Here is a 57671-nt window from a genome sequence, read left to right as displayed (position 1 = left end):
GACCGACCTCGCCGGCATGCTCCGGACACGGGCAAGTGTCGCCGACATGGTGGGCCGTTACACGGCGGCCAAGCGGGCGCGGGGAGCGCTGGACTTCGGAGACCTCGTGGCGCTCGCCGCCCGGGTGTCCAGGGAGGTCCCGCTGGCTGCGGAACTGGAACGCCAGCGATATAAAGTGGTGCTCCTGGACGAGTTCCAGGACACCTCCTACGCCCAGCTGGTGCTGTTTTCCCGGCTTTTCGGGGAAGGGCACGCCGTTACCGCGGTGGGGGATCCGAACCAGTCCATCTACGGCTTCCGTGGAGCTTCTGCCGGCCAGCTTTTCCATTTTGTCCGCGAATTTCCCGTCCGCATGGAACGTGACCAGGACTGCGATGCGGACGGGAAAACCGACGCTGGCCACGCCGTCTACCAGCCGGCCCCAACCTCGTACCTCACCACCGCCTGGCGCAATGGCCGTACGATACTCTCCGCCGCGAATATCATGTCCGAGGCCTTGGGCAGGGCTGGGCTACACACGGCTCCGACCGGCGCCACCCCCGTGGCGGCGGCAGTGCCTCCGCTGCAGCCCAGCCCGTTTGCGGTTGAAGGGCAGGTGGTGCTCGGACGCTTCGGCACTGACGTCGGGGAGGCGTCGGCGCTGGCCGGTGACGTCCAGAGATACCGGGTCACGGATTTCGAGCATGAAGCTGACGGCACACCGGTGCCGCCTGCCCTGGCTGTACTCTGCCGCCGCCGGGCCCAAATGGAGACCATCCGCAGGGAGTTCGAGTCGCGGGGAATCCCGTACGAAATTGTCGGTCTCGGCGGACTACTGGACACTCCCGAAATCGTCGATCTCGTGGCCACCCTGCGGGTGTTGGCGGATCCGGGGCGGTCGGACTCCCTGATGCGGCTCCTCGCCGGCGCGCGGTGGCGGATCGGCCCGGCGGACCTGATGGCCTTCCGTGACTGGTCCAGTCAACTCGCACGCCGCCGCGCACACCGCGCCGGGGCAGCTTCTCTGGATGCCGGCGGGGCGGCTGTCAACGCCGAGGAAGCTCTGGCCGACGCCGTGATTGAAAGCGACCTGACAGACGGCGCCAGCCTGGTCGAGGCGCTGGACTGGCTGCCGCGGGAGGACTGGGTTTCCGCCCAGGGCCGGGCGCTGACCTCCGAAGCGCGCGAACGGCTCGGCCGGCTCTCGACTGAGCTCAGGCAGCTGCGGGGCTACCTCGGCGATGACCTGACCACCCTGCTCGGCGAGGTGGAACGCGCCATGCTGCTCGATATCGAAGTAGCGGCCCGGCCGGGCATCAGCATCCATCAGGCGCGGCGGAACCTGGACGCGTTCCAGGACGCGGCTGCGGGGTTCCTGCGCACTTCCCACCGGGTGGACATCCTTGCCTTCCTCGCATGGCTGGAGGCTGCCTCGGCCGAAGAAAACGGCCTCGACGCGCCGCCGCCGGAGATCAACCGCGAGGCCGTGCAGCTTTTGACCGTCCACGCTTCAAAAGGCCTGGAATGGGATGTTGTTTTCGTCCCCGGCCTGAACGCCGGCGCCTTCCCGAGCAACAAGGATTCCCGATGGAGCACCGGCGCGGCCGCCTTGCCATGGCCGTTGCGGGGTGACCGGTCGGATCTGCCGCAATGGGACACCGATCAGCCTGACCAAAAAGGCTGGCTGGATGCCGAGAGAGATTTCAAATCGGACGTCCAGTTCCACGTCGAAGGCGAGGAGCGGCGGCTGGCGTACGTCGCCTACACCAGGGCCAAGCACGTGCTCTGGGTGTCCAGCGCTGCCTGGGTCGGCTCCCGGGCGGGCCGCGCCGAGATGTCGCCCTTCCTCGCTGAGCTCGAGCAACTCGCGGGCGTCGGGGAGAAACCACCAACTGCCGGTGCCGTGGTGCATCCGTTGTCGGTGGCGGAAGAGTCCTTGCCGGAGAAAAGCCCGCTCACTGCCGAAACTGAGCTGGCTACGTGGCCGTATGACCCGCTCGAAGGGCCTGTGGATCCCCGTACGGGTGAACGCCGCCGAGTGGTTCCCGGCCGGCGGGTGGCCATGGACCGTGCGGCCGCACGCGTCCGGGCGGCGCTGGATGCACCGAATGACCTGGATGCCTCCACCGCCGGCGCGGCGGCTATTGCCGTGGAACCGGCCGCGAGGCTCCGGGGCAGTGCTGCAGACTGGGCCAGGGAAGCCGCGCTGCTCCTGGAACGCCGGTCCAGGCGGGCGGGCGGACAGGACGTGCACCTGCCCGGCCACATCTCCGCCTCCACCCTGGTGGACCTGGGCGAGGACCCGCAGGGAGTAGTCGGCCGGCTCCGGCGCCCTGTTCCGCGCGAGCCGGGCATGTCGGCGCGAAAAGGCACCGCCTTCCACACATGGGTGGAGGAGTACTTCGGCACGGCCGGGATGTTGGACCTCGGCGAGGCCCCGGGTTCGGATGACCACATAGATGCGGCCTACGACCTGGACGCCATGGTCGCCACGTTCAAGGCCTCGGAATGGAGCGACAGGTCGCCCGCGTTTGTTGAAGTCCCGGTGGAAACCCGGGTAGGTGAGGTGGTGGTCCGCGGACGCATTGACGCCGTCTTCCTGGATGCCGACGGCCGCTGGGACCTGGTGGACTGGAAGACCGGCCGCCGGCCTTCCGCGTCACAGCTCCGTGCCAAGTCTGTTCAGCTCGCCGCCTACCGGCTCGCCTGGGCACGACTGAAAGGGGTTCCCGTGGATGAAGTCCGCGCCGCCTTCTTCTACGTGGCCGATAACCAGGTGGTTCGGCCGCACGATCTGGGTTCGGCCGAGGAGCTCGAGCAGATTGTGACAGCGGCGCTGGGAGCTAGTGCTTCCTGACGTCCACCACGCTGATTGCCGCGGTGGAGGTGTCTTCGGCGGTCTGGGGAGCCGGTGCATTGGTGGAGCGCGTCCCGCTGCCCTCTGCCTCGGCTTCCGCCGCATCGCTGACGGCTGTGTCACCGGCAACTGTGTCACCGGCAACCGTGTCACCGGCAGCCGCGTCACCGGCGGGTTCGCTGCCTGCCGGTGACACGGGCACGGGAACGTGGACCGCGGATGCTTCGCCAACAGAGGCTGCCAAGGCCTCGCCCCGGGGAACCGGGATGACCGTCACTGCCGGAACGGGAGTGACGGTGGCTGCCGGGACCGGAACACTGCTGACAGGTGGGACCGGGGCGACGGTAACGGCGGGGGACGCCGAACCGGTCGCCGCAGGTGACCGGACGCCGTCGGCCGTCGCACCGGAAGGGACGCCACCGGCGGGAACACCCGCACCGGGGACGCCTGCACCGGCGGGTACACCCGCTTCGGCGGGGGACCGGCCGGGCAGCGGCTCGACGCTGATCGACTGGCCCCCGTACTCCTCCACATCGGCGGCCAGAGTCTCCAGCATCCCCTCAGCTTCGGCAACCATGCCTGAATCGCCGGCCGCTATGCCCTTGACGAGGTACTGCGCCAGGGCGAACTCCGCCGACAGGGCGGCGCGCCGCAGCAGGTGCTGGTCCGGGGCGTCCCGTCGGCTTGCCGTGTAACTGGACAGCACAGCGTCCACGAAGTCCTGCTCGTTCGAGGCAACCAGCCACGCGAAATCATCGGCGGGATCGCCGATCCGCAGATCGGTCCAGCCCGTTACCGCTGTAACGCGGCTGCCCTCCACCAGCAGGTTGTCCTCATGGAGGTCACCGTGAACAACGCTGGGGTTGAACCGCCACAGAGAGACATCTTCCAGGGCATGTTCCCAGCGGCGCAGGAGCGAGGCCGGAATCTTGCCGGTGGTCGCCGCCTGGTCAAGTTCGTTGAGCCGGCGCTGGCGGAACTCGTTGGGGGTGTAACTGGGAAGATCCGCGTTGCTGACGAGGGAATGTGGAAGGTCGTGGATTGCGGCCAAGGCCGTTCCGATTTCCCGGGCCAACGCTTCGGGGCCGGCCGTCAGTTCCTCCACGCTGCGGGTGCTGCCACCCAGGTGTGAGTACACAAACGTGCTCAGGCTGCCGAGGCGGACACTGCCGGCAACAGTAGGCATCAGGAAGGGCAGCTCTGCCCGGATGGCCGGTGTGAACGCCCGCAGCACAAGAAATTCCGTTTCGAGCCTTGCGCTGGCCTCTGCATGCTGCGGTGACCTGACCCGCCAGCGTTTGCCTTCGGAGTCAAGGAGCAGGGCGGAGTCGAAATCGGCGGGATCGTCCGCGGCGGAGCGGACGGCGGTGGGGGTCAGTCCAGGGACTGCCGCGGTTGCAACGGCTGCCAGTTCGATCGGTTTTCTTCTCACCGTTCCACGGTAGATTGGCTGGCCTCCAACTCAATGATGTGTGGCGGCGAGTCTCCAGATACCGTGCAAATGTCGGCTCTTTTGCCACATCCTGAGGTCCTTGCCACATGTCCCGCCGATTCCTCCCGCCAAATGTAAATTGTCGGTCTGAGTCAGTACGGTGGACACATGAGTTATGCGGAGTCCGCTTTACCGGCCTACCCGGCGCAGGCAGTCCAGCTGCCGGCCAACCATCTATCCGACACGGTACTGCCGGTTCGCCCGGCCATGGTGGACCGCGGCTCCGTGGCACGTGCGCGGCCAGGCATGGTGGAAGACCTGCTGGCCAGAGACGAAACGCTGGCAGTGGTTTTGGCTGGCCGGCAGGCCCTCATCCGCACCAACGAGCTCCTGATGCCCGCGGCGCACGGACTCCTGGCCCAGCTGCGGACGCTGGATACCGTTCCCGAACAGGTCATCTACCTGGGTGCAGCCCTGCCGGGCTCGGATCTTCCTGCGGGCACCGACATCGTTCTGCTCATACTGCCGGACGCTATCGCTCCAGGTGAAGGCGGCATCCCGTCTGACGCCGAGTGGGCAGGATTCCGCGACATCGCCGCCGTCCTGAACCCGACCGACACCGCGCTGTTTGTGGAGGCCAGCGCCATCGCAAACTGGCACGCCACCCACACCCACTGCCCCCGCTGCGGTGTCCCCACCGTGGTGGAGGCCGGGGGCTGGGTCCGGCGCTGTCCCCAGGACAATTCAGAGCACTACCCCCGGACGGACCCCGCCATCATCGTGACGGTGGTGGGACCGGACGGCCGGCTCCTGCTGGGCGGAGGCGGACCGCTGGACGCCAAAAACTACTCCACGCTGGCCGGATTCGTGGAGCCCGGTGAATCCCTGGAGCAGGCCGTGATCCGGGAAATCCACGAGGAAGTGGGCGTCAGGATCACCAGGTGCCAGTACCTGGGCTCGCAGTCCTGGCCGTTCCCGGCCTCCCTGATGCTGGGGTTTTCCGCGGTCACGGAGGACTTCGTGGCAACGCCCGACGGCGTGGAGGTCACCCGGGCGCGCTGGTTCAGCCGGGAGGAACTGCAGGCCGCCGTACTCGCCGGCGAGATCACCATCTCCAGCCGGTTGTCCATTGCGCGCTCCCTGATTGAGCATTGGTATGGCGGCCGGATCATGGACCGCACTGACACGTGACCACGGAACTCCGGCACCTGCCCAGGCAGGCGTCGCAGCTTGCCCGGCAACACCGGCAGCAGTCCCACTAACGGCAGTACCAACCAAGAACAGCAGAAGTGACCACAGAGAATTTTGACAGCGTACAGTCCCTCGAGGAGCGCATCCTGGGCGGGCTCGATGCTGAGCAGCGGGAAGTCGCCAGCACCCTCAACGGGCCGCTGTGCGTCCTGGCCGGCGCCGGCACCGGGAAGACCCGGGCCATCACGCACCGGATTGCTTATGGGGTCCACTCCGGCGTCTACAGTCCGCAGCGGCTCCTCGCCGTCACCTTTACGGCCCGGGCTGCGGCCGAAATGCGCAGCCGGCTGCGGGACCTCGGCGTGGGCAACGTGCAGGCCCGCACGTTCCACGCAGCTGCACTACGGCAGCTGCAATTTTTCTGGCCGCAGGCAGTGGGAGGCACCTTGCCCAACCTGCTGGACCACAAAGCACAGATGATCGCTGAGGCGTCCCGCCGCCTCAGGCTCAGTACGGACCGCGCTTCCATCCGTGACCTCGCATCGGAAATCGAGTGGGCCAAGGTTTCCATGCTGACCCCGGCCAACTACCTGGAGAACGCGCAGGACCGGGGAACGCCCGGCGGGTTTGACCTGACCGCCGTGGCCCGGGTTTTCCAGTCCTACGAGGACGTCAAGACGGACCGCAATGTCATCGATTTTGAGGACGTGCTGCTGATTACGGTCGGCATCCTGCAGGAGGACCAGAAGGTTGCCGCCACAGTCCGGGAGCAGTACCGGCATTTTGTGGTGGATGAGTATCAGGACGTTTCGCCGCTGCAGCAGCGACTCCTGGAACTGTGGCTTGGCGGCCGGGATGAGCTTTGCGTCGTGGGCGATGCAAGCCAGACCATCTACTCGTTCACCGGCGCTTCCCCCAAGCACCTGCTGGGTTTCAAGGCCCAGTACCCTGATGCCAGCGTGGTCAAGCTCATCCGCGATTACCGTTCCACGCCCCAGGTGGTCAAACTGGCCAACGACCTCCTGGCAGCGCGGCGCAGCGGCGGCCCTGTTGCCGACTCGGCCTGGGCAACCCCGCTCCAACTGGTGGCGCAGCGCCCCTCGGGTCCGGTGCCGCAGTTCACCGAATGCTCGGATGATGAAGCCGAAGCCGCCACGGCAGCGGCCAAGATCCGGGAACTGCTCGACGCCGGCACGCCAGCCAGCCAGATAGCCATACTTTTCCGCACGAACGGGCAGTCCGAAGCCTACGAACAGGCCCTGGCGGCGGCCGGAATCGGTTATCAGCTCCGCGGCGGCGAGCGGTTCTTCGCCCGCAAGGAAGTGCGGGATGCCATCCTCCAGCTGCGGGCAGCCACCCGGGCGGTGGCCGAGACGGCAACACCGGAGCCGCTGGGCCAGCTGGTCCGGGACATCGTCGCCTCCCTTGGCTATACCGAAGCTCCACCCCACAACGGCGGGGCACTTCGTGAACGCTGGGAATCCCTGGCAGCGCTGGTGGCACTCGCCGACGAACTGGTCCAGGTCCGGGGCGGGAACTTTGGGCTGGCGGACTTCGTCAATGAACTCCAGGAGCGGTCCCTGGCACAGCATGCCCCCACGGTCCAGGGCGTCACGCTTGCCTCGCTGCACGCCGCGAAAGGCCTGGAATGGGATGCTGTTTTCCTTGTGGGCCTCAGCGAGGGCCTCATGCCCATCTCCTTTGCCGACACTCCCGAGGCCGTCGACGAGGAGCGGCGCCTGCTTTATGTGGGAATCACCCGGGCACGCGAACACCTCGCGCTGTCCTGGTCCACCGCACGGACGCCCGGTGGCCGGGCCAACCGGAAGCCTTCACGCTTCCTTGACGGGCTCCGGCCCAATTCGGTGGCCAGCTCCAGCACCCGCGGCAAAGGGCCCGCCCCGCGCCGCAAAGCTGCCACCCCTGCCACCTGCAGGGTCTGCGGGAGCATGCTGGCCAGCGGCGCTGAACGCAAAGTGGGCCGATGCAATGACTGCCCGCCCAGTTACGAAGAACAGACCTTTGACGCCCTGCGGCAGTGGCGGAAGGAGATTGCCCTGGCCGCCGAGGTCCCGGCTTTTGTGGTCTTTACCGATGCCACGCTGACGGCGATCGCCGAGGCGAAGCCGTCCACGCTTGAGGAACTTGCCGCGCTGGCCGGCGTGGGCCCGGCGAAACTGGAACGCTATGGCGAGGACGTGCTGCGGGTGCTCGTTGAAAGCAGCATCCTGTGACACCCGGTAAGCGCAGCAGCCCATCAGGTCTGAGGACAACCGGCGGGGCTCCCGTGGAGGTGCGGAGATCGGCCCGGCGCACCCGGACCGTGGCTGCCTTCTGGGAAAACGGGACGGCGGTGGTGGCCATTCCGGCCAGGTTCACGGCTGCCCAGGAGTCCGAATGGGTCCACCGGATGCTGGAGAAACTGCACCGGCAAGGGGAGCGGCGAGCAGACAAAGGACGGAAACAGCCAGCCACGGACGCTGCGTTGGCAGCCCACGCCGCGCACCTGTCATCAAAGTACTTCGGCGGCAGGGCAGTCCCGACCTCGGTCCGCTGGGTCAGTAACCAGAACTCCCGTTGGGGCTCGGCGACGCCGTCGGAAGGAACCATCCGGCTCTCCGACAAACTCCGGCCCATGCCGCAGTGGGTCATCGACTACGTGCTGCTGCACGAGCTCGCACACTTGCTCGTGGCCGGGCATAATGCCGCCTTCTGGAAACTGCTGGAAGCCTATCCGGACACCATGCGCGCCAAGGCATTCCTGGAAGGCGTCTCCTACGCCACCTCCCGTGGCCTCCCCGCCGACGGCGCGTACCACGTCGACGACGAAGAACCTGCCGGCGACGAAGAACCCGTCGGCGTCACCGGGCACAGCCAAGGCGACGCCGACTAAGCACTGCGCCTAGCCTTTCGGCTGCTCCGAATCGCCGTCGTCGGCATCCGTGCCGTCTTCCCTGCTGGCGTCGCCCGTGCCGGAGTCGTCATGCCCGGATTCAGCTGCGGAATCATCGGAGTCCTCCGGGGCGGCGTCGTCGAAGCCGCCGCTGAGGAGCTTCTGCAGGGCGTCGTCCACTTCGCTGTCGCTGGCCTCGGCCAGCTTGCGGCGCCCGCTGAAGCCCTGGGGGTCATCGAGGTCCTCGGCCGTGGGCAGCAGATCGGGGTGCTGCCAGATGGCGTCCCGCCCGGCAATGCCGCGCTCCTCCTTGAGGACCGCCCACAAGGTGGCAGCGTCCCGCAGGCGGCGCGGACGGAGCTCCAGACCCACAAGGGAGGCAAAGGCATGCTCGGCGGGGCCGCCGGTGGCGCGGCGCCGCCGGACCGTCTCACGGAGGGCGGCCGCGGAGGGCAGCATCTTCTCCGTGGCCGAAGCCGTGAGCTCGTCCACCCAGCCTTCAACGAGCGCGAGCGCCGTTTCCAGTTTTTCGAGTGCCTGCTCCTGGGCAGGTGTCCGCTGCGGCATGAAGACGCCCTGGGACAGCGCTTCCTGGATGCCTTCGGGGTTGCTGGGGTCCAGGTCCCGGGCCAGTTCTTCGATGCGGGAGGTGTCGATGTGGATGCCGCGGGCGTACGCCTCGATGGCACCCAGCAGATGGCCACGAAGCCAGGGGACCTGCACGAACAGGCGTGCGTGGGCGGCCTCGCGGACGGCGAGGAACAGGCGGATGTCGGTCTCCGGCAGGCCCAGCCCTTCCCCGAAGGACGCCACGTTGGACGGCAACAGCGCCATTTCCAGGTCGGCCAGGGGCACCCCGATGTCAGTTGAACTGACCACATCGGCGGAGAGCGCGCCGATGGCCTGCCCGAGCTGCATGCCAAAGATGGCGCCGCCCATGTTCTGCAGCATGGAGGATGCCCCGCCCATCATGGACTTCATCTCTTCGGGCATCTGCTCGGTCATGGCGCCGGACAGGGCATTGGCGATGCTGTTGGCCACGGGCTCGGTCAGCCGCTTCCACGTTCCAAGGGTGGCTTCCACCCACTCGGCACGGGACCAGGCCCGGCCGATCAGGCCGGTGGCCGGGAGGTCGGTCACCGGATCGAGCCAGAGTTCGGCCAACCGCAGCGCTTCGTCCACTTCCCGGCTCTGCTGGGACGTGACGGACGGGTCGGCACTGCTGGCCGCGACGCGGCGCGCATTCTCGTGGGCGAGCTGCCAGTTGACGGGACCCTCGGAGGGGGCACTCATCATGGCCTGGACCTGGGAGAACATCTGCGCCAGCAGGTTGGGGTCATCCGGCAGGCCTGCGGCTTTCGCCAGTTCGGCGGGGTCGAAGTTCTCCATACCCTTGCCGCCCATCAGGTTCTGCAGCATCTCGGTCAATGGATCCTTCGGCGTATCATCGCCGTCGGACGGATTGAGTGGGTTGGAGGTCATGGTCCCGCCGATCGTGAGTTTGAGCGTTCACTTCACGGTACCCCGGGCCGGGACGGCTGTCTGCCCGGGAGGACGGCCGTTCGCTCTAGGCAAAGAGCCTGCTGAAGGCCCCACCGCGTAGTGTTGGTTCAGTGACTGCAACCCGTGGCGAACACCCGCACAAGGACCACTCTTCCGAGGTCGACGACGCTGCAACCGTGCATGCCGGGCCGCCTGAGGGCCCTGCCGCCGGCGTCGCCGCTGCCGGGAACTACGGCCCACCGAATCAACGGACGGGGGACGGTCGGGTCTCCGTCATGCTGCTCTCGGGAGTCCTGGCTGTGGGTCTGGGAATAGCGGCGGCCACCATTCCGGTGCCGTATGTAGTGGAACGGGCCGGCCCCACGTTCAATACGCTCGACAGGTCCGGCGATACCCCTGTCATAAGTGTCACGGGCCACGAGACCTACCCCGCGAAAGGCAACCTGGACCTGACCACGGTTTACGTCGAGGGCGGCCCCACCGGCCCGGTCAGCATTGTGGGAGTCTTCGGCGCATGGCTGGACAGGTCAAAGTCCGTGTACCCGCAGGAGCTGATCTATCCCACGGGCACCACCAAGGAGCAGGCGGAAGAGCAGAGTTCCGTGGCCATGACCACCTCCCAGGAGAACGCTGTTGCCTCGGCTCTGCGGGAGCTCAACATTCCTTTTGGCCAACAGCTCCAGGCCGCGGGCCTCTCCAACGGGTCGCCGTCGGCCGGCAAGGTCCAGGACGGTGACATTTTCGAGACCATCAACGGGAAGCCCATCACCTCGCTCACTGTGGTGCAGGAGGAACTGGCCGCCGGCAAGGGAGCGCCCGTGACCCTCGTGGTGCAGCGGGCGGGGGAGTCCTTGGCCCAGACCATTACACCCAAGGACAACGGGTCCGGCCGTTACATCCTCGGCATCATGCTGAAGTACGTGTTTACGTTCCCGTTCGACGTCAAGATCTCCCTGGACAAGGTGGGCGGCCCGAGTGCCGGGTTGATGTTCGCGCTGGGCATCGTGGACACCGTCACGCCCGGCGACCTGACCGGGGGCAAGCACATCGCCGGTACGGGCACCATCAGTCCCGACGGCACTGTGGGCCCCATCGGCGGGATACGACAGAAGATGCTCGGCGCGCGCGCCGGCGGGGCCACACTGTTCCTCGCCCCGGCCGATAACTGCGACGAAGTGGCGGGCAATGTGCCGGAGGGCCTGCAGGTGGTCAAGGTGGAGAACCTTGACCAGGCGCGATCCGCCGTCGAACGCGCGGCATCATCCCAGGACACGGCCGGTTTGCCCTCCTGCGCCAGCAACTAGACTGAGGCCAGGAACTAAGCTTTACCGCCACTCGTGGCAGATATGACGGACGTTGCCACACGCTTGACCGGTGCCGGACGTCAACCGCACGCACGCTCTTAATGTAAATCTGACGATCAGCTATGAGGTACCGAGTTTGTCCCGTCCCACCAGCCCCATCCCGCCCGGAAGACCCCCATCACGACGCGGGGCTCTGACACCCACCCTGATAGTCGTTGCCCTGGTAGTTGTGGGCTTCATCTTCTTCGCCAACGTGTGGACTGACGTCCTGTGGTACCAGCAGCTCGGTTACTTCGAAGTGTTCCTGACCGAGAACCTCGCCAGGATCCTGATCTTCCTTGCCGGCTTCGCGCTGATGTTCGCGGCGGTTTTTTTCGCCATCCGCATCGCCTACCGCGCGAGGCCCGTCTACGCACCGGACTCCGAAATGCGGGACAACCTCAACCGCTACCAGGCACAGCTTGAACCTGTCCGCCGCGTTGTCATGGTGGGCCTGCCCATTCTGTTCGGCCTCTTTGCAGGCAGCGCCGCCGCCAGCCAGTGGCAGAAAGTCCTGCTCTTCTTCAACCAGCAACCCTTCGGCCAGGAAGACCCCCTCTTCAGGCTGGACATCAGCTTCTACGTGATGACCTTGCCGTTCCTCGGATTCGTCACAGGATTCCTGATCAGCGTGGTGGTGGTGGCTGGCATCGCCGGCATTCTTACCCACTACCTCTACGGCAGCATCCGCCTGATGGAACGCGGCGTGTTCACCAGCAGGGCCGCGCAAATCCACCTCGCCGTCACGGGCGCCAGCTTCCTGGTCCTGCTTGGCGTCAATTTCTGGCTGGACCGCTATTCCGCACTTCAAAGCAACGGCGGCCGCTGGGCCGGCGCCCTGTACACCGACGTCAACGCCGTGATTCCCACCAAGGCAATCCTCGCCGTCGCCGCAGTACTGGTGGCCATCCTCTTCATCATCGCCGCCGTCATCGGCCGCTGGCGTCTGCCGGTCATCGGTACCGCCATGCTGGTCATTACCTCGATCCTTGCCGGTGGCGTGTACCCCTGGGTCATCCAGCAATTCCAGGTGCGGCCTTCCGAGCAGACGCTCGAGAAGGATTACATTGAACGGAACATCAAGATGACCCGGGCCGCCTACGGCCTGGACCAGATTCAGGTGGACCGCTACAACGCGACAAACACGGCCAATACCGGAGCGCTCGCCCCGGACGCGCAGACCACAGCCAACATCAGGCTCCTGGATCCCAACCTCATCTCCGACGCGTTCGCCCAGCTGGAACAGTACCGGCCGTACTACCAGTTCCCCGCGTCCTTGAACGTTGACCGGTACGAAATCGACGGCAAGATCCAGGACACCGTCATTGCGGTTCGTGAGCTGAACCCCGTCAACGTCGCCACCAACCAGCAGGGCTGGCTGAACCAGCACGTTGTCTATACCCATGGCTACGGTGTGGTCGCGGCCAAGGGCAACAAGTTCACCGTTGACGGAAAGCCGGAGTTCCTGCAGTCCGGCATTCCCTCCACCGGCGTCCTTGGTAACGACTCGACATACCAGCCGCGGATCTACTTCGGCGAGAATTCTCCGGAGTACTCCATTGTTGGTGCCCCCGCGGGCGCGACCCCCCGTGAACAGGACAGGCCCTCCGGTAAAGAGGGTGAAGCGGACAACCAGTACACCTTCGAAGGCAACGGCGGCCCGAACGTGGGCAGCTTCTTCAACAAAATCCTCTACTCCATCAAGTTCCAGTCCTCGGACCTGCTGCTGTCCGACGGAGTCAACGCCGAGTCGCAGATCCTGTACGACCGCAACCCCCGGGAGCGCGTCGAAAAGGTAGCGCCCTACCTGACCGTTGACGGCAACGCCTACCCTGCCGTGGTGGACGGCCGCGTCAAATGGATTGTGGACGGCTATACCACCAGCCAGTACTACCCGTACTCACAGCAGGAACAGCTCTCGGCGGCCACTGCAGACTCGCAGACCTCTGCCGGGCGATCAGTAGCACTGCCCAACAGCTCCGTGAACTACATCAGGAACTCCGTCAAAGCCACCGTCGATGCATACGACGGTTCGGTGACTTTGTACGCCTGGGATGACCAGGACCCCATCCTGAAGGCCTGGCAGAAGGTTTACCCGAACTCCCTGAAGCCCTTCTCGGAGATGTCCGGTGACGTCATGAGCCATGTCCGTTACCCTGAGGACCTGTTCAAGGTTCAGCGTGAACTCCTGGGCCGCTACCACGTCACGGAGCCGGGAAGCTTCTACCAGGCGAAGGATGTCTGGAGCGTTCCCAACGATCCCACGGTGTCCACCGACGTCAAGCAGCCGCCGTTCTACATGTCGCTGCAGATGCCGGACCAGAAGGAGCCGGCCTTCCAGCTGACGTCCTCCTACATTCCGCAGATCGTGAACGGCACCGCCCGAAACGTCCTCTACGGATTCCTGGCCGCTGACTCGGACGCCGGTAACCAGAAGGGCGTGAAGGCCGACACCTACGGCAAGCTCAGGCTCCTCCAGATTCCACCGGAGATCCAGGTTCCCGGACCGGGCCAGGCGCAGAACAAGTTCAACTCGGACCCCACCGTGTCCCAGGCCCTGAACCTTCTGCGGCAGGGTGCTTCGGAGGTGCTCAACGGCAACCTGCTGACGCTGCCCGTAGGCGGCGGCATCCTGTACGTCCAGCCTGTTTACCTCAAGTCCACCGGCGAGACCTCGTACCCGACGCTGCAGCGCGTGCTGGTCGCCTTCGGTGACAAGGTGGGCTTCGCGCCAACGCTCGACGGCGCGCTGAAGCAACTCTTCGGCGGTGACTCCGGTGCAGCTGCCGGTGACTCTGCCAACACCGGACAGACTCCTCCCGCGCCGGGCGAGACGCCGCCCGTCAGTGCGGGGGCCCAGGCTGACCTGAAGGCTGCACTGGAGGCGGCGAACGCCGCCATCAAGGCAGGCCAGACGGCCCTGGCCGCCGGCGACTTCGCCGCCTACGGTGAGGAACAGAAGAAGCTGGCAGCGGCCCTGCAGAAGGCTCTCGACGCCGAGGGGAAGATTCCGGCTGCTGCACCCGGGGCTACCCCGGCGCCCGAAGCCACTCCGTCAGCCACGCCGTCCCCTTCGGCAAGTAAGTGACGGCAGCCCAGTACGTGAGGGCAGCCATTAGCTGACGGCAGCCCAGCGAGACGCACATCACGCCACCAGGATTTGGCCTCCCGTTCACCGGGCGGTAGAGTTGATCTTGCGACGCGGGGTGGAGCAGTTCGGTAGCTCGCTGGGCTCATAACCCAGAGGTCACAGGTTCAAATCCTGTCCCCGCAACTGGTGAAAAAGTCCGGATCCTGGAAACAGGGTCCGGACTTTTGTTTAACCAGTCGCGGGCGGACCCCGCAGGCGGAGTGGTAATTGTCCGCTCCAAAGTACGGTAGTGTTGATCAAGCGACGCGGGGTGGAGCAGTTCGGTAGCTCGCTGGGCTCATAACCCAGAGGTCACAGGTTCAAATCCTGTCCCCGCAACCATGTGAAAGACCCCGACCGGGAGTTACGCCGGCCGGGGTCTTTTTTTGCCTGAATGCTGGTGGTTCCTAGTATTCTCGTTCGCAGAGCCGTTTGAGCACTGGTCAGTCATTCTCGAGAGGAATGTTTTTCGATGTCGACACCCACGAAGAAGCCCGCCTCTGCGACGGGCAAGCCGTCCAGGCTCTACTGGGGCATTCCGGCCGTTCTCGTGGCGCTGGTCCTGGTGGTGCTGCTGGCCAAGTGGATGACCGGGCTGCCTGCGGTGGCTTCGTTCCTCGCGGACTACCCGGGCCACTCGGAACTCCCTGACGGTGCACCCGTGGGCTTTCCGGCCTGGCTGGGCTGGCAGCACTTCCTCAACGGCTTTTTCCTGCTGCTGATCATCAGGACCGGCTGGCAGGTGCGGACCACAACACGTCCCAGCGGGCACTGGACACGAAACAACAAGGGCTTGATCAAGACCAAGAACGCGCCCACGAAGATCACCCTGGAACTGTGGCTGCACCTGACACTGGATGCCCTGTGGATCCTCAACGGCGTGGTGTTCGCTGTCCTCCTGTTCGCCACAGGCCAGTGGGTGCGGATTGTGCCCACCAGCTGGGACGTCATCCCCAACGCACTTTCGGCTGCGCTGCAGTACGCCTCGCTGAACTGGCCCACCGAGAACGGCTGGGTCAACTACAACGCGCTGCAGCTGCTGACGTACTTCGTTACCGTCTTCATTGCCGCGCCACTGGCCTTCATTTCCGGTATCCGGACATCCTCCGCGTGGCCCAAGAAGGCTGCGGGCCTCAACAAGGCCTACCCCGTCGAGGTGGCACGGGCCATTCACTTCCCCGTGATGATCTACTTCGTGGCTTTTATCGTGGTGCACGTCTTCCTGGTGCTGGCCACCGGAGCACTGCGGAACCTCAATCACATGTACGGCGGCAGCGACGACGCCGGCTGGTTCGGTTTCTGGGTGTTCCTGGCTTCGGTCGCCGTGATGGTCGCCGCCTGGTTCCTGGCGCGTCCGCTCTTCCTGCGGCCCATTGCCTCGCTGATGGGCAAAGTGAGCCGCTGACGTCCGCCGGGCCCGGACGGGCCTCAGCCCTGGGTGTCCTTAAGCCTCTGGTAGGTGGCCAGCGCACGCTCACGGGACTCAGGGAGGCCCACCACCGGTGCGGGGTAGCCTTCAAGGCCCAGTGATTTCCATGGCTCGTGGATGGCCTTGCGGTCCAGCGGTGCCAGCTCGGGGATGAACTCGCGAAGGTACCTGCCCTCAGCGTCGAATTTTTTGCTCTGCGTCACCGGATTGAAGATCCGGAAATAGGGTGAAGCGTCGGCACCGGAGCCTGCCACCCACTGCCAGTTCGCCGGGTTGCTGGCCGCGTCCGCGTCCACCAGGGTGTCCCAGAACCATGCTTCCCCCAACCTCCAATCGGCAAGGAGGTTCTTGACCAGAAACGACGCCGCGGCCATCCGTACCCGGTTATGCATCCATCCGGTCTGCCACAGCTGCCGCATCCCGGCGTCCACCAGCGGATAACCGGTCCGGCCCTGCTGCCAGGCTTCCAGTTCCGCGGCGGCGGGTTCCTGCCACTCGAAGCGGTCAAACTCCGGCCGGTAGTTGCGGGTCGCAAGCTGCGGATTGACATAGAGCAGCTGCCAGCAGAACTCCCGCCAGCCGAGCTCGGACCGGAAGATGCCGACGTCGGGCGTCGCCTCGCGTGGAAAGCGGAGGCGGATCTCGTGCCAGACCCGGAACGGACTGATTTCGCCGAAACGCAGATGCGGGGACAGCCGGCTGGTGCCCTCCATGCCGGGCACGTCCCGGCCGTCGCCGTACTCGTTCACCGGGCCGTCCAGGAAATCGTCCAGTCGGCTGTGGGCGCCGGCCTCCCCGGGCTGCCAGGTCCTGGCCAGCCCGCCGCTCCAGTCCGGTGAGACGGGCAGCAAGGACCACTCTGACAGGACGTCACTGGCCACTCTCCCCGCGCCGGGGGAGGGGAGGTGCGTGGGGGCGTCCATCGGCTTACGGGGTTCTCCTGACGCCATGCAGGCCCGCCAGAACGGTGTGAAGACTTTGTACGGGCCCCCGCTGCCCGTGGTGATGGTCCACGGTTCGTAAAGCAGGCTGGCCTGGAAGCTGGCGGCATCGATGCCATTCTCCGCCGCCCAGGTTTTGATTTCGGCGTCCACTGCCCGTTCAGGGCCGCCGTAGCGTCGATTCCACAGCAGGTGCTGCGCGCCGGTTTCCTCTTCCAGCCCGCGAATCACCGGACCCGCCGGTCCCCGGCGGAGGACCAGTGTGGAGCCGGCATCTTTCAGGGCCGCCGCAAGGGATGCGAGGGAATGGTGCAGCCACCACTTGACCGCACCTCCAAGCGGCCGGACTCCTGGCGATTCCTCGTCGAGGATGTAGACCACGGTCAGCGGCAGGCCGATGTCGACGGCGTGTGACAGGGCAGGATTGTCGTCCAGCCGGAGATCATCACGGAGCCAAACGATGGTGGATGCGTCGCGGGAGGCCATGGCCTCCACGCTACACACTTCCGGCGGCCACGGCGGGAGAGCCGTGGTGTGGTGGTAAAGCAGAGGCCGGAGTTCATCGCGAACTCCGGCCTCCCCGCTGGACCGCCCTGCCGGGCGGCCCGCTACTGGCTACAGCTTATCGAAATCAGCTTCGTCCACGGTGGACCCTGCCGGAACCGACGACCCCGAGGCGCCCAGGGCCGGCTTGGCACCGCCGGACTTCAGGGCGGCTAGACGAGCCTCGATCTCGGTCTGCTCGCCGAGGTCCTCGAGCTGGTTGAACTGGGCGTCCAGGCTCGATGCGGCAAGCTCCTGCTGGCCGCGGACCTTCGCCTCTTCGCGGCGGATCTTCTCTTCGAAACGGCCAACTTCGCTGGTGGGGTCCATGAAGTCGATGCTCTTGATCGCATCATGCACCTGGGACTGCGCCGCGGCCGTCTTGGAGCGGGCCACCAGCTCATTCCGCTTGCTGGTCAGTTCGTTGAGCTTGCCCTTCATCTGATCGAGGCCGCTCTTGAGCTTGTCCACCACTTCGCGCTGCGAAGCGATGCTGGGCTCTGCTCCCTTGGCTTCGTTCTCGGCGGACATTTGGCGCTGCAGGGCCACCTTGGCGAGGTTATCGAACTTCTCGGCATCAACAGTGTCGCCGCCGGCCCGGTATTCGTCCGCCTTCCGCGAGGCTGCGAGGGCCTTGTTGCCCCAGTCCTGCGCGTTCTTGACGTCCTCGCGGTAGTCGTCCTCGAGCATCCGGAGGTTCCCGATGGTCTGGGCCACGGCGGATTCGGCCTCGGCGATGTTGTTCGTGTAGTCCCGGACCATCTGGTCCAGCATCTTCTGCGGATCCTCAGCGTTGTCCAGCAAAGAGTTGATGTTTGCCTTTGCAAGCTGCGCGATGCGGCCGAAAATGGACTGCTTAACCATGGTGTTACCTTTCGTCCTGCTCAATGGTGGCCACTGGAATCAGTGAACAGTTGTACCGTTTATGTTTGTCACCGGGATGGACCGCCGGCAACGGCTGTCCTTGCGGACTAGAAACTTCCGGAGTCGCCTCCGCCGAAATCTCCTCCGCCGAAGTCGCCGCCGCCGCCGAAACCGCCGCCGTCTCCCCAGCCACCGCCGTCGCTGTGACCGCCGCCCCAGCCGCCGCCCCCACCGCCGTTGAGGATGGAGTTGATGAGGATGCCGCCCAGGATGGCGCCGCCGAGGCCGCCGCCGCCTCCGCCGCGACCGCCGAACATGCCGCCACCGCCAAAGCCCTGGTTGGCGTAGCCGCCGAAGTTGTCGACGTCGGCCTGGGCCAGTTGGGCGGCCTGGGCGGCGAGGGCATGAGCCTGCTGGGCATACGTGAGCGCGGTGACGGGGTCGTTGCGGGAGATGGAGAGTGCGTAGTCAAGGTTGCGCTGCGATTCAGCAAGCCGGGTCCGGGCTTCGGTGCCCACACCACCGCGCCGGGCGGTGATGTAATCGGACGTCGCGCTGATTTGTGCCTGTGCCGACATGATGGTCTGCTGGAGCGAAGCCTGGGCGCGGCGGGCCTGATCCTGCTGGTTCCGGATGCCGGTGAGGGACTGGTCCAGTGCCTGATGCGCCGTCTCCACGCGCTGCAGGGTGGCGATGGGATCGATTTTCCCGCCCTGGATTTCGGCCTTCACCTGAGCCAGCGCGGCTTCAACGCCTGCCACCGGGCCGGCCAGTTCAGGGTGTTCGCCGGACTGGATCATGGCCTTCGCCTGGGCAAGGTCCTGGGAGGTCTCGACGACGGCTGCCTCGAGCCCGTTCCGGGCCTCGTCCAGACTGGCTGAGACCTTGGCGATGGCATCGAGCAGGACGTTGGTCTGGTGCAGGCTTTCCTCTGCGGCGCGGACGGCCACAGCAGCCAGGCTGCCTTCACCGGCTGCGAGCTTCTCCTGGGCGGTGCCGGTGGCATTCTGCACGAAGGCGAGGCGTTCCTTGGCCTGCGTGATGTTGTCCGCGACCTGTACCAGCGCGCTGTCCGCATACTTGGCACGCAAAGCTGTCAATGACTGTTCCGCTGTGGCAATTTTGGCGTCGGCGTCATGGGCGCCCGTAGTCACCGCAGCCAGTGCCTGGGGAGCGTTCTTCTCCAGCTCACGCAGCGAGTCGAAATCGGCCTTTTGCTCCTGGAGCGAGCCGAGCGCTGCCTCTGAACGGCGGATGATCTCGCCGTACCAGCTGCGCTGCTGTTCCTCGGTGTCCGGGATGTGGTCGTCGAGCTGCTGCTGGAGCTTGAACGACTCGGTCATATGCGCCTTGGCTTCCGCAAGGGCTTTTGTGAAGTTGCCTACCGCGGCATCACCGTACTGTGCCTGGGCGAAGCCAAGCTCCTGCTCGCTGGACTTGATGGCGTCATCGGCCTCGATGATCAGGGAGCCGCTCTTGCGGCGGAGTTCCTCGATGCTCAGCGAAGCCAGGGGATCGAGTTCGGCGCCCTGCGGTCCGTAGCTGGCGCTGGATGCCTGGGCTGCCTTCTTCCGCTTGTTGCGGAAGTAAAGGTATGCGCCGGCTCCGCCGGCAACAACCACGCCCGTTCCGACCAGGACACTCGCGCCGGCGCCGCCGGTGGATGGGACGTTGCCGCTGCCTCCTCCGGCTGCATCGCCAATGGCAGCTGCAGTGTCGATAGCGGCCTGGGCGTAATCCTTCTTGCCACCAGCCAGGTTGGCGGTGACGGCATTCTGGCTGATGTTGGACTGTTTCGACCTGATGGCGCTCGAAGCGTCAGTCGCAAAGTAGAACTGGCCCGCCGTGGAAATGGCCAGCAGGACATCGGCCTTGCCCATTGATTTTTGGGTAGCAACAGCCTTGCCCCAGTCCTCAGGCTTGGACGGGTTGTCGAAGGAGTTCACCGTCACGACATAGAGGTTGTACTTGTGGTCCTTTAGCAGCGTCTGGATGGCGGTCTGCACTTCGCCCTTGCGGCTGCCCAGAACATTGGCGTTATCCACAATGTTCGTGCCGGACGGGATGGTTACCGGCGGTTCGGCCCAAGCCGCGCCGGCGGGAACCGCGAGCAGCCCTGTCAGGCCGATCACGGCGAGGATACGTTTGAACTTTGACCGCATGTGCAACCCTTCAGCACGCCTGACACCGATTCAGGACGAATCAGCGTCTCAGAATTCAGCAGCGCCCCCACGCGTGGTGTAAAGCCGCAGGTCGCTGTGGCAATTCCTTTTGATTCTATGGTGCACCTATGGGTGCGTCCATCGAGGCGAATATGCCACCAGCGAAACCCCCCGAAGTTCGAGGATCAGCGGATAATTAACGCACTCAGGAACCTCCCAGCCAACGTTCGCCCCAGTTCCAGTCAAACGGTACATAGTTAATGCAGACGAGGATGAAAGGAAGTCCAATGACTGAGAACCCAAACCCGGGTGCAGCGCCTGATAACCGGCAGCCGGACGGGAGCCGGAACCCGGCCCAGGCCCCTGCGGAAGCCGGCAGCAGCACTGGCGGTCACTCCCATCCGACTGAGCAACTGGACCGCTCCGGGGCGCCCGGGAACCCGACCCAGCAACTGCCCGGCGCGCCACGTCCGGTCTACCCTCCCCGTGAGCCGTTCTACGGCCAGCAGGCAAGCGACCAGCAAACCCACAGCGGGCAGCCATACGGCCAGCAGGCGCACAACCAGCACGACCCGCACCAGCAGCCGCAGGGCGCCCATTCAGCACTGCCGGGCGGTTACACCGGCCAGTACAACCCCGGGCAATACAACTCGGCACCCAACCCCGCTGACGCCCCCCGCAGGAAGGCCTCCTTCGGTGTCGGGACCCTGGTGGCCAGCATCCTCGCCGCCGGCCTCGTGGGTGGCGGCGTGGCCACCGTCGGTTCGGGTGCACTCGTCAACAATTCATCTTCAGCGGTCGGCAGCACCAGCAGCCAGCCCGGCACGGTGATCGTCAACAACAAGGACGATGTCAATGCCATTACGGCTGCGGCCCTGAAGGCTACCCCCAGTGTGGTGACCATCAGCGCTTCGGCCGGCAATGCCGGCGGGACGGGGTCGGGCATCGTCCTGGACGACAAGGGGCACATCCTCACCAATACCCACGTCGTTACCCTGGACGGCCAGACAGCCAACGCGGCCCTGGAGGTCCGCACCAGCGCAGGAAAGGTCCTCAAAGCCACGCTGGTGGGGACAGATCCGCTGTCTGACCTTGCCGTGATCAAGGTGGACGATACCTCCGGGCTCACTCCGGCAACCCTCGGGGATTCCGGCAAGCTCAATGTCGGTGACACGGCAATTGCAATCGGCTCCCCGCTGGGTCTCACCGGCACTGTGACGGACGGTATCGTCTCAACCTTGAACCGGACCATTAGCGTGGCCTCCTCCGCGGCACCCAAGAACGGGGACAGTTCCCAGGGCGGGGACCAGGGCTTCCAGTTCGCGCCCCCGGGGGGCGGGCAGGGCCAGAGCACGGCCAACCAGGGATCCATCGCCATCAACGTGATCCAGACTGACGCCGCAATCAACCCCGGCAACTCCGGCGGCGCCCTGGTCAACTCCAAGGGCGAGATCATCGGCGTCAACGTTGCCATCGCGTCCGCCGGTTCCGACTCTTCTTCGTCGTCCTCCAGCGGAAACATTGGCGTCGGCTTCAGCATCCCCATCAACCACGCCAAGCGGGTGGCGCAGGAGCTCATCGATACCGGCAAGGCATCCCACGGCCAGTTGGGTGTGAGCGTTCGGGACAAGTCCTCGGGAAGTTCGTCCAGCTTCTCGGTCGGAGCGGACGTAGCCACCGTCGAACCCAATTCGGCAGCCGCGAAGGCAGGCATCAAGGTGGGTGATGTGATCACCAAGTTCAACGACCTGACCGTCAGTGAACCCAACCAGCTGACGGCAGCCGTCCGCGAGCAGGCCGGCGGATCCACAGCCAAAATCACCGTCCAGCGCAACGGCCAGGAGCAGACTCTGGACGTCACCCTGGGAACGGCAGCGGACCAGTAGGAACCCAAGCAACAGGAACTGAAACAGGAGCAGACGACGGCGGCGGTCACCTCGGTGACCGCCGCCGTCGTCTGCTTCCACCCCAGGCCGCCCGGCCCTGACACAGGGGTTAACGGGACGGCAACGCGGGGCGACTATATGGTTAGCTAGGATCTACCCGTACCCCGGGCGTTCCGAGGCCATGACCCCACCCGGCTGGCTGTCCACAAGCATGGAAGGCTGCTGTAAACACAGTGGAAGATACATTGAAGATCGTCGTCCTGGTCAAGCATGTACCGGACGCCCAGTTCGACCGTCACCTCAACGGAGAGGGCTACACCACGGACCGCGACGAAAGCATCCTTTCGGAGCTGGATGAGTACGCGCTGGAGGCTGCCCTGCAGTTGGCCGAAGCGCGCGGCGGCGCCAAGGCGGGGAACCAGGTCATCGCGCTGAGCATGGGCCCGGCCGGTGCGGTCAACGCCGTCAAGAAGTCGCTCCAGATGGGTGCCACCGAAGGCGTGCACCTGACGGACAGCGCCCTGGCGGGTTCGGACGCCGCCGCCACCTCGCTGGCGCTCGCGGCAGCCGTCCGGCACCTCGGGGCGGTGGACCTCGTCCTGACCGGCATGGCCTCCACCGACGGCGAGACATCCCTGGTGCCGGCACAGCTTGCCGAACGACTCGGCCTGCCGCAGGTGACTTTTGCGTCATCGCTGACGGTGGACGGCGGCCGGCTCACGGCCCGCCGCGACGCCGACACCTACTCCGAGACCGTGGAAGCCGCGCTGCCCGCCGTCGTCTCGGTGACGGACCAGATCAACGAACCGCGCTACCCCAACTTCAAGGGCATCATCGCCGCCAAACGCAAGAGCATCACCACGCTCTCGCTGGCGGAGATCGGCGTCGACCCGGCACAGGTGGGCCACGCCGGATCCTGGACCACCGTGACCGCCGCCGCGGAACGGCCGCCACGCACCGCAGGCACCATCATCACCGACGAAGGCGACGCCGGCATCAAGCTCGTCGACTTCCTGGCCGCCCAGAAGCTGCTCTAAGAGGGATCACAGACATGGCTAACGTACTTGTATTCATTGACCAGCCCGGAGAAGCCCTGAAAAAGAGCAGCCTGGAACTGCTGACCGCGGGCCGCGCCCTGGGTGAAACCGCCGTCGCCCTCAACGGGGACGTACACCCGGCAGTCGCGGCGGCGTTCGCGGAGTATGGCGTCACGGCGATCTTCCAGCCCGTTGCCGCCAATTTGGACGACTACCTCGTCGCACCGAAGGCCGCCTACCTCGCCGCCGCCGCAACGGCAGCGGGCGCCACCACGGTGCTTCTCGATAATTCGCCCGAAGGCAAGGAAATCGCGGCCCGGCTGGGCATCAAGCTCAGCGCCGGCGTGATCACCGACGTCGTGGCGGTCGACGCCGATGGCACGGCTCACAAGTCAGTCCTTGCCGGCTCCTACACCACCGCTGCCAAAGCCACCACGCCGGTCTCCGTGCTGACACTGAAAGCCAACAGCATTACCCCCGAGCCGGCGCCCGCCGCCACTGTACCGGAGACTTCCGCCGTGGAGGTGGCCGACGACGGCACTGCAGCGGCTGCCCGCATCACCTCCCGCGAGCAAAAGGTGGCCAGCGGGCGTCCGGACCTCACCGACGCGCGGATTGTGGTGGCGGGCGGCCGCGGGCTGGACGGCGACTTCGGCCCCGTGGAGGAACTCGCCGACGCCCTCGGCGCTGCCGTGGGTGCCTCCCGTGCGGCCACTGACGCCGGCTGGATCAGCCACGACGCGCAGGTGGGCCAGACCGGGAAGACCGTGTCCCCCCAGCTGTACATCTCGGCAGGCATCTCCGGCGCCATCCAGCAGAAGGCCGGCATGCAAACGGCCAAGGTCATCGTGGCCATCAACAAGGACGCCGACTCACCGGTTTTCGAGATCGCCGACTTCGGCATCGTCGGGGATCTCTTCGATGTCCTGCCCCAGGCCACGGCAGAAATCAAGAAGCGTAAAGGCTGACAGTGGCCGAACCCGCTATGGCACAGAGCCCGTTCAACCCGGCCGCACACCGGGTTGAGCGGGTGCTCTGTTTCGCCGCCCACCCGGACGATATCGACTTCGCTGCTGCCGGCACCATCGCGGCGTGGACGGCTGCCGGCGTCCAGGTGAGCTACTGCATTATGACCGACGGCGATGCCGGCGGCTTTGATCCGGCCCACCGGGCGGAAATCATCGCCCTGAGGGCCGACGAGCAGCGCCGGGCCGCCGAACTGGTGGGCGTCACCGAAATTTTCTACCTGCACGAGCGCGACGGCTACCTGGAACCGACGCACCAGGTGATCAAGGGCGTGGTGCAGCTGATCCGCGAAGTCCGCCCCGACGTCGTGCTTGCCATGCATCCGGAACGGAACTGGAAACGCCTCCAGAAGAGCCACCCGGACCACTTGGCAGTGGGGGAGGCCGTGACCCGGGCCGTCTACCCGGCAGTGGAAAACCCGTTCGCCTACCCGGAACTCGCCGAGGCCGGCCTGGCCGCCTACAAGCTGCCTTGGCTGTGGCTCTACGCCGGTCCGGACGAGCGCGAGAACCACTTTGTGGACGTTACGGAGCACGTGGCAACCAAGCTTGAGGCCATCCATGTACATGTCAGCCAGCATCCCGACGTTGCCGCCATGGAAGCAGTGGTCCGGCAGGGCCTGCTGACAAACGCCCGGCGCGCCGGGCTTGGTGAGGGCCGCAGCGCCGAGGCGTTCCACGTGGTGGCGGTCAACGGTCCGGGGACCATCGCCGGGTTCTAGAGGGATTCTGTCCGGATAATGCGCAGTCGGCCCTGTTGAGGCCGCATTATCCGGACAGAAAACTCCCGTGTGGGATGGTGCTTCTCAGGCCCCGAGGGGCGCGGCCGCCACGGTGGGCGACGTGGGGGTTGCCGAGCCACCTGCCGGCTCCACAGTGATGCCGAGGGAGGCCGCGGACGCTATGCCCTTGACCACGGCCGGCCTGGACAGCGCTTCTTTATCCATCAGACCCTGTGACACCGGTGCGGAGCCGTCCTTGGGGATCAGCCACATCTGGTAAACCTTGCCCGCCGGGGGTGCCGGGACATCCTTCATCTTCACGATCAGGGCGTCCTTGGACGGTGAGATCAGGACCGTTGCCGTGCCGCCTGCAGCGACGGGGACGGACGCCTCGCGGACGTCCTGGGCCCGGGCCACCTGGTTCAGGGGATCGTTCTGATCTGCGACATAGCTTCCCACCGCGACGCCACCGAGGGCGATGACGGCGGCGGCTGCCGCAGCGGCGAGCCAGCGGCGGGGGTTGCCGGGCCGGCGTCGTGATTCCCGCTTCAACCGGGCCGCGGAAAGCTCATCCACGGCTTCCTCGTGCGGGTTTCCGGCTGGCGGCAGTGCTGCACCGACGGGCGCGGCAGGCCTGTCAACAGGCAGTTGGGCGAGTGAGGGCAGTTGGGCCACGATCCGGTCGAACAGGTCCGCCGGAGGTTCTGCCTCCGCGGTAAAGGACACGGCTAGCGTTTCCCGTGCCTGGCGGACACGCTCCAGGAAGGAATTGCGCTCGTCCGCAGGGGCGGCAGCGATGTAGCGGTCGATGGCTGAGCGTTCGTCATCGGTGACAGCGTCCAGAGCGTAGAGCTCGGCCAGATCCACGGCCCGGCCGGAATCGAGGTCGGCCGCAATTTCCAGGCCGAAGGACCCGGGACGGCGGGCGCCGCCCTGACTGTTCGTATCTGTCATCTCAACTCACCCCCAGACATGTCTTCAAGCGGATCAGTCCGTCGCGGATGCGGGACTTGATGGTGGGAACTGCGGCATTGAGCCTCTCCGCGACTTCCCGGTAGGTGAGGCCGCCATAGTAGGCGAGCCGCACCGATTCCTGTTGGGTGTCGGTCAGGGTCTCCAGACACCGGACTACGGCCTCTGCCTCCAGTTTGCTGTCCACTTCGGCCGATACGGAGTCGTGGTCAACCTCCTGGCTGCTGGCGCCGTATTTTGCTTCGCGGTCGGTGGCGGACTGAGAGGAACGCACCTTGTCCACTGCCCGGCGATGGGAAATGGTCATCAGCCAGGACAACGGGCTGCCCGCCTCCGGGTTGAATTTTCCGGCATTTTGCCACACCTGGAGGAAGACCTCCTGGGTGGTGTCCTCGCTGAGCTCAGGATCGATGAGGACCCGGCGGGCCATTCCAAAAACCCGGCGCGAGGTCAGCTGATAAAACTCGGCAAAGGCTGCCTGGTCCCCGCCGGCCACCCGGGCGAGCAGGCCGCCCAGGCGCTGGCTTAGGTCCGCCGGAGAGTCTGTCACTGCCGCGGGGGACTCGAAGTTTGGCGCGTTGGGAGTTTCCATCACTACCAAGCATAGGTCTCCTGGCGGTGGATGCGCGGTAGCGGCGCCGGGGCTGCGCCCGGTAATGGACGGCGCGGGTGTCTGAGGTTCCGGCCGGGCCTGTAACAGTGTCACCGCGGCTCCTTCATCATCCCGGAATTGCTGTCAGGAGGGATTCGGTGCAGGCCGTGTCATGGATGGGTCTGGATTGATTCCAACGCGCCTGTCAGATTTGGGCGCCGGCAAACCCTTGTTGGCGCCAGGCTTCGTACACGGCGATGGAGGCGGCATTGGCGAGGTTCAGCGAACGGAGCGAGGGCAGCATGGGAAGCCGGACGGTGGCAGTGACGTGCGGGTCGCGTTTGATGTGTTCGGGCAGGCCCACGGATTCCTGGCCGAACATCAGCACGTCGCCGGGCAGGTAGGTAATGTCCGCGTAGCTGGCTGTGCCGTCGGAGGTGAAGGCGTAGACGCGTTCGGGCTGCAGTTCCCGCCAGGCATCCTCGATGCTCTTGTGGACCGTCACGACGGCGAGGTCGTGGTAATCGAGGCCGGCGCGCCTGAGCTTCGCGTCAGAGAAATCGAAGCCAAGGGGTTCCACCAGGTGGAGTTCGGCTCCGGTGATCGCAGCCAGCCTGATGGCATTGCCGGTATTGCCTGGAATTTCGGGGGAGTGGAAGAGGATTCGGAACACGGTCCAATCCTAGCCAGTGTGCATGCCGCGCAGCAGCCTGGCCAGGATGGGGACGTTGACCGTGTTTGGCGCCGGTCCGGCGGAAAGGAAATGTTTGAGGCCCCGGACCAGTCCTGCAGCGTTGACTACCTGGACCGTTTCGCCGGCGCCGGCGCTGCGCCGGTGGCGGTCGATGACGGGCTCGTGGAGATTGCCGTCGGGGCTGTGGATCACGGTCCACCCGGTGACATTGAGCTCGGGAAAAATATCCTGCATGGCCCGGACCACGTGGGCCAGCTGCGGCGGGGCAATGGCACGGCCGCCGTGCCTGAGGGCCTGCCCGTCCCACGCGTATGCGCCCTTGGGCAAAAGCATGGAGCCGATCAGCGCCAGCCGGTAACCGGACAGCAGTGCGTGGTCAATATGGCTGTTGTCCGCGGGGGACTGAAGTCCGTTCACGAGCCGGGCTGCAGGAATCGCCGGCAGCACCTGGCGGGTGATGAGCTGGACCGTCCTCATTTCACGCTGGATTCTGGCTTCCGCACCAAAGATGCCGCGTTTCCGTGGCATCCCGTGCACCTGCTGGCTGGCCTGGCTGAAGGGGATGAGGGGAACTGTCCCGGCTGCTTGGAACGCGGCGGAATCGTATGGCGGCAGGTACACGGCCGGATCGCCGGCGGTGTTGCGGGGCGTGTTGGGTCGGTGCACGGTGGCCGAGGCGTGGCTGCCCGCGGCGGGTGCATCGAAGTGCGCTTCGGGCGCCCCTGCGGCCGCGGTGCCGGCGGCATAGGAGCGGTCGTAGGCCTTCCGCCGTGTGGGATCCATCAGGGTTTCGTAGGCTGCAGTCACTTGGCGGAACGTGGCAGCGTCCCCGCCGTGGTCCGGATGGGCCATCCGGGCGGCACGGCGGTAGGCCACCTTGATTTCCTTGTCGGTGGCTGTCACCGCGACGCGGAGCACCTCGTAGTGGGAGCTGCTGCTCTCGGTCAAGCCCTCATCCTTCTGTTCGTCCGGCTTCGGTTCCGTCCCGGCTGGGTTTCGTCCCGGCTGGGGTTCGTCCGGCGGGTCCGCGGCAGGCGCCCCGGCTGGCCCAGTTTAGCCGCTGTCCACACAACGTCTTTGTGGGTGGTTCTGGTTCCCTGCCCCGGCCCGCACACGGGAACCGCCCGCCGTCTAGACTTCTGGATGGTGACGGCAGGCGGGCTGTCCGGGGAGCACATGGGGGCGGACGTGAAGGCACAGGCTGCAGTTGGACCCGCGGTGGGGGCGCTGCTGGGCCTGCTGGCGCTCGCAGGCTGCAGCGTCGGCGTCCCGGATCCGGCAACCCCGTCGGTCCCGCCGACAGCCACCGGGCTTGCAACCCCCACCATCACGCCGGGCCATGACGCCGCAGCCGTGGCCGCCAGGGACATGCCCTTTTCCGCCGGTGGCACGCTAGCCGCGGGCGTTCCGGCGGGCATCTCCGACGACCTGAAAAATGCGCCGGGCTGGACCGCGGTGAAGGAAAATGTTGCCGGTGAGAGCCGGTACGCGAAGGCCGACGGCTGCCTGGTGGCGGCCAAGGTGCGGGCCAACCAGTCTCCGCTGGTTCGCGCAGATGACCGCGAGTCCACGGCGGCCCTGTTCACCTATCTTGATCCCACTATCCTGCCCACGTACCTGAAGACGGCAACACTGCGGTGGGGCGGGGAGCCGGGCAAGCCCGGTCCTGTGGTGGAGGTGCTGGTTTTGGAGGAGCCTGGTCAGTCCGGCGCCAAATCAAGGGCTGTCATGGCGAGGGTTTTCGGCGCGGCCGCGTCGTCAGTGTATGTCTCGGTTTCGTGCCCCGATGCTGCCACCCTGGCGGGTGCCCGGGCCGAGGTGGCAGCGCGCCTCGTGGTGCTTCCGCCGCTGAACTAGCGGTGCTGCGAAACTAACGCCGGCGGTGCCAGGACCCGACGGGTGCGAGCCGGTTCAGGGCAAGTGCGCCGACCAACAGGCCGAAGTCCCGCAGGGCTACATCGTAGTACTCACCCAGGACGAGGAGGTTGACGATGATTCCCAGCAACCAGACGGCCACCAGCAGCGAACCGAAGCGGGGGCGGACGGCAACCATGATGCCGGCAATGATCTCCACCACCCCGACCATGTACATGAAGGTCTGCGGGGTGACGGGGACAACTGAGGTGGCAACGGGTGCCAGATAGGTGGTCCAGTCGGTGAGGATGTTCGTGAACTTGTCCAGCCCGAACACGATGGGAGCGACGGTGAACACAGTCCGGAGGAGGACGAATGCCTGACGCTCCGGCGCCATGGTGGAAAGGCGCCCGGTGGTGCTGGTGTCTGTAGTGGTTTTCATGGTGCTCTCCTTCTAAAAGTAGGTATCATAATTTTAGAAAGCGCCAGCAGATTAAGCAATGGACATTGTTTTTAGAAAGAAGGGTTCCCCAGTGCGCAGACCTCCATGGACCCGCCGGGTGACGGCGATCGCCTCGCTCGGCGACGAAAAACGCCGCCAGCTCTTCCAACTGGTGGCCTCCTCGGACGCGGCTGTTGGGCGCGACGACGCCGCGGACGCCCTGGGCTTGCCGCGAAGCACAGCGTCCTTCCATCTCGACAAGCTGGTCCAGGATGGCCTGCTGGCCGTGGAGTTCCACAAATCCGCCGGCAGGACCGGCCCGGGCTCCGGGCGTCCCGCCAAGATGTACCGGCCGGCAGCGAACGAAGTAAATGCCTCGGTACCCGACCGGAACTACGATTTGGCCGGGGAACTCCTCGCCGTAGCCATTGAGCACTCCACGTCAACGGGCGAGGCGGTGGGCGACTCACTGCGTATGACGTCGTACCGCAAGGGCCGGGAGCTGGCGGCCGGGGCGAGGAGCCTGACGGAGTTCATGGCCGGGGAGGGCTATGACCCGCGGCCCGACGGGGAAGGGGGCCTGGTGCTGGCCAACTGCCCGTTTCACCGGCTTTCAGACGGGCATCCGGGCGTGGTCTGCGCAATGAACGGTTCCTTCCTACGAGGCGCCGCCGCGGCGTGCGGCGAGCCTGAGGACTGCGTCACGCCGAACAGTGTCCAGGGGCAGTGTTGCGCCAGGATCGCTGGACGGGTCACACCGTCCTGAAGCCATCCCCGCCGGCCCGGCTAGAATTGATCCGTGCCCGTCTACCTTGATCATGCAGCCACCACACCACTTTCTGCGGAGGCGCTGGCAGCCCTGACCCGGGAACTTTCCCTCACCGGCAACCCGTCGTCCCTGCACAGTTCAGGGCGCCGTGCCCGGCGGTCCGTAGAGGACGCAAGGGAAGCCATCGCGACGGCGGCAGGCGCCCATCCCTCCGAGGTCATCTTTACGTCCGGCGGCACTGAGTCGGACAACCTGGCGGTGAAGGGCCTGTTCTGGTCCAGGTCCGGCGAGGACCCGTCCCGGCGCCGCATCCTGTGCTCCGCCGTCGAGCACCATGCGGTGCTGGACACGGTGGAATGGCTGGAACGCCACGAAGGCGCCCACGTTACCTGGCTGCCCGTGGACAGCGAAGGCGTGGTGGACCTTGAGGTGCTGGCAGCTGAGCTGTCGCGGGATCCCGGCTCCATCGCCCTCGTAACGGTGATGTGGGCCAACAACGAGGTGGGGACCATCCAGCCCGTGCGTCGCATCGTGGAACTGGCGCACGCAGCCGGCGTGCCGGTTCACTCCGACGCGGTTCAGGCCTTCGGATCGGTGCCACTGAACTTCAAGGCGTCAGGGCTGGACGCCATGTCTGTTTCCGGCCACAAGATCGGCGGTCCGGTGGGTGTGGGCGCCCTGCTGCTGGGGCGGGCGGTCAAGCTGACTCCGGTGCAGCACGGCGGCGGCCAGGAGCGCGACGTGCGCTCCGGCACCCTGGACACGGCGTCAATTGCCGCGTTCGCTGCGGCGGCCGAAGCTGCCACCGGCCATCTGGAAGCGGAGACTGCGCGGATCTCGGCCCTTCGTGACCGGCTGATCGACGGCGTGCTGCAGCGTGTGCCCGAGGCCGTGCTGCGCGGGGCGCCGGGAGCGGGGCGGCTGCCAGGGAACGCCCACTTCACCTTCCCCGGGTGCGAAGGGGATTCGCTGCTGTTCCTGCTGGACCTTGCCGGTGTGGAATCGTCCACCGGTTCCGCGTGTACCGCCGGCGTGCCGCGGCCGTCCCATGTCCTGCTGGCCATGGGTCTGGATGAGGAAACCGCCCGCGGCGCCCAGCGTTTTACGCTGGGTCATGCCTCGACGGAGGCCGATGTTGATGCCCTGCTGGCGGCCCTTCCCGCGGCCTACGAGCGCGCGCGGCAGGCGGGAATGGCCGGCCACGAATCCTCCATCCAGACTGCGGGCACCGTGGCGCGTCAGGCTGGTTCCGGCAGGAGCTGATCGAGCCCGGCGGAGTGGTCCGCCAGGCGCTCCGCCGGAACGGGCGTCCGGGCCGAAATGAGGGCTTTGATGGTCTTCTGGGCCCCCGGCTGTGTCTTCCGCGGCCAGTTGACGCTCATGCCCGCAACGACCCGGGAATCCCGCTGCCAGAAAGCGATGAACTCCTTGGCCTCCAGGGACCCGCGGATCACGGGTTCGGTGCCGGCGGCAAGGGTGGGGAAGCCCGAATACTCCATGCTGACGTCGAACTGGTCCGTGTAGAAATACGGGATGGTGCTGAGCATGGCGTCCTGGCCCAGCATCGCCTTGGCTGCCACTTTCCCCCCGTTCAGGGCATTCGACCAGTGCTCGCTGCGATGATGCCGGCCGGTAAAGGGATGCAACGCGTTGGCGACGTCGCCGGCGGCGTAGATGCCTGGTTCACTGGTTCGCAGTGAGGAGTCAGTGAGGATGCCGTTGTCCAGGGCCAGGCCCGCGGCCCCGGCGAGCGCAGTGTCCGGCACCACCCCCACGGCGATGATCACGATGTCCGCAGGGAGCAGTTCCCCGGTGTCCGTGATGAGGCCGCTGGCAGCACCATCCTTTCCGGTAATCTCCTTTGCCGAGGCGGGTAGCCGGAAGCTGACGCCGTTGGCTTCGTGCAAACCCCGGAAGAACAGTCCCAGCTCCGGACCGATGGCACCCGCAAGCGGAATATCCTCCAGCCCCAGCAAGGTGACACTGTTGCCGTAGGCGGCCGCCGCGGCCGCCAGTTCCATCCCGATCCAGCCTGAACCCACCATCACCACCTTTTTGCCGCCGTCAGCGAGGCGGCTGCGCAGTCGCCTGCTGTCATCCAGGGTGCGGAACGTGGACACGCCGGCCAGGTCACTGCCGGGCAGCGGCAAGTGCCGGGGCGTTGCCCCGGTGGCCAGGAGAAGGGAGCCGTACGCCAGGGTCGAGCCGTCCGCCAGCTCCACTGTCCGCTCCTTGGGCCGCAGTGCGGTGACCCGGACGCCGAGGAGGAGGCCGACGTCGTTCTCTGCGTACCAGCCCTCCGGCACCACCGGGACGGCGTCCTCCGCGGCCTTGCCCAGCAGGTATTCCTTGGACAGCGGCGGCCGGAGATAGGGGTGGTGGTGTTCGGCGCCCACGACGGTCACCCGTCCGGTGAAGCCTTCGGCCCGGAGGGTTTTGGCGGCGGTGGCTCCAGCCAGGCCGCCGCCCGCAATGACGATGTCCTGAACAGCCATGTCCGCCTGCTTCCCGACGCTTATCCGAATCTAAAACTGTTAATGCTGACTTTAGAAGTGGTGGCCCGGGCAGTCAAGGACTTTTGGGCAGGATATCGGCGTGCCGGTAGAATAGTTCGGCAGGCCTTGTGTTATCCGCGCAGGCCGCCTGGCCAGCGCCCGGCACCGGTGCCTGCAACACCCTGAACCCCAACAGAAAGCCAGCATGCGAGTCTTAGCAGCCATGAGCGGCGGAGTAGATTCCGCCGTAGCCGCAGCACGTGCCGTGGAAGCCGGCCACGACGTCGTCGGCGTTCACCTTGCGCTGTCCAGGATGCCCGGCACCCTGCGGACGGGCAGCCGGGGCTGCTGCACCATTGAAGACTCCCGCGATGCCTGGCGGGCCTGCGATGTGCTCGGCATTCCCTATTATGTCTGGGACTTCTCGGAGCGCTTCAAGGAAGACGTGGTCCAGGATTTCATCGACGAATACGCCGCCGGCCGCACGCCCAATCCCTGCATGCGGTGCAATGAGCGGATCAAGTTTGCTGCCCTGCTGGAGAAGGCCATTGCGCTGGGTTTCGACGCCGTCTGCACGGGGCACTACGCCAAAGTCATCACCGACCCGGACGGGAATCCGGAACTCCACCGCGCGGCGGACTGGGCAAAGGATCAAAGCTACGTCCTGGGCGTGCTGACCCACGAGCAGCTCAAGCACTCCATGTTCCCGCTGGCCGAGACGCCCTCCAAGGCTGAAGTGCGCGCAGAGGCCGAGCGCCGCGGGCTTTCCGTGGCGAACAAGCCTGACAGCCACGACATCTGCTTCATCCCCGACGGCGACACCGCCGGCTGGCTCGCCGAAAAAATCGAGATGACCACCGGCGACATCGTGGATGAAACCGGCTCCAAGGTGGGCGAGCATCCCGGTGCAAACGCCTTTACGGTTGGCCAGCGGCGCGGGCTGAAGCTGGGCACGCCGGCCGCGGATGGCAAGCCGAGGTTCGTGCTGGAAATCCGGCCGAAGGAAAACAAGGTCGTGGTGGGGCCCCAGGCCCTGCTGGCCATCGACGAGATCCGCGGCATCAAGGTTTCCTGGGCAGGCCTGCCCATTGCCGAAATTGAAACCGGGGCCGAATTTGAGTGCCACGCGCAGGTGCGCGCCCACGGCGACCCGGTCCCGGCAACGGCCCGCATGGTCTCCGGCGACGCCCCGCAGTTGCTGGTGACGCTGACCGAGCCGCTGCGCGGAGTGGCTCCCGGCCAGACGGTGGTCCTGTACCAGGGCAGCCGCGTCCTTGGCCAGGCCACCATTGACGCTGCCCGGTCGCTGCAGCGCGCCGAACTTTAGGCGCCCGGGACACGCCTGGGCGGAATGTCCGCACCGTTCAGGTAAATTTTGTGTCTCAACTCACAAATAAGCCGGTTGATGAGCCCGGCGTCTGATTGAATCTAGGCATCAGGACAGCGCGCCGCCGCCCCGAGTAACAGCTCCGGGCGGAGGTACAACGCGCACTCATCGGACAGAAAGTTCAAAGATGACCAAGAACACCAAAGCCTTGCGGAGCGCCATCGCGCTCGCAGGCATTTCCGCCTTCGCCTTGACTGCCTGCACGGGCCCCTCAGGTGGTGGAGGCGGCGCCACGGCATCGGGCGGTGCCAGCAGCGTCATAACGTACGGCACCACCGACAAAGTCACCGCCCTGGACCCGGCCGGTTCGTACGACAATGGCTCGTTCATGCTGATGAACCAGGTGTTCTCCTTCCTGCTGAACTCCAAGCCCGGCGGCGCGGATCCCGTGCCGGACCTGGCGGAATCCTCGTCCTTCACCAAGCCCACCGAGTTCACCGTGAAGCTCAAGAGCGGACTCAAGTGGGCCAACGGGCACGTGCTGGACTCCAAGGACGTCAAGTTCTCCTTTGACCGCCAGCTCAAAATCAACGATCCCAACGGTCCGGCGTCTCTGCTGGCCAACATCGAATCGATTGCCGCGCCGGACGCCACCACCGTGGTCTTCACCTTGAAGCAGGCCAACGACCAGACATTCGCCCAGATCCTGCAGAGCCCGGCCGGCCCGATCGTGGATGACGAGGTCTTCCCGGCGGACAAGCTCCTCAGCGACGAGGACATCGTCAAGGCCAACGCCTTCTACGGCCCGTACACCATCGACTCATACAACAAGAACACCTTGGTGAGCCTGAAGGCCTGGCCCGACTACAAGGGTGTCCTGGGCGCTCCTGCCAACGACGGCGCCACCGTCAAGTACTACACCGACCAGACCAACATGAAGCTTGAGGTCAAGGGGGGCCAGATCGATGTTGCCAACCGCAGCCTGAGTGCCACGGACATTGACGACCTCAAGAAGGACTCCAACGTCAAGGTCAACGTTGGCCCCGGCGGCGAGATGCGCTACATCGTGTTCAACTTCGACATCATGCCCTTCGGTGCCAAGACCCCGGAAGCTGACCCGAAGAAGGCCTTGGCCGTGCGCCAGGCCGTGGCTAACCTCGTGGACCGCCAGGCCATCTCGGACCAGGTCTACAAGGGCACCTACCTGCCCATGTGGTCCAACGTGCCCTCAGGCTTCCTCGGTGCGAACGAATCCTTCAAGCAGGCCTACGGGGACGGTTCCGGCAAGCCCAGCCCGGACAAGGCCAAGCAGGTCATGACCGACGCCGGCATCACCAGCCCGGTGACCATCAAACTCCAGTACAACCCGGACCACTACGGCAAGTCCTCCGGTGACGAATACGCGGCCATCAAGGACCAGCTGGAGAAGAGCGGGCTGTTCAAGGTGGACCTGCAGTCAACCGAGTGGGTCACCTACAACAAGACCTCCAAGGCTGACGGTTACCCGGTCTTCCAGCTGGGCTGGTTCCCCGACTTCAGCGATCCGGACAACTACCTCACGCCGTTCTTTGTTGGCGGCGGCTTCATGAAGAACCACTACTCCAACCCCGAAGTTGAAGCCCTGATCGCCCAGCAGCTCGTCAACGGCGACAAGGCCGCCCGTGAGAAGCAGGTCCAGGACATCCAGAACCTCCTTGCCAAGGACATCTCAACGCTGCCGCTGCTGCAGGGTGCCCAGGTTGCCGTCTCCGGGAAGGACGTGAAGGGCGTGGATTCCACCCTCGACGCTTCCTTCAAGTTCCGGCTCGGCCAGGTTTCCAAATAACAGCAGGCTCTCGTAACGCCACATAACCCGCGTCAGGAGGTGGGGCCACGCGGCCTCGCCTCCTGCGTTTTGGGTCCCCAATTTCCAGTTTCAAACCAAGCAGGGACAGCATGACCACCTTGATTGATGCGCCGCCGCCAACAGTGGCGGCCCCCAAATCCAAATCCGCGGGAGGTGGCCTCGGGAAGTACATCCTGGTCCGCTTCCTGCTGATCTTCCCCACAATCTTCATTCTCGTCACGCTGGTGTTCTTTCTCATGCGGATCACCGGCGATCCCATCACCGCTGCCCAGGGCGGACGCCTCCCACAGGAGCAAATCGACATCCTGGTCCACCAGGCCGGTTACGACCGCAACCTCTTCATCCAGTACATCGAATACCTCGGCAACATCGCCACGGGCAACTTCGGCCGCACCATTTCCGATGGCAGGCCCGTGATTGAGATGCTCACCAAATTCGGCGCGGCCACCCTTGAACTGGCCATTAACTCCCTCATTGTGGCGCTCCTGGTGGGCATCCCGCTCGGCATGTTCGCGGCACACAAGCGGGACAAGGTTTCGGACGCCCTGCTGCGCTTCTTCGCCATCCTCTGCTACGCCACGCCTGTCTTCTTCGCGGGCCTGCTCCTGAAGCTCACCTTCTCCGTCGGCCTGGGCTGGTTTCCCGTGGCCGGCCGCGCGTCCACCACAACCGAACTGGCCATGAGCCGCTTGTCGGCGCCCACCGGCATCTATTGGCTGGACGCCCTGCGGAGCAACGACCTGGCAGCCTTCGGCGACATCATCCACCACGCGGTCCTGCCTGCCATCGCGCTGGGGCTCCTGACAGCCGGTGTCTTCCTGCGGCTGGTCCGCACCAACGTGATCGGGACTCTCGGCAAGGACTACGTCGAGGCCGGCCGGTCCCGCGGCGTCAGTGAATACCGGCTGGTGACCAAGCATGCCTACAAACCGGCGCTGATCCCCATCATCACCGTCATGGGCCTGCAGATCGCGCTGCTGCTCGGCGGCGCCGTCCTGACCGAGACCACCTTCGAGTGGAAAGGCCTGGGCTACCAGCTGGCGCAGTACCTGACAGCGCGCGACTTTGTGGCGGTCCAGGGCATTGTGATGCTGCTGGCCGTCATTGTGGCTGTCACTAATTTTGTGGTGGATATCCTGGCCGCCCTGATCGATCCGCGGGTGAGGTACTGATGAGCACCGAAGCCTTCAGGCCCGCCAAAAAGTCCCTGCTGGACAGGCTGCCCGTTTCGTCCCACATCCGGCGCAGCGTCGGCCTGCAGCGCACCATGCTGCTGATCGGCGTTGTCTTGTGCGCCGTGTTCCTGGTGACCGCCGTTTTTGCCCCGCTGCTCGCACCCTACGGCTACTCGCAGATATCCGACGACGGCGGGACCTTCCCCGCGCAGGCTGCCCCGGGCGGCAAACACCTCTGGGGCACCACCGTGGGTGGCTACGACGTCTTCTCGCGGGTGATCTGGGGATCGCAGACGGCGGCCACGGTGATCGTCGTCGCCGTGGTCATGGCCATCTTCCTCGGGGTCTTCCTGGGACTCGTCAGCGGCTACTTTGGCGGCTGGCTGGACCGGGTGCTGGTTGTGGTGGCGGACGCAATCTACGCCTTCCCCACCCTCCTCCTGGCCATCGTGGTTTCCATTGCCATCAACAAAGGACAGTCCGGCTTCTGGGGCGGAATCCTCGCCTGCGGGTTTGCCATCACAGCCGTCTTTGTGCCGCAGTATTTCCGCGTGATCAGGGCTGAAGCCATCCGGCTCAAAGCCGAACCGTTCGTGGAGTCCGCCCAGGTGGTGGGCGCCTCCAGTGCACGGATCATCGGCAGGCACATTTTCGCCAACGCCACCCGGACGCTTCCCCTGATCTTCACGCTGAACGCGTCGGAGGCCATCCTCACCCTGGCCGGTCTGGGCTTCCTCGGCTTCGGCATCGAACCGAGCTCCGCTTCCGAATGGGGCTTCGACCTGAACAAGGCGATGTCTGATGCGTCATCAGGTATCTGGTGGACCGGCGTGTTTCCGGGTGCGGCGATCGTGCTCACGGTCCTCGGGCTGACCCTGGTGGGAGAGAGCATGAATGACCTGAACGATCCCCGCCTGCGGGGACGCCGGCGCGCAGGAGCCAAGGGCAAAGGCAGAGAACCAAAGAACCAGACGGAGGTGACCGCATGAGCGGCCCGGAGATCATCAACACCAGCGCCGGGCAACCCGCGGGACATGTCCTCGAAATCGACCACCTGAAAGTCACGTTCGCTACCGATGGCGGGGACGTCTACGCGGTCAAGGATGTAAGCCTGGACGTACGCCCCGGGGAAGTCCTGGCCATTGTGGGCGAATCCGGATCCGGGAAGACAGTCACGGCCAAGACCATCCTCGGGCTCCTGCCCGAAACCGCCGCCAGCGAGGGGGCGGTGCTGATCAATGGCAACAACGTGATCAGCGTGAGCGCCTCGAAGCTGCGGCAGATCCGCGGCCGCGACGTGGCCATGGTGTTTCAGGAACCATCCACGGCGCTGAACCCGGTTTTCACCGTCGGCTGGCAGATTGCCGAGGGCATTCGTGCCCACGCCACCGACGGCAGGCGGGTCACAGCCAAAGAGGCCAAAACCAGGGCCATCGAGGCGCTGCGCAAAGTGGGTATCCCGGACCCGGAGCACCGCGTCAACTACTATCCGCATCAGTTCTCCGGCGGTCAGAAGCAGCGCGTGGTGATCGCGGCGGCGCTCGCCCTCAACCCGGGCCTCATCGTGGCGGACGAGCCCACCACCGCACTGGACGTCACCGTCCAGGCGGAGATCCTTGAGCTGTTGCGGGACCTGCGGGACAAGTACGGCACATCCATCGTGCTGATCACCCACAACATGGGCGTCGTCGCGGACCTCGCGGACCGGGTGGTGGTGATGTACCAGGGCGACGTGGTGGAGGAAGCCCCCGCCCGGGTGCTGTTCGCGGAACCCAAACAGGACTACACCAGGAAGCTGCTGGCCGCCGTGCCGCACCTCGGCCGGAATTCGGCGTCGGAAGGCCTGACGGAACGCGCCCACAGGAACGCACCGGTGCTGGTCGAAGCAACGGACCTGACCATCGAGTACCCCGGCCGGTTGGGGACACCGGCGTTCAAGGCAGTGGACGGTGTCAGCTTCACGGTCTCCGAAGGAGAAGTTTTTGGCCTGGTAGGCGAATCCGGCTCGGGAAAGACCACCATCGGGCGGGCCATTGCCGGGTTGAACCGGACCACCGGGGGCAGCCTCAAAGTGCTCGGCTACGAAATGCTGAACTTCAAGGAACGGACCTTCAAACCCCACCGGAAGGATATCGGCTTCGTCTTCCAGGACCCGGCCGCATCCTTCAACCCCCAACTGACCATCGGCGACTGCGTGGCGGAGCCCATGATCATCCACACCAATCCCAGCCCGGCGCAGGCCCGCAAGCGCGTGGGGGAGCTGCTCGAATCAGTGCAGCTGCCGGCGTCGTATGCCGACCGCTACCCGCACGAGCTCTCCGGCGGCCAGCGGCAGCGGGCGTCCTTGGCGCGTGCCCTCATTTTGAACCCCAGGCTGCTGATCGCTGACGAACCGACGTCGGCGCTGGACGTGTCGGTGCAGGCGAAGGTGCTTGAACTCTTCAAGGACATCCAGGCGGAGTTCGGCTTCGCTGCCCTGTTCATCAGCCACGACCTCGCAGTGGTGGACATCCTGTCGCAATGGGTGGGCGTGCTGTACAAGGGCAAACTGGTGGAACAGGGGATCGGCAGCCAGGTGATGGGCGCGCCGCAGCACGACTACACCAAGCGGCTGATCGCGTCCCTGCCCGTGCCCGACCCCGACGAACAGGCACGGCGAAGGGCGGCACACCGGGCTCTGCTGGCCACATAGACTTGGAGCATGACGCAGCAAAACCATGATGTTCCCGACGCCGAAACCTACGACGCCGCCGCGAGTTCGCTGGCCGGCCAGGTGGATGACTCGGTGATGGCGGAACTGCTGTCCATCCGGTCAAGCATCGACAACATCGATGCCACCCTGGTGTATCTCCTTGCCGAGCGGTTCAAAGCGACGCAGAAGGTGGGCTTCCTGAAGGCTGCGCACCGGCTTCCGGCGGGCGATCCGGGCCGCGAAAGCGCCCAGATCGCCCGCCTGCGGCGGCTGGCTGAGGATGCCCACCTTGACCCCGCGTTTGCCGAAAAGTTCCTGAATTTCATCATCGGTGAGGTCATCCGTCATCACGAAGCCATCGCCGAGGACCATCAGGCCGCCGCAGAGTGGAAGTAACAGCTACCGCGCCGGGCCCCTGGCCGGGGGAGGACCCGCTGGAGGCCGCGCGGATCATCCGGGGCGAACTCGGCAGCCCGCACCTGCCTTTCCTGGCGGAACTTCCGGACCGCGGGGTGGGTTCGGATGCTCTGGGCCGCACGGCCTCGCTGCTGGTGGAATTGGCCGTGGACGTTCAGCCCTACGGCTGGCGGCTCGTGGACCGGCCCGGCAAGGATTACCGCCGGGCCGTTTCGGCGCTGTCCACCGACATCAACGTCCTGGCTGATGTGGCGGGCGGTGAGGACACTTCCGCGGGCGAACTCAAAGTGCAACTGCTGGGGCCGCTTAGCCTCGCCGCGGGCCTGCACCTGCACAACGGCGAACGCGCCCTGATCGACTACGGTGCACGCCGGGACATCACCGAATCGCTGGCCGCCGGGGTGGGCGCCTACCTGTCCCGGGTGTCCAGCGCGGTGCCGGGCGCGAAGCTGGTGGTCCAAATCGATGAACCTGATATTGCGGCCGTGCTTGCCGGCACCATTCCGACGTCGAGCGGTTACCGGACCCTGCGCTCGGTAGCCGGCCAGGAGGTCACCGAGTCCTGGCAACTGGTCATTGAGGCGCTGAGGGCTGCGGGCGCCGTCGAAATCGTTGTCTCCGTGCCCGAAGTGGAGGCCCCCATCGACCGGATCGTGGCCGCAGGTGCGGACGGCGTGGCCGTTCCCTTGCAGGCGCTGACATCGCGGCAGTGGGAGCAGTTGGCCGGCGCCGTGGAAGCGGGCAAACGGGTCTGGGCCGGCGCGCTTGACCCCGGCCGCGCGTTGCCCAAGGTGGCCGACGCCGTCGAGTCGGTCTGGCGGCCGTGGCACCAGATGGGGCTGCCGGCGTCGTCCCTGGGCAGTGTGCGTGTCACTCCCGCCGGGGGACTGGCGGCCCTTACGCCGGCGGCCGCCACAGCCGTGCTCGGCAGGCTGACCCAGGTGGCTGACGGGCTGAACCAGCGCGTGCACGGCTGACCCGCCGTGGCTGGGCGGCAGGTTACATCCGGGCTTCCCAACGGTCCGGCCGGGCGTAACCGGGCAGGAAGTCCTGTGCGGAGCTGCCGCCAACGTACGGGCGCAGGCGGTACTGCATGTGGCCGGCATAGACCAGCACCTCCCCGATCTGCGGCTGCAGGACCTTGACCTGGATCCGGTGCCGTCCGGCGCCGTCGGCGTCTTCCTCCCACCACTGCTCGGCGTAGGCCTTCGCATCCAAGGCTGCCGGCAGCGGCAGGCGCAGGTGGCCGAGGAACAGCCGGGAGTCCTCTGACACCCCGCGCAGCCGGCCCTCATCCGTGACGCTGAGCTTCAGGTCCGTGACCATGCGCCGGAACCTGCCCAGGTAGTCCACCAGCCGGGGGCCGCCGTCGGATTCCACCAGGCTGGTGGTGTCCTGGAAAATCCTGCTGCGGCCCGGGAAGCGGATCTCGCGCCGGGCGGTGAGGCTGGGGCGCCCGAAAGGATCAAGATGGGCATGGTTTTCGATCCGGAACGGGACGCTCTCACCGAATTCGGGAAAGAACGCCTCTTCCCCGGACGTGAGCTTCAGCAACGGCCGCAACCACGCCTGCCGGCAGCCGGCGACGTCGAAAACGCCCTCACCAAAGCCATAATGTCCGGAGCCCGGCAGGAGCGAAAAGTACTCCTGCAGCTCAGGTTGCAGCCGGGTGAAGTCCTTGCCCAGGGCCTGCTGGTAGATCGGTACGTTCATCAATGACCTCCTGGACGGTGGCCGCCGGCGGCGCCGCGGTTGCTTCCAATGTACCGGCCGGAAGACACTGCCCTCCCGTGTGCTGCGCCATGCCGGAGGGCGTTGAACAGGACAAACCTAGTCCAATAGGGGAATATATAACTATGAAGGCACGCATTCTGGTAGTTGACGATGACGAAGCGCTGGCCGAAATGATTGGAATTGTTCTGCGTAATGACGGCTTTGACCCCGTCTTTTGCGCTGACGGCGGCCAGGCCCTTGACGTTTTCCGTTCATCGAAGCCGGACCTCGTGCTGCTCGATCTTATGCTCCCCGGTGTGGACGGGATCGAGGTCTGCCGGCAGATCCGGTCGGAGTCTGACGTGCCCATCGTGATGCTCACCGCGAAATCCGACACGTCCGACGTCGTCCGGGGGCTCGAGTCCGGGGCCGACGATTATGTGCCCAAACCCTTTAAGCCTGCCGAGTTGGTTGCCCGCGTCAGGGCGCGGCTGCGGCCGGGCGACCAGAAGGCGCCCGAAACGCTGCGGATCGCGGACGTCACCATCGACGTTGCCGGCCATACCGTAAAGCGGGCCGACGAACGCATTTCCCTGACCCCGTTGGAATTCGACCTCCTCGTGGCGCTGGCGCGGAAGCCATGGCAGGTGTTCACCCGGGAGCTGCTGCTGGAACAGGTGTGGGGCTACCGCCACGCGGCAGACACCAGGCTGGTCAACGTTCATGTACAGCGGCTCCGGTCCAAGATTGAGCGGGACCCGGAAGCCCCGGAAGTTGTATTGACGGTTCGTGGTGTCGGCTACAAAGCAGGTTCCTGAGCCCTCGGGACCAGAAGGCCCGCACGCTCCGGATCCGGCAGCGGCCAAGGGCCCCGAACACACAGACGCGCTGCCCGCGGAACTGGCGGCGCTGCCTTTCCGTGCGCGGATCTGGCGGCGCCGCGGCATCATCGTTGCACTCCGGGTGGCCCGCCTTGTCCGCGTCGGGCTGAGCCGGTTCTTCCCGGCCATGCGCTTTCTGGCGCGTTCGGTGCAGCGGCGCTGGCGCCGGTCCCTGCAGTTCCGGACAGTCCTGACCACCCTCCTGCTGGCCGTCACGTCCTTCGGTGCCGTGGGCGCGTACCTTTCCAACCAGATCGCCAACAACCTCTTCCAGGAGCGGCTGACGCAGGCTGAGTCCGAGACCCGCTACAACGTCAAACAGGTGCAGGAGACGTTTGACGGCGCCCAGGTCACCGATCAGTCCAGCGTCATCACCCTGGTGTACGACACCCTGAACGCGGTGGAGGGCCGCGGCTCCGTCATCCAGCGCCGCTACGTTTTCGAGGCCAAGCCGGAGCAGACCAAGCCCAGGAACCGCTGGGTGGAGTCACGGGCTTCAGACCAGCTGACTGTCAGCGTCATCCCGCCGGACCTGCGGAAGGCCGTGCAGGACTCGGGCAAGGACCAGTACTGGGCCTCCACGGTAATCCCGGTGGGCACCGAGGACAGGCCGGGCATCGCCGTCGGAAACCTGGTCACCTTCAACGGAACCGTATACGAGCTGTATTTGATTTACGACCTCAACACCGCCCAGCAGACTCTCAACGAGATCCAGGGCGTGCTGCTGGCCGGCGGCGCCGTGCTGGTGCTGATGATCGGGGCCATCGCCTGGTACGTCACGCGGAACGTGGTCAGTCCGGTCAGCCACGCGGCGCTGGTGTCCGAGAAGCTTGCCGCCGGGCAGTTGCAGGAGCGAATGGTGGTCAAAGGCGAGGATGAAGTGGCCCGTCTCGGTGCCTCGTTCAACCACATGGCTGCCAGCCTCCAGGAACAGATCACACAGCTGGCCACCTTGTCCCAGATGCAGCAGCGCTTTGTGTCCGACGTTTCGCACGAACTCCGGACACCGCTCACAACGGTGCGGATGGCGGCCGAGGTTCTTTTTGATGCCCGCCACGACTTTGACCCCATTAACAAGCGGTCCGCGGAACTTCTCTATAACCAGGTGGAACGGTTCCAGTCACTGCTAGCGGACCTCCTGGAGATTTCCCGTTTCGACGCGGGCGTGGCCATGCTCGACGCCGAACCCGAGGACATCGTGCAGGTCATCGCCCATGTCATTGAGGGAGCGGCCCCGGTGGCCGCGGAGTATGGATCGGAAATTATCCTGCGCGCGCCCGAGACGGGCATCGTGGCGGAAATGGACGCACGGCGGATCGACCGAATCCTGCGGAATCTCATCCTGAATGCGGTGGAACACGGGGAAGGCAAGCCGGTCACCGTAACGGTGGCCGCCAACCAGACAGCCGTGGGAGTCGCCGTACGGGACCAGGGTCTCGGCATGACGCCGGCTGAGGCTGCCCGCGTCTTTGACCGTTTCTGGCGCGCTGATCCTGCGCGCGCACGCACCACCGGAGGCAGCGGCCTGGGCCTGTCCATCGCCATGGAGGACACCAAACTTCACAACGGGTGGCTGCAGGCGTGGGGCAACAAAGGCAGCGGATCCAATTTCCGGCTGACTATTCCCTTGCGGCAGGGCGAGGAGATCGACCGATCGCCCGTCCAGCTCGAGCCGGGGGACATCGTCCTGCCGACCGGCCACCACGACGGGGACATCCTGGTGTTCGGACCGGGATCCGGGCCTGCCCGCGGGACCGAACCCAGTGCTTCGGACGCCGGACTCGGCAGCGGCCCCAGCGGCGGCCCCGGCGCCGAACGCAACGGCGGCCCCGGCGCCGAACGCAGCGACGGACCTAGCGAGGGCCTGGCCACGAAAGCTGCCGCGGATGCCCGCGTTGCTGAGGGGTCCGTTGGTCCAGGCCTTTCCGGTGCCCGTGCGGCGGCCCGCACCACCCCAACGAAGGATCAGCCATGAAGCAAACAGGGGCGGCCGGTTACACGAGGCGTGGGCTGCTGAATGCCGCGGTTCTGCTGGTGGTTATGGTTCTCCTCGCCTCCTGTGCCCGGATCCCCACGTCCGGACCGGTGGGTAAGAGCGAGGAAGGCAGTGCAGGCAATGTGAATGCCCCCGTGTTCCTCCCGGCCGCGCCGCAGGCCGGTGCCACTCCCGAGAACATCATCGACTATTTCTACCGGGCAGGTTCCGGGTACGAGGGCGACTATGCGGTAGCGCGGGAGTACCTCACCCAGGCAGCCTCCGTATCCTGGAAACCGGACCAGCGGGCCCTGGTTTACCGGTCAGCGACCGTGGTGGAGACCGGCGTCGAAAACGTCTATAACTACCAGTTGGACGTGGCTTACACCGTGGATGTCGACGGGATTGCCACGCAGTCGCCCGAAGGAACCATCGAAAACATCCCGGTGACGCTCACCCAGGTGGATGGTGAGTGGCGGATTTCGGCGATCCCCAACGGGACGGCGATCCCGGAGGAGACGTTCAAGGTCATCTACGGGGCATACCCCATCTACTTCTACGACCCCAGTTTTACTTACGCCGTTCCGGACGTCCGCTGGTTCATCAAAAACAAGACGGTCAAGGCCATGACCAGCGCGCTGCTGGCCGGCCCGGCGCCCTATCTGCGGGGAGCCGTGGTGAGCGCCTTCCCGTCCGGCATGAAACTGGCGCGCGAATCCGTCCCGGTGGTCTCCGGCGCAGCCCAGGTGGACCTTTCTGCCAAGGAACTCACCGAGGCTTCCACGGAGGACCGGCTCCGGATGCAGACGCAGCTGGCTCTGACGTTCCGCAGCCAGCCCGACGTCGTCAATGTTGAACTCCGCGCCAACCAGGATCTGGTGCGGGTGGAGGACAACGGCTCCGTGCTGCCCCCTGTGCGGGACAAGAACGTGCCGGCGCGGGAGATTGCCGTCAGCGGCAACGAATTGGTGCGCTATGAGAACAACAGGGTGTCCCCGCTCCCGGACATGCAGCCGGTCTCCTCGCTCGGTCCGCGTTACCCGGCGGAGTCACCCGTGTCGCAAACGGTGGCTTTCCTAAACGAAAGCCGGACGACGCTGTACAGCATGGTGCCCGGCCAGCCGGCTCGTGCCCTGACCACCCGAAGCACCATCACCCATCCCTCATTCAGCCTTCACGACTGGGTGTGGGCAGCCGGTCCGGGCGCGGCAGGCGGTACCGAAGTGGTGGCATATCGGCCGGCGGGAGTCGCGGAGGGTGCGCCAGTTCCCGCAGTGACCATGACCCCGGTGTGGCTGGCCGGCAGGACCGTCAAGGATCTCAAGGTTTCGCGGGAGGGCGCCCGCGCTCTGGTGATTTCCGAGCAGAACGGACAGACCAAGGTCCAGGTAACGGGAATCATCCGCAATGCCGACGGTACGCCCAAGGAACTGACCACCCCCATTAACCTGGTGACCGAAAGCAATCCGGAGCAGGGGGTCTGGGTCAGCGACACAACCGTCGCCGTGATGAAGGGCTCAGCCAGCGCCAACGTCACACCGGAACTGCTGTCCCTCACCTCGGGGCAACCTCAGCAGCTGGCTCCCTGGCCCGGCCTGGTGTGGCTCAGCGCAGGCAACGGTCCCGAGGAGATCTATGGCCAGTCCGCCGAGGGGATCTTCCAGCGGCTCGGGAACGGCTGGTCGCCGCAGCTCAAGGGTCCCATCGATCCATCCTTCCCGGGATAGCGGTTGTCCACATAACCCCCTGACCCGCTTCCCTGGCAGCCGCTACCGGCTGAACATGGAGGGGTGCGAAAAGAACACACGGTCCGGCGGTCCGGGGACTGTCCCGCGAGGGCTCCCACGGATCCGGACTTACTGCCGCCCCGGCCGTCCGCCAAGCACCGCGGCGGGCAGCCCACCGCATGGTTGCGCGCCGCGGATCTCGCGGCGGTCGCCGCTGCCGAGCTCCTGGCACTTGCGCTCCCGGTGGACTGTGTCTGCTGCGGTGCGGAGGACCTGGCACTCTGCGTGGGCTGTGAGCGCCAGGTCCGCGTGCTGACCAGGCACCCGTTCAGGGCCGAGGAACAGGCGCCGGCCCTGATGAAAGTGGACGGTGGCATGATCCTCCCCGTTGTCGCTGCCGGCGTGTACCGCGAGGAACTGGCCCAGGCCCTCCTGTCCTTCAAGCGGCACGGCCAACACCAGCTCAAGGCAGTCCTTGCCAAGGGTCTGGGCCACGGCATCGACGAGGCAGCGGCAGGACTCGACGCCGTCTGCCTGGTTCCGGTCCCGTCCGGCACCGGTGCTTTCATCAAACGCGGCTTCAGCCCCGTCCATCTTTTGCTGTCCGCGGGGCGGCAGGGCCGCATCCGGGCCGGACCGCCGGTAGTGGATGCACTCAGGAAATCCCGGAGCCGGGCGGCTTTGCAGCACCTGCCCGGGGGCCAGAAGGGACTTGGCCGCGGAGCCAGGGCGGCCAGGGTCAGGGGGTCCATGAAGGTCACCGGACGCATGCGCAGGCAGGTCCACGGCCGCAGGTGCATCATCGTGGACGACGTCCTCACCACGGGTGCCACCCTTGCCGAAGCGGCACGTGCCCTCCACCTCAGCGGCGCCATCGTGGCCGGTGCCGTGGTGCTTGCGGCGACACGCCCGCCGGATTCAGCCGGGAGCGGAGCGGATGCCCCACAAGCGGCGGAAAGCCGCCCTTCCCGGAAAAAATAAACGAATAAAGGATGAATAAGCGGTGGCTATGAACTAACGTCGTTGGTGGGTACCAAGAACAAGTTGTACCTTTCGATGGCGGCTCGGAAAGGGGCTCGACTGTCAATCAGATCGGCCTCTGGGAAGTGCCGTCGTCGTGTCACCGAAGTCATTTGGAGGGCACCATGGAGTTTATGATCAGCGGACGAAATCTGACGGTCTCAGACCGATTCCGCGAATACGCCGGTGAGAAGATCTCGAAGATCGAGTCACTGGGCGACAAGGTCCAGCGGGTGGATGCGAAGGTGTCCAAAGAGACGAACGCACGCCAGACGGGCGACCAACTCACAGTTGAGGTAACCGTTCTGGGCCGCGGACCGGTGATCCGCGCGGAAGCCAGCGCCGCTGACAAGTTCGCGGCATTTGATCTCGCCTACACCAAGCTGCTTGAGCGCCTCCGCCGGGCCAAGGACCGCAAAAAGGTCCACCACGGCCGCCACACCCCCAAGGCAGTACGTGAAGCAACTGCTTCACTGGAGCCAGCCAGCACCAGTGAACCTCTCTATGTCGAGGCAAGCCACCGAAGTGAAGAGCAGGCAGCGCCTGCCGAAGCGTCGCCTTACGACCTCGAAAACGACATTCCCGCAGGGGACTCCCCGGTACTGATCCGGCGCAAGGTTTTCCCCGCTGCCTCCCTTAGCCTCGATGACGCCGTGGACAACATGGAGCTCGTAGGCCACGACTTCTACCTGTTTGTCGACAAAGCCACCAACACGCCCTCCGTCGTTTACCGCCGGCGCGGCTGGACCTACGGGGTCATCACCCTTGACCACGAATGTGAACCCGGGGATACCGTGGTTGAAGAAAAGATCCTGGCTTACCGTTCCGACGATCAGGCTGCGAATGTCTAGGGTGTTATCCACCCGTCAATGAAAGGACTGTTGTGCCGGCAACGCTGAGCCTTAACCAGGCCCGGCGGATCGCACTGGCAGCACAAGGACTCGACAAAGGACGGCCCGCCGGCCCCGTGAGCTCACGGGCGGTGGGCCGTACCTTTGCCCGGCTCCAGCTGGTTCAGATCGATTCCGTCAATGTGCTGTCCCGGAGCCATTACCTTCCCTTCTTTTCCCGGCTGGGGAACTACGACCGCAGCATCCTGCAGCGGATGTCCGGAACGCATCCCCGCCGGATGATGGAGTACTGGGCGCATGAAGCCAGTTTTATCCGGCCGGAACTGTTTCCGGATCTGGTGCTGTGGCAGAAACGCTCATGGGTGGGTGCGGGCGCCTTGGACCCTGCCCTGCGTGAAGGGGTGACCGGCAAAATCCTTGATGTCCTGACCGCCGGAAAGCCGCTGACGGCAGCGGAACTGACCGCGAAAATCGGGCATGTCGAGGACCGCCGGACCGAGAACTGGGGATGGAACTGGAACGTCGTCAAAAGGGTTCTTGAGCACCTCTTTGAGGAAGGCCTGATCTCCGCGGCGTCCAGGAGCGAGCAGTTCGAGCGCAGGTATGCCCTCACGGAACGGGTGCTGCCGGACCGCCGGCCGGTCACGGACAGCCGGCGGGATCCCGTGGATGCGGTCCGCCGCCTCATCGATGCCGCCGCCCAGGCCCACGGCATCGGCACCGTTCGCTGCTTCGCAGACTACTTCCGCACACCCGTCAAAGCTGCGGCCGCCGCCGTGGCTGATCTTGTCGCGGCCGGGAGGCTGGAGCCTGTCAGCGTTGCAGGATGGGACCGGAAGGTGTTCCTGCACTCCGCTGCCAGAGTGCCGCGGAGGGCCGCAGGCCGGGCCCTGCTGAGCCCGTTCGATTCCCTGGTGTTTGAGCGGCGCAGACTGGAGGAACTGTTTGGCTTTCACTACCGGATCGAGATCTACACGCCCGAGCACCGGCGGCGCTACGGGTACTACGTGCTGCCGTTCCTGCTGGGGGACAGGATCGTGGCCCGCGTGGATCTGAAAGCAGACCGTGCGGCAGGAAATCTCCTGGTCAGATCCGCCTATGGTGAGCAGGACGCACCGCCGGGGACCGCCGTCGAACTTTCCCAGGAGCTGGAACTCATGGCCGAATGGCTCGGGCTGGGGGACGTTGTGGTCAGCCCCGTGGGGGACCTGGCTGCGCCCCTCGTGGCGGCGCTCCGGTCCGGGAACCGGGCCGATCCGCTCTCAGGGAACAGGGGCCGCGTGGCCCGCGTCTCTCCCGTAGACTAAAAACGCCAGAATTCGGCAGCATCAGACTGGGAGTATCTTCACGTGGCATCACTTATCGAAAAACTTCTCCGTACGGGTGACAAAAAAACCCTGCGGCAACTTCGGAATTATGCCGACTCCATTAATGCTCTCGAAGAATCGTTCCAGACGTTCACGGACGCAGAGCTCCGTGAGGAGACCGATCGCCTGCGTGCCCGCCACCTGGACGGCGAACATTTGGACGACCTGCTGCCGGAGGCTTTCGCAGCCGTACGTGAGGCCTCCTCGCGCACCCTGGGGATGCGGCACTTCGACGTCCAGCTGATGGGTGGCGCGGCCCTCCATCTCGGCAACATCGCCGAAATGAAGACCGGTGAAGGCAAGACCCTCGTCGCTACCGCTCCCGCCTACCTCAACGCCCTCACGGGCAAGGGCGTCCACGTGATCACCGTGAACGACTACCTCGCCGAATACCAGTCAGACCTCATGGGCCGGGTCTACCGCTTCCTCGGCCTGACCAGCGGCTGCATTCTGTCCAACCAGGATCCCGCTGTCCGCCGGCAGATGTACGCCGCGGACATCACGTACGGCACCAACAACGAATTCGGCTTCGATTACCTGCGCGACAACATGGCGTGGGACAAGTCGGAACTGGTCCAGCGCGGCCACAACTTTGCCATCGTTGATGAAGTTGACTCCATCCTCATCGACGAAGCCCGTACCCCGCTGATCATCTCCGGGCCCGCCCAAGGTGACACGAACCGCTGGTACAGCGAATTCGCCAAGGTGGTTCAGCGCCTCAAGCTGGGCGAAGACTACGAGACCGACGAAAAGAAGCGCACCGTCGGAGTCCTGGAGAGCGGCATCGAAAAGGTGGAGGACTATTTGGGCATCCAGAACCTTTACGAATCCGCGAACACGCCGCTGATCGGTTTCCTCAACAACGCCATCAAGGCCAAGGAACTGTTCAAGCGCGACAAGGACTATGTCATCCTCGACGGCGAAGTGCTCATCGTTGACGAGCACACCGGCCGCATTCTTGCCGGGCGGCGGTACAACGAGGGGATGCACCAGGCCATTGAGGCCAAGGAAGCCGTGGAGATCAAGGCCGAAAACCAGACCTTGGCCACGGTGACCCTCCAGAACTACTTCCGCATGTACGCCAAACTCTCCGGCATGACCGGCACGGCCGAGACTGAGGCCGCCGAGTTCATGAGCACCTACAAGCTGGGTGTTGTGGCCATCCCCACCAACCGGGACATGCAGCGCATCGACCAGCCGGACCTCGTCTACAAGAACGAAACCGTCAAGTTCGACGCCGTGGTCCAGGACATTGCCGAACGCCACGAAAAGGGGCAGCCGGTCCTCGTGGGCACCACCAGCGTTGAAAAGAGCGAATACCTCTCCCGGCTTCTGGCCAAGGAAGGCATCCGGCATGAGGTCCTGAACGCCAAGAACCATGCGCGTGAAGCAGCCATTGTGGCGCAGGCCGGGCGCAAGGGTGCTGTCACGGTGGCCACTAACATGGCTGGCCGCGGAACTGACATCATGCTCGGCGGCAACGCCGAGTTCACGGCCGTGGCCGAACTGGCCAAGCGGGGCCTGGATCCGGAGGAGAACTCCGAAGAGTACGAGGCCGCGTGGCCTGCAGCCCTGGAAGCTGCCAAACAGGCAGTCAAGGACGAGCATGAGGAAGTACTGAACACCGGTGGTCTCTATGTCCTCGGAACCGAACGCCACGAATCCCGCCGCATCGACAACCAGCTCCGCGGCCGCTCCGGCCGCCAGGGCGATCCCGGCGAGTCACGCTTCTACCTTTCGCTGACCGACGACCTGATGCGGCTCTTCAACTCGGGTGCCGCCGAACGCCTGATGAACAGCTCCGTGCCGGACGACGTGGCATTGGAGTCGAAGCTCGTTTCACGGGCCATCGCGTCCGCGCAGGGCCAGGTGGAAGGACGCAACGCCGAGCAGCGCAAGAACGTGCTCAAGTATGACGACGTGCTCAATCGCCAGCGCGAAGCGATCTACGGTGACCGGCGCAGGATTCTGGAAGGTGACGATCTGCACGAGAAAGTGCAGTTCTTCATCGAGGACACCATCACGGCGTTGATTGATTCGGCCACCGCTGAGGGCAACGGTGACGACTGGGACTTCGCGCAGCTTTGGACCAACCTGAAGACGCTGTACCCGGTGAGCGTCACACCGGAGGAAATCATCGAGGAAGCCGGCGGCAAATCCCGGCTCACCGTTGAGATGCTCAAGGAGGAACTGCTCTCGGACGCGCGGCTGGTCTACCAGGCCCGCGAAGAGGCCATCGGTTCGGAGAGCATGCGCGAACTTGAACGCCGCGTGGTGCTTTCGGTCATTGGGCGCAAGTGGCAGGAACACCTCTACGAGATGGACTACCTCAAGGAAGGCATCGGCCTGCGTGCCATGGCCCAGCGCGACCCGCTCGTGGAATACCAGCGCGAGGGCTTCACCATGTTCCAAGCCATGATGGAAGCAATCCGCGAAGAGAGCGTCGGCTTCCTGTACAACCTGGAAGTTGAGGTCACCCCCGCGCAGGATGTTGTGGTGGCCGATGCGGCCGGCGGCCACACCGAGCACGTCGAACCGCAGATCCACGCCGCTGGCCTGGAGGCCCCGGAGAAGCCGGCGCAGCTCCAGTACACGGCGCCCGGCGAGACGGGTGCTTCCGAAACCCGGGTTGAAGCACGCTCCTCGTCGCGGTCCGGCAACCCTGCCAAGGCGGCAACGCAGGATGCCCCCAAGCGTCAGACAAAGAAGAAGCGCCGCTAGAGGCAGCGGGCCGCTAGCGGCGGCGAATAGACGGGAAGTGCCCGGAGCATCTGCTCCGGGCACTTCGTGTTTCCACCCGTATGCGATCTCAGCCGACCACGAGCTCGGTCACCCGCCAGGCCTGTTTGCCCCGTTCCAGGCGGATCGCCACAGCGCGGGCACGGACGTCATCGATGACCACCGCACAGGCCTCGTAGACGCCGGGCGCAACCTCACAGGAACGGACCGAACGGACCACGGAATTCCTGTGCAGCCGCGCCAGGGTAGGGGACGTCGAGCGGGCCAGTTCACGCCGGATCAAGGTGGCCCGGTGCTCCAGCAAAGCCAGGCAACGCGGATCAAGACGCCGGGCCAGCTGATGGATCGGCCTGATCCCGGCCAGTACCTCCATGGCCGCCTGCACAGTAGTACGTGCGATGGCGAGGACTTCGGCATCGTTATCCACTGCCCGCAAAGGTTGGCTTGGGGTAGTGGCGGAACGAAGGGGAAGGCCGGGGAGTGCTGCCGACGTGCCCCCATGTGATCGGGCGGATCGAATGGGCGTAACTGCGTTCATGTGATTCCCCTAGGTGAGTGTTTGCTAATGGTCTTGGAACATCTCTTATGCCGTGGATGGCGCCTTCAGGATCTGCCCGGGCAGCAGGACGTGCGGGTTTTCGCCTATCTGGGCTTTGTTTGCTTCATACCAGCGGGGCCAGTGCAGGGCGATGTCGACATCCGAGGCGGTTGGTCCCAGCTGGTGCGCAGCAATGTCCCACAGCGTGTCCCCGGCCAGCACCGCGACCTCCGGACTGGCTGGCGGAGTGCCATGGGTGGCCCTGGCTGGCCGGGCTGCCAGGAGACCGGGGTCAGTGACGGGCGGGCTGGGGCGCCAGTCAGGCCGGACGGCAGGCAGTAACGGTCGGAGCTGCGGTGCCACAGGAGCGGATGCTTGCTCGGAGGGCGGGTCTGCACTTGGTGCCGGCAGTGTTTGGCCGGTGGGAGCCCACGAGGCTTCCACTGCCGTTTCTTGCGTCGGCGTCCAGGCGGGCCCGCCGGGCGGTTCAGCCGCTTGCGCAACTGGAGCGGCGAGCAACTGCGCGGACAATGCTGCCACGGCGAGCCTTCGCATAAAGGCCGGGCTGAACCTGCCTGCACGGTCTGCGGCATCCCGCCTGCCGTTGCGGACCAGCAAGGCAACCACCAGGGCCGTCGCGGCCCCGAAAAGCCACCACGTGACGATCACAAGTCCTGCTGCCACCGCGGCTGCCCCCAGCAGGTCTTCGAAGCCGGGTGACTGTCCCTTGGAGGCCGATAGGTGCCAGCGGTCCAGTAAGCCCAGGCCTGTGAAGTACAAAAAAGATCCCAGCAAGAGAATGGAGACAGCCATCATGGCGTCCGCGCGGAGGTCCCGTGATGCCTGAACAGACATGACTGCCCCTTTCCATCTGGCGTTGTTTGATGCTGTTTGATGTATTTAGATCAGTTTGGGCCCATTCAACCTATTTTGTCTAGGGAATGGAGTGAATTGACCGGCGGGCAAGCCGCCCCTACGCTTGGGCGCATGCGATGGGATGCACTGTTCGGGGACATGGAGACACAGATAGCCGAGGGTGCGACGCTCGCGGTCGAAGCCGAGATCTCTGAACGGGCCAGGGCGGAAGCCGCCTCCCTTGTCCTGCGCGACAGGCTGCGGGGTGCCATGGGGCGTCAAGTGGCCGTCCATCTTCTGGGCGGACGGACTTTTGATGGTGTTCTCAGTCATGCAGGGGCAGAGGCCCTCGTCCTGGACGAGGCGCGCCATCAGGTCCTGATTCCCTATGGGTCAGTGGCCCACTATGCGGGTCTTGGGCGCGATTCCCTTGGCGAGCCCTCCCACGTACGCCGCCGGATCGGGCTGGCGCATGCTTTGCGGAGCCTGGCGCGGGACCGCGCGGGCGTGGCGCTCATTCTGCGGGGTGGCGCCCCCTCCGACAGTGGCCTGACAGGTGTGATTGACCGGGTCGGCGCCGATTTCCTGGACCTTGCTTTGGTCAGTCCCGGAGAGGCCCGGCGTGCGCTACAGGTCCGGCAGGTTTCCACCGTCCCGTTCGAAGCTGTGGGAGCGGTCCGTTCATGGCACGCCGGTGACTTTTAGCAAACCCCTCAAGCCGCCGGCAGGAAGGTTAGCCCTGCTTGGCCTTGGCTTCCTGGATCATGCGGCTGGCCTCGGCGTAGCGCTCCTCGATGTACTGCTCGAGCATCTTTTCCTCAACGCGCCACTGGCCCCGGCCACCCACCTGGATGGCTTTCAGTTCACCGCTGCGGACCAGCGCATAGGCCGCGGGTGAGTTGATCTGGAGCTGCTCCGCAACGTCGGCGAGGGTGAGGAATCTGGGCATGTAACCAGTTTGCCACTTAAGGCGTGATCTGGTGCTGTTATCCACAGTTTGACGTTGTTTGGTGTTTTGACTTTTGTTCGGGGGCGCGTGCCGCAACAATGAGGTGTCCGGGCGATGCCGCCTGGCTCGGAGCTTAGGGGGAAAAGGCATGAGCCACGACACGGGAACCACAGGTGCCGGCAGGTTGAAGCCTCCGTCGTGGAAGGACCCCCGGCTGCTCGTGGGAGTGTTGCTGGTGCTGGCGTCCGTGGTGGGTGTCATCTCGCTCGTGGGCAGCGCGGACCAGACCACCGAGGTCTACGCAGCCCGGGAATCCATCGCCGTGGGAGAAAAGCTGACGGCGGACAATGTCGTCCGAGCCAAGGTCCGCCTCGGGGAGACTGAAGAGCACTACGTCACGGTGGAAGCCGGCCTCCCCGAGGGCCTGGTTGCCGTACAAAGAATCGGCAAGAGCCAATTGTTGCCCAGAGAGAGCTTGGCAACCGTGGATTCCCTCGACCGCAAGCCTGTTGCAGTGACGATCAACGAGCCGCTGCCTCCGCAGGCGGTTGCCGGCACCCGGGTGGACGTCTGGGTGGCCCTGCCCGATGCCCGGAACGGCTTCAGCGAGCCAAAGTTGCTCTTGCGTGGCGCAGAAATTGCTCAGGTGACGGCGGCGTCCACGGCCTTGGGCTCGTCCCGCAGTACCGTCCTGATGGTGTTGGTCGCTGACAGCCAGATGCCGGCTCTGCTCGGTGCCCAGGCCAACCAGGCCAAGATCTCCGTGGTGTGGAATCCGGGCGGCGGCCGGTCATGAGCATTCCTGTGGTAACCGTCGGCCAGGCCCGCGAGGACGTGGTGGGCGGCCTGGAGGGGCTCCATGGCCCCGTCACGGTGGTCCGCCGCTGCGCCGAACTCACTGAATTATTGGCGGCCTGCCAAAGCGGGCTAGCGAGGGCAGTCGTCGTTGCCGATGGTTCGGAGGGTCTCACGGCATCCTTGGTGGACAGGCTCGGGGCAGTGGGCGTGGCAATCATCGCGCTCACGGACAGCACGGAAGAAGCTGCACGGCTGCGAGGCATCGGTGTCGCGTCCGCGCTGACCGGGGTTGGATCGGCCGCCTTGGCCGGCAGGATCGCGGAGGCCGTTTCCCAGTTGACCGGGACTCCCCAGGATGGCACGTTGCGAAGTGCGCCGGGTGACACTGGTGCCGCGCTGCGCCCGTTGCCCGCCGAAGTGGCTGACGTGCCGCCGGCATCCGGTGCGGGACAGATCATCGCCGTGTGGGGGCCGGCGGGCTCACCGGGGCGGACCTTCGTCGCCGCGAATATCGCAGGGGAGCTGGCCGCGGAAGGTAAGTCCGTGCTGCTGATTGACGCGGACAGCTACGGCGCGAGCGTAGCGTCGGTCCTGGGCCTCCTGGATGAATCTGCCGGGCTGGCACAGGCTTGCCGTTTGGCGGACCAGGGCCTGTTGGGCGCGGAGGCACTGCTGAAGGTGGCAATGCCGGTCAGTACCAGACTTGGAACGTTCCGCGTTCTGACCGGGATCACCAGAGCGGACCGGTGGACCGAACTCCGGGCAGCAGCCCTGGCGCTGGTCCTGGAACGCGGCAAGGAGATCGCCGACGTTGTAGTGGTGGACACAGGGTTTTGCCTCGAAGCGGATGAGGAAATCAGCTTCGACACCATGGCCCCCCGCCGGAACGCCGCTACACTGCGCAGCCTCGAGATGGCGGACACTGTCTTCGCCATCGGGGCCGCCGACCCCGTGGGCGTGCCACGGCTGGTCCGCGGGTTGGCAGAACTCGAGCTGGCCGTCCCGCAGGCCTCACCGGTCGTGGTGCTGAATAAGGTGCGGGCGGCGGCAGTCGGGCGTTCGCCGGAGCGCCAGCTGAAGGATGCCTGGGAGCGTTACGGGCCGTCCCTGCCGCTGAATGCATTCCTGCCGGCGGACAATGCCTCGGCGGACGCTGCACTGCTGGCCGGGTCGCTATTGCTCGAAACCGCTCCTGATTCGAAGCTCAGGCACGCCATTGCCAATTTGGTTTGTGCACCTGCCCAGCAATCGCGCCGATCCTCTGTCTTTTCTACCACCGCGTTCCGCAGGCTAAAGGGTTAGGCTCGCCGTATGAGCTGCAACGGTGCAGCGTAAATCTTTGTGATGGAGGCGTTTGTCGATGTCGTCTGGGTCCAGCGTGGAGGATCAGTCCGTAGCCATTGGAGACCAGGAGGGATTCCTGGCGGACTACTACCAGCATCTGGCTGAAGAGGATGCCCGGAGCTACTCCCGGGACGTGCTGGCAAGCCGCGCGGAGACTCACCGGAACGTAGCTGCGACCAGACGGCCCGGACAGGCCAATGTCGCCGTCGTCAACGAGGAAGACAGCAGCGTCGTTTACGTCGTCACGGACGATATGCCTTTCCTCGTGGACTCGGTCAACGCCGAACTCGTCCGCCAGAGGGCGGCCATCCGCCTAGTGCTGCACCCGCTCTTTGTTGTCACCCGGAACAGGGAAACAGGGGCGCTGGTGAAGGTGGACCGGGTGCCGTCCCACATCGGAATTTCCAGCGGTGACACCGCCGCGATGCCTCTGTTGTCCCACCTCATTGCGCAAGGCGAAAACGCGTCCCACATGGAGTCCTGGATCGCGGTGGAGATCAACCGCGTTTCGGACGAAGCACGTGCGTCCTTGCTCGAAGGCCTGGAGCGTGTCCTGGCAGACGTCCGCGCCGCCGTCGAAGACTGGCCCAAGATGCGCAACAAGGCAATGCAGATCGCGGCAAGCCTGGACCAGGTGGCAAACCCCGCGCAGATTGCCGAGCTGAAGCAGGCGCAGGACCTGCTGCACTGGCTTGATGACGG

General features: G+C 65.5%; 47 protein-coding genes and 2 tRNA genes (2 of these 49 only partly in view). 34 read left to right on the top strand and 15 right to left on the bottom strand.

Annotation, left to right across the window (positions count from 1 at the left end; genetic code table 11):
* On the top strand, positions 1-2836 hold the 3' portion of the coding sequence (locus SBP01_RS12845) for an ATP-dependent DNA helicase (protein ID WP_320536023.1). 689 nt of this gene lie to the left of the window's left edge; only the last 2836 of its 3525 coding nucleotides appear in the window; its start codon lies beyond the left edge, outside the window; it ends in the stop codon at positions 2834-2836.
* Here the strand turns inward: SBP01_RS12845 and SBP01_RS12840 are convergent.
* The gene (locus SBP01_RS12840) at positions 2823-4268 is read right to left on the bottom strand and encodes a macrolide 2'-phosphotransferase (protein ID WP_320536022.1); all 1446 of its coding nucleotides are present in this window, start codon (positions 4266-4268) and stop codon (positions 2823-2825) included. The genes SBP01_RS12845 and SBP01_RS12840 overlap by 14 nt on opposite strands.
* 168 nt (positions 4269-4436) lie before the next feature.
* Here SBP01_RS12840 and nudC point away from each other — a divergent pair, with 168 nt between their 5' ends.
* The 3 genes from nudC to SBP01_RS12825 all read left to right on the top strand — a co-directional run bounded on the left by nudC (position 4437) and on the right by SBP01_RS12825 (position 8352).
* Positions 4437-5459 carry an NAD(+) diphosphatase gene (gene nudC, locus SBP01_RS12835; protein WP_320536021.1) on the top strand — a complete coding sequence of 341 codons (1023 nt, stop codon included), beginning with the start codon at positions 4437-4439 and terminating at the stop codon, positions 5457-5459.
* A gap of 98 nt (positions 5460-5557) precedes the next feature.
* Positions 5558-7693, top strand: a complete 2136-nt coding sequence (locus SBP01_RS12830) for an ATP-dependent DNA helicase UvrD2 (protein ID WP_320536020.1) — start codon at positions 5558-5560, stop codon at positions 7691-7693.
* The gene (locus tag SBP01_RS12825) at positions 7690-8352 is read left to right on the top strand and encodes a M48 family metallopeptidase (RefSeq protein ID WP_275212417.1); all 663 of its coding nucleotides are present in this window, start codon (positions 7690-7692) and stop codon (positions 8350-8352) included. The genes SBP01_RS12830 and SBP01_RS12825 overlap by 4 nt, the downstream gene beginning before the upstream one ends.
* Positions 8353-8361: 9 nt before the next feature.
* Here the strand turns inward: SBP01_RS12825 and SBP01_RS12820 are convergent, their stop codons facing one another.
* Entirely contained in the window at positions 8362-9834 is a 1473-nt protein-coding gene (locus SBP01_RS12820; protein WP_320536019.1) for a zinc-dependent metalloprotease, read from the bottom strand.
* 131 nt (positions 9835-9965) lie between these two features.
* Between SBP01_RS12820 and SBP01_RS12815 the strand changes: the two genes are divergently transcribed.
* The 5 genes from SBP01_RS12815 to SBP01_RS12795 all read left to right on the top strand — a co-directional run bounded on the left by SBP01_RS12815 (position 9966) and on the right by SBP01_RS12795 (position 15733).
* The gene (locus SBP01_RS12815) at positions 9966-11159 is read left to right on the top strand and encodes a PDZ domain-containing protein (RefSeq protein WP_414004224.1); all 1194 of its coding nucleotides are present in this window, start codon (positions 9966-9968) and stop codon (positions 11157-11159) included.
* Positions 11160-11295: 136 nt separating this feature from the next.
* A complete protein-coding gene (locus SBP01_RS12810) occupies positions 11296-14286 on the top strand; it encodes a UPF0182 family protein (RefSeq protein WP_320536018.1) in 2991 nt (996 codons plus the stop codon).
* Between the two features lie 112 nt (positions 14287-14398).
* Positions 14399-14472, top strand: a tRNA-Met gene (locus SBP01_RS12805).
* A gap of 121 nt (positions 14473-14593) precedes the next feature.
* Positions 14594-14670: transfer RNA gene (locus tag SBP01_RS12800), tRNA-Met, on the top strand.
* Between the two features lie 130 nt (positions 14671-14800).
* Positions 14801-15733 carry a cytochrome b/b6 domain-containing protein gene (locus tag SBP01_RS12795; protein ID WP_320536017.1) on the top strand — a complete coding sequence of 311 codons (933 nt, stop codon included), beginning with the start codon at positions 14801-14803 and terminating at the stop codon, positions 15731-15733.
* Between the two features lie 23 nt (positions 15734-15756).
* Here SBP01_RS12795 and SBP01_RS12790 read toward each other — a convergent pair whose 3' ends face one another.
* The 3 genes from SBP01_RS12790 to SBP01_RS12780 all read right to left on the bottom strand — a co-directional run bounded on the left by SBP01_RS12790 (position 15757) and on the right by SBP01_RS12780 (position 20267).
* On the bottom strand, positions 15757-17184 hold the full coding sequence (locus SBP01_RS12790) for a deoxyribodipyrimidine photo-lyase (RefSeq protein ID WP_320536016.1): 1428 nt from the start codon (positions 17182-17184) through the stop codon (positions 15757-15759).
* A 129-nt stretch (positions 17185-17313) separates the two neighbouring features.
* A complete protein-coding gene (locus tag SBP01_RS12785; RefSeq protein ID WP_320536015.1) occupies positions 17314-18105 on the bottom strand; it encodes a PspA/IM30 family protein in 792 nt (263 codons plus the stop codon).
* Between the two features lie 107 nt (positions 18106-18212).
* The gene (locus SBP01_RS12780; protein ID WP_320536014.1) at positions 18213-20267 is read right to left on the bottom strand and encodes a TPM domain-containing protein; all 2055 of its coding nucleotides are present in this window, start codon (positions 20265-20267) and stop codon (positions 18213-18215) included.
* Between the two features lie 287 nt (positions 20268-20554).
* Here SBP01_RS12780 and SBP01_RS12775 point away from each other — a divergent pair, with 287 nt between their 5' ends.
* From SBP01_RS12775 to SBP01_RS12760, 4 genes are all read left to right on the top strand, one after another.
* Positions 20555-22153 (top strand): S1C family serine protease, encoded by a 1599-nt coding sequence (locus SBP01_RS12775; protein WP_275212424.1) that lies wholly within the window; start codon positions 20555-20557, stop codon positions 22151-22153.
* Between the two features lie 245 nt (positions 22154-22398).
* On the top strand, positions 22399-23190 hold the full coding sequence (locus tag SBP01_RS12770) for an electron transfer flavoprotein subunit beta/FixA family protein (RefSeq protein ID WP_320538343.1): 792 nt from the start codon (positions 22399-22401) through the stop codon (positions 23188-23190).
* Between the two features lie 14 nt (positions 23191-23204).
* Positions 23205-24158: an electron transfer flavoprotein subunit alpha/FixB family protein gene (locus SBP01_RS12765; RefSeq protein ID WP_320536013.1), complete on the top strand. Its 954-nt coding sequence runs from the start codon at positions 23205-23207 to the stop codon at positions 24156-24158.
* Positions 24159-24175: 17 nt separating this feature from the next.
* Positions 24176-24937: a PIG-L deacetylase family protein gene (locus SBP01_RS12760; RefSeq protein ID WP_275212491.1), complete on the top strand. Its 762-nt coding sequence runs from the start codon at positions 24176-24178 to the stop codon at positions 24935-24937.
* Between the two features lie 84 nt (positions 24938-25021).
* Here the strand turns inward: SBP01_RS12760 and SBP01_RS12755 are convergent, their stop codons facing one another.
* The 4 genes from SBP01_RS12755 to SBP01_RS12740 form a co-directional block, all read right to left on the bottom strand.
* Entirely contained in the window at positions 25022-25891 is an 870-nt protein-coding gene (locus SBP01_RS12755; RefSeq protein ID WP_320536012.1) for an anti-sigma factor, read from the bottom strand.
* A 1-nt stretch (position 25892) separates the two neighbouring features.
* Positions 25893-26501, bottom strand: coding sequence for a sigma-70 family RNA polymerase sigma factor (locus tag SBP01_RS12750; protein WP_275212427.1), 609 nt, complete (start codon positions 26499-26501; stop codon positions 25893-25895).
* 205 nt (positions 26502-26706) lie between these two features.
* The gene (locus tag SBP01_RS12745) at positions 26707-27174 is read right to left on the bottom strand and encodes a tRNA (cytidine(34)-2'-O)-methyltransferase (protein WP_275212428.1); all 468 of its coding nucleotides are present in this window, start codon (positions 27172-27174) and stop codon (positions 26707-26709) included.
* Between the two features lie 9 nt (positions 27175-27183).
* Positions 27184-28143, bottom strand: a complete 960-nt coding sequence (locus tag SBP01_RS12740) for a J domain-containing protein (protein WP_275212429.1) — start codon at positions 28141-28143, stop codon at positions 27184-27186.
* A 195-nt stretch (positions 28144-28338) separates the two neighbouring features.
* Here SBP01_RS12740 and SBP01_RS12735 point away from each other — a divergent pair, with 195 nt between their 5' ends.
* Positions 28339-29052 (top strand): hypothetical protein, encoded by a 714-nt coding sequence (locus SBP01_RS12735; protein WP_320536011.1) that lies wholly within the window; start codon positions 28339-28341, stop codon positions 29050-29052.
* Positions 29053-29065: 13 nt separating this feature from the next.
* Here the strand turns inward: SBP01_RS12735 and SBP01_RS12730 are convergent, their stop codons facing one another.
* Entirely contained in the window at positions 29066-29491 is a 426-nt protein-coding gene (locus SBP01_RS12730) for a DoxX family membrane protein (protein ID WP_275212431.1), read from the bottom strand.
* A gap of 91 nt (positions 29492-29582) precedes the next feature.
* On the opposite strand from SBP01_RS12730, the gene SBP01_RS12725 reads away from it, so the two are divergent.
* Positions 29583-30257, top strand: coding sequence for a helix-turn-helix transcriptional regulator (locus SBP01_RS12725; RefSeq protein WP_320536010.1), 675 nt, complete (start codon positions 29583-29585; stop codon positions 30255-30257).
* 33 nt (positions 30258-30290) lie between these two features.
* Complete coding sequence (locus tag SBP01_RS12720; RefSeq protein WP_320536009.1) at positions 30291-31523, top strand: cysteine desulfurase family protein; 1233 nt, start codon at positions 30291-30293, stop codon at positions 31521-31523.
* Here the strand turns inward: SBP01_RS12720 and SBP01_RS12715 are convergent.
* Entirely contained in the window at positions 31499-32755 is a 1257-nt protein-coding gene (locus SBP01_RS12715; RefSeq protein WP_320536008.1) for an NAD(P)/FAD-dependent oxidoreductase, read from the bottom strand. The two genes, SBP01_RS12720 and SBP01_RS12715, sit on opposite strands and share 25 nt — an antisense overlap.
* A gap of 205 nt (positions 32756-32960) precedes the next feature.
* Here SBP01_RS12715 and mnmA point away from each other — a divergent pair, with 205 nt between their 5' ends.
* The 7 genes from mnmA to SBP01_RS12680 all read left to right on the top strand — a co-directional run bounded on the left by mnmA (position 32961) and on the right by SBP01_RS12680 (position 41189).
* Positions 32961-34082, top strand: coding sequence for a tRNA 2-thiouridine(34) synthase MnmA (gene mnmA, locus SBP01_RS12710; RefSeq protein ID WP_275212435.1), 1122 nt, complete (start codon positions 32961-32963; stop codon positions 34080-34082).
* Between the two features lie 187 nt (positions 34083-34269).
* Positions 34270-35907, top strand: a complete 1638-nt coding sequence (locus SBP01_RS12705; protein WP_320536007.1) for an ABC transporter substrate-binding protein — start codon at positions 34270-34272, stop codon at positions 35905-35907.
* Between the two features lie 110 nt (positions 35908-36017).
* Entirely contained in the window at positions 36018-37100 is a 1083-nt protein-coding gene (locus SBP01_RS12700; RefSeq protein WP_275212437.1) for an ABC transporter permease, read from the top strand.
* Positions 37100-38092, top strand: a complete 993-nt coding sequence (locus tag SBP01_RS12695) for an ABC transporter permease (protein WP_320536006.1) — start codon at positions 37100-37102, stop codon at positions 38090-38092. The genes SBP01_RS12700 and SBP01_RS12695 overlap by 1 nt, the downstream gene beginning before the upstream one ends.
* Positions 38089-39795 carry an ABC transporter ATP-binding protein gene (locus SBP01_RS12690; RefSeq protein ID WP_320536005.1) on the top strand — a complete coding sequence of 569 codons (1707 nt, stop codon included), beginning with the start codon at positions 38089-38091 and terminating at the stop codon, positions 39793-39795. The genes SBP01_RS12695 and SBP01_RS12690 overlap by 4 nt, the downstream gene beginning before the upstream one ends.
* Positions 39796-39804: 9 nt before the next feature.
* Positions 39805-40191 carry a chorismate mutase gene (locus SBP01_RS12685; RefSeq protein ID WP_275212440.1) on the top strand — a complete coding sequence of 129 codons (387 nt, stop codon included), beginning with the start codon at positions 39805-39807 and terminating at the stop codon, positions 40189-40191.
* Positions 40182-41189, top strand: coding sequence for a hypothetical protein (locus tag SBP01_RS12680; protein WP_320536004.1), 1008 nt, complete (start codon positions 40182-40184; stop codon positions 41187-41189). Before SBP01_RS12685 ends, SBP01_RS12680 begins: the two co-directional genes overlap by 10 nt.
* A gap of 22 nt (positions 41190-41211) precedes the next feature.
* Here the strand turns inward: SBP01_RS12680 and SBP01_RS12675 are convergent, their stop codons facing one another.
* Complete coding sequence (locus tag SBP01_RS12675; RefSeq protein WP_275212442.1) at positions 41212-41925, bottom strand: DUF4166 domain-containing protein; 714 nt, start codon at positions 41923-41925, stop codon at positions 41212-41214.
* Between the two features lie 143 nt (positions 41926-42068).
* On the opposite strand from SBP01_RS12675, the gene mtrA reads away from it, so the two are divergent.
* The 7 genes from mtrA (at position 42069) to secA (ending at position 52467) form a co-directional block, all read left to right on the top strand.
* Positions 42069-42743 (top strand): MtrAB system response regulator MtrA, encoded by a 675-nt coding sequence (gene mtrA / locus SBP01_RS12670; protein WP_275212443.1) that lies wholly within the window; start codon positions 42069-42071, stop codon positions 42741-42743.
* Positions 42715-44781: an MtrAB system histidine kinase MtrB gene (gene mtrB / locus SBP01_RS12665; RefSeq protein WP_320536003.1), complete on the top strand. Its 2067-nt coding sequence runs from the start codon at positions 42715-42717 to the stop codon at positions 44779-44781. The genes mtrA and mtrB overlap by 29 nt, the downstream gene beginning before the upstream one ends.
* 65 nt (positions 44782-44846) lie before the next feature.
* Complete coding sequence (locus SBP01_RS12660) at positions 44847-46508, top strand: LpqB family beta-propeller domain-containing protein (RefSeq protein ID WP_414004300.1); 1662 nt, start codon at positions 44847-44849, stop codon at positions 46506-46508.
* Between the two features lie 63 nt (positions 46509-46571).
* On the top strand, positions 46572-47489 hold the full coding sequence (locus tag SBP01_RS12655) for a ComF family protein (protein ID WP_320536001.1): 918 nt from the start codon (positions 46572-46574) through the stop codon (positions 47487-47489).
* 164 nt (positions 47490-47653) lie between these two features.
* Positions 47654-48379, top strand: coding sequence for a ribosome hibernation-promoting factor, HPF/YfiA family (gene hpf, locus SBP01_RS12650; protein WP_275212447.1), 726 nt, complete (start codon positions 47654-47656; stop codon positions 48377-48379).
* Between the two features lie 32 nt (positions 48380-48411).
* Positions 48412-49686, top strand: a complete 1275-nt coding sequence (locus SBP01_RS12645; protein WP_320536000.1) for a winged helix-turn-helix domain-containing protein — start codon at positions 48412-48414, stop codon at positions 49684-49686.
* Positions 49687-49728: 42 nt separating this feature from the next.
* A complete protein-coding gene (secA, locus tag SBP01_RS12640) occupies positions 49729-52467 on the top strand; it encodes a preprotein translocase subunit SecA (protein ID WP_320535999.1) in 2739 nt (912 codons plus the stop codon).
* 88 nt (positions 52468-52555) lie between these two features.
* On the opposite strand, the gene SBP01_RS12635 is transcribed toward secA, so the two are convergent.
* Entirely contained in the window at positions 52556-52912 is a 357-nt protein-coding gene (locus tag SBP01_RS12635) for an Rv3235 family protein (RefSeq protein ID WP_275212450.1), read from the bottom strand.
* 156 nt (positions 52913-53068) lie between these two features.
* Positions 53069-53878: a hypothetical protein gene (locus SBP01_RS12630; RefSeq protein WP_320535998.1), complete on the bottom strand. Its 810-nt coding sequence runs from the start codon at positions 53876-53878 to the stop codon at positions 53069-53071.
* 132 nt (positions 53879-54010) lie between these two features.
* Here SBP01_RS12630 and SBP01_RS12625 point away from each other — a divergent pair, with 132 nt between their 5' ends.
* Complete coding sequence (locus SBP01_RS12625) at positions 54011-54583, top strand: hypothetical protein (RefSeq protein ID WP_275212452.1); 573 nt, start codon at positions 54011-54013, stop codon at positions 54581-54583.
* Between the two features lie 28 nt (positions 54584-54611).
* Here the strand turns inward: SBP01_RS12625 and SBP01_RS12620 are convergent, their stop codons facing one another.
* A complete protein-coding gene (locus SBP01_RS12620; RefSeq protein WP_104062208.1) occupies positions 54612-54827 on the bottom strand; it encodes a helix-turn-helix domain-containing protein in 216 nt (71 codons plus the stop codon).
* 148 nt (positions 54828-54975) lie between these two features.
* Here SBP01_RS12620 and SBP01_RS12615 point away from each other — a divergent pair, with 148 nt between their 5' ends.
* The 3 genes in view from SBP01_RS12615 to SBP01_RS12605 are tightly spaced (at most 58 nt apart) and all read left to right on the top strand, a layout consistent with a single transcriptional unit that may run on beyond the window.
* Positions 54976-55623, top strand: coding sequence for a hypothetical protein (locus SBP01_RS12615; protein WP_275212453.1), 648 nt, complete (start codon positions 54976-54978; stop codon positions 55621-55623).
* Positions 55620-56927, top strand: a complete 1308-nt coding sequence (locus tag SBP01_RS12610; protein ID WP_320535997.1) for an AAA family ATPase — start codon at positions 55620-55622, stop codon at positions 56925-56927. The genes SBP01_RS12615 and SBP01_RS12610 overlap by 4 nt, the downstream gene beginning before the upstream one ends.
* A gap of 58 nt (positions 56928-56985) precedes the next feature.
* Positions 56986-57671: the beginning of an NAD-glutamate dehydrogenase gene (locus SBP01_RS12605; protein WP_320535996.1), read on the top strand. Its footprint extends 4168 nt past the window's final position; only the first 686 of its 4854 coding nucleotides appear in the window; it begins with the start codon at positions 56986-56988; the stop codon falls past the right edge of the window.

It is taken from the genome of Pseudarthrobacter sp. IC2-21 (genome assembly GCF_034048115.1).
Taxonomy (GTDB): Bacteria; Actinomycetota; Actinomycetes; order Actinomycetales; family Micrococcaceae; genus Arthrobacter; species Arthrobacter naphthalenicus.
The sequence above is the reverse complement of the archived record's forward strand: the minus strand, read 5'-3'. Positions and strand labels throughout refer to the sequence as shown.

Bases quoted from the DNA above. Each gene is read 5' to 3' on its own strand.
- nudC (WP_320536021.1), top strand. From the start codon at position 4,437: ATGAGTTATGCGGAGTCCGCTTTACCGGCCTACCCGGCGCAGGCAGTC.
- SBP01_RS12820 (WP_320536019.1), bottom strand. From the start codon at position 9,834: ATGACCTCCAACCCACTCAATCCGTCCGACGGCGATGATACGCCGAAG.
- SBP01_RS12795 (WP_320536017.1), top strand. From the start codon at position 14,801: ATGTCGACACCCACGAAGAAGCCCGCCTCTGCGACGGGCAAGCCGTCC.
- SBP01_RS12790 (WP_320536016.1), bottom strand. From the start codon at position 17,184: ATGGCCTCCCGCGACGCATCCACCATCGTTTGGCTCCGTGATGATCTC.
- SBP01_RS12785 (WP_320536015.1), bottom strand. From the start codon at position 18,105: ATGGTTAAGCAGTCCATTTTCGGCCGCATCGCGCAGCTTGCAAAGGCA.
- SBP01_RS12780 (WP_320536014.1), bottom strand. From the start codon at position 20,267: ATGCGGTCAAAGTTCAAACGTATCCTCGCCGTGATCGGCCTGACAGGG.
- SBP01_RS12775 (WP_275212424.1), top strand. From the start codon at position 20,555: ATGACTGAGAACCCAAACCCGGGTGCAGCGCCTGATAACCGGCAGCCG.
- SBP01_RS12765 (WP_320536013.1), top strand. From the start codon at position 23,205: ATGGCTAACGTACTTGTATTCATTGACCAGCCCGGAGAAGCCCTGAAA.
- SBP01_RS12760 (WP_275212491.1), top strand. From the start codon at position 24,176: ATGGCACAGAGCCCGTTCAACCCGGCCGCACACCGGGTTGAGCGGGTG.
- SBP01_RS12755 (WP_320536012.1), bottom strand. From the start codon at position 25,891: ATGACAGATACGAACAGTCAGGGCGGCGCCCGCCGTCCCGGGTCCTTC.
- SBP01_RS12750 (WP_275212427.1), bottom strand. From the start codon at position 26,501: ATGGAAACTCCCAACGCGCCAAACTTCGAGTCCCCCGCGGCAGTGACA.
- SBP01_RS12735 (WP_320536011.1), top strand. From the start codon at position 28,339: ATGGTGACGGCAGGCGGGCTGTCCGGGGAGCACATGGGGGCGGACGTG.
- SBP01_RS12730 (WP_275212431.1), bottom strand. From the start codon at position 29,491: ATGAAAACCACTACAGACACCAGCACCACCGGGCGCCTTTCCACCATG.
- SBP01_RS12715 (WP_320536008.1), bottom strand. From the start codon at position 32,755: ATGGCTGTTCAGGACATCGTCATTGCGGGCGGCGGCCTGGCTGGAGCC.
- mnmA (WP_275212435.1), top strand. From the start codon at position 32,961: ATGCGAGTCTTAGCAGCCATGAGCGGCGGAGTAGATTCCGCCGTAGCC.
- SBP01_RS12705 (WP_320536007.1), top strand. From the start codon at position 34,270: ATGACCAAGAACACCAAAGCCTTGCGGAGCGCCATCGCGCTCGCAGGC.
- SBP01_RS12700 (WP_275212437.1), top strand. From the start codon at position 36,018: ATGACCACCTTGATTGATGCGCCGCCGCCAACAGTGGCGGCCCCCAAA.
- SBP01_RS12695 (WP_320536006.1), top strand. From the start codon at position 37,100: ATGAGCACCGAAGCCTTCAGGCCCGCCAAAAAGTCCCTGCTGGACAGG.
- SBP01_RS12690 (WP_320536005.1), top strand. From the start codon at position 38,089: ATGAGCGGCCCGGAGATCATCAACACCAGCGCCGGGCAACCCGCGGGA.
- SBP01_RS12685 (WP_275212440.1), top strand. From the start codon at position 39,805: ATGACGCAGCAAAACCATGATGTTCCCGACGCCGAAACCTACGACGCC.
- SBP01_RS12675 (WP_275212442.1), bottom strand. From the start codon at position 41,925: ATGAACGTACCGATCTACCAGCAGGCCCTGGGCAAGGACTTCACCCGG.
- mtrA (WP_275212443.1), top strand. From the start codon at position 42,069: ATGAAGGCACGCATTCTGGTAGTTGACGATGACGAAGCGCTGGCCGAA.
- SBP01_RS12660 (WP_414004300.1), top strand. From the start codon at position 44,847: ATGGTTCTCCTCGCCTCCTGTGCCCGGATCCCCACGTCCGGACCGGTG.
- hpf (WP_275212447.1), top strand. From the start codon at position 47,654: ATGGAGTTTATGATCAGCGGACGAAATCTGACGGTCTCAGACCGATTC.
- SBP01_RS12630 (WP_320535998.1), bottom strand. From the start codon at position 53,878: ATGTCTGTTCAGGCATCACGGGACCTCCGCGCGGACGCCATGATGGCT.
- SBP01_RS12625 (WP_275212452.1), top strand. From the start codon at position 54,011: ATGCGATGGGATGCACTGTTCGGGGACATGGAGACACAGATAGCCGAG.
- SBP01_RS12620 (WP_104062208.1), bottom strand. From the start codon at position 54,827: ATGCCCAGATTCCTCACCCTCGCCGACGTTGCGGAGCAGCTCCAGATC.
- SBP01_RS12615 (WP_275212453.1), top strand. From the start codon at position 54,976: ATGAGCCACGACACGGGAACCACAGGTGCCGGCAGGTTGAAGCCTCCG.
- SBP01_RS12610 (WP_320535997.1), top strand. From the start codon at position 55,620: ATGAGCATTCCTGTGGTAACCGTCGGCCAGGCCCGCGAGGACGTGGTG.